This window comes from Arthrobacter sp. zg-Y1143 (genome assembly GCF_030125565.1).
Lineage (GTDB): Bacteria > Actinomycetota > Actinomycetes > Actinomycetales > Micrococcaceae > Arthrobacter_B.
The window spans coordinates 56,060-113,730 of the sequence record NZ_JASKLW010000013.1 but is presented as its reverse complement, the minus strand read 5'-3'; the positions used below and the strand labels follow the sequence as shown (position 1 = coordinate 113,730).

The 57,671-nt window shown below is 67.2% G+C and carries 55 protein-coding genes (2 of these 55 running past the window's edge); 46 read left to right on the top strand and 9 right to left on the bottom strand.

The window, feature by feature from the left end; translation table 11 throughout:
• From QNN98_RS14865 to QNN98_RS14775, 19 genes are all read left to right on the top strand, one after another.
• Nucleotides 1–2,010: the 3' portion of an acetyl-CoA carboxylase biotin carboxylase subunit gene (locus QNN98_RS14865; RefSeq protein ID WP_283998138.1), read on the top strand. 150 nt of this gene lie to the left of the window's left edge; only the last 2,010 of its 2,160 coding nucleotides appear in the window; the start codon falls outside the window, past its left edge; the stop codon is at nt 2,008–2,010.
• On the top strand, nt 1,997–3,160 hold the full coding sequence (locus QNN98_RS14860; RefSeq protein ID WP_283998137.1) for an acyl-CoA dehydrogenase family protein: 1,164 nt from the start codon (nt 1,997–1,999) through the stop codon (nt 3,158–3,160). The genes QNN98_RS14865 and QNN98_RS14860 overlap by 14 nt, the downstream gene beginning before the upstream one ends.
• Nucleotides 3,161–3,203: 43 nt before the next feature.
• Nucleotides 3,204–3,995, top strand: coding sequence for a CoA transferase subunit A (locus QNN98_RS14855; RefSeq protein WP_227927309.1), 792 nt, complete (start codon nt 3,204–3,206; stop codon nt 3,993–3,995).
• 1 nt (nt 3,996) lies between these two features.
• Nucleotides 3,997–4,638 (top strand): CoA transferase subunit B, encoded by a 642-nt coding sequence (locus tag QNN98_RS14850; RefSeq protein ID WP_227927308.1) that lies wholly within the window; start codon nt 3,997–3,999, stop codon nt 4,636–4,638.
• Between the two features lie 31 nt (nt 4,639–4,669).
• Nucleotides 4,670–5,176: a MaoC family dehydratase gene (locus QNN98_RS14845; RefSeq protein ID WP_229960692.1), complete on the top strand. Its 507-nt coding sequence runs from the start codon at nt 4,670–4,672 to the stop codon at nt 5,174–5,176.
• 44 nt (nt 5,177–5,220) lie between these two features.
• Complete coding sequence (locus tag QNN98_RS14840; protein WP_283998136.1) at nt 5,221–6,033, top strand: HpcH/HpaI aldolase/citrate lyase family protein; 813 nt, start codon at nt 5,221–5,223, stop codon at nt 6,031–6,033.
• A 32-nt stretch (nt 6,034–6,065) separates the two neighbouring features.
• Nucleotides 6,066–7,331 carry an MFS transporter gene (locus QNN98_RS14835; protein WP_283998135.1) on the top strand — a complete coding sequence of 422 codons (1,266 nt, stop codon included), beginning with the start codon at nt 6,066–6,068 and terminating at the stop codon, nt 7,329–7,331.
• Between the two features lie 49 nt (nt 7,332–7,380).
• Entirely contained in the window at nt 7,381–8,058 is a 678-nt protein-coding gene (locus tag QNN98_RS14830; protein WP_283998133.1) for an SDR family oxidoreductase, read from the top strand.
• Nucleotides 8,059–8,095: 37 nt separating this feature from the next.
• Nucleotides 8,096–9,322, top strand: coding sequence for a 1-deoxy-D-xylulose-5-phosphate reductoisomerase (gene dxr, locus QNN98_RS14825; RefSeq protein WP_283998215.1), 1,227 nt, complete (start codon nt 8,096–8,098; stop codon nt 9,320–9,322).
• A 31-nt stretch (nt 9,323–9,353) separates the two neighbouring features.
• The gene (locus QNN98_RS14820; protein ID WP_227927304.1) at nt 9,354–10,697 is read left to right on the top strand and encodes a M50 family metallopeptidase; all 1,344 of its coding nucleotides are present in this window, start codon (nt 9,354–9,356) and stop codon (nt 10,695–10,697) included.
• A 343-nt stretch (nt 10,698–11,040) separates the two neighbouring features.
• Nucleotides 11,041–11,697, top strand: coding sequence for a MarR family transcriptional regulator (locus QNN98_RS14815; protein ID WP_283998131.1), 657 nt, complete (start codon nt 11,041–11,043; stop codon nt 11,695–11,697).
• Between the two features lie 13 nt (nt 11,698–11,710).
• Complete coding sequence (locus tag QNN98_RS14810; RefSeq protein WP_227913972.1) at nt 11,711–12,061, top strand: hypothetical protein; 351 nt, start codon at nt 11,711–11,713, stop codon at nt 12,059–12,061.
• A 51-nt stretch (nt 12,062–12,112) separates the two neighbouring features.
• Nucleotides 12,113–12,403, top strand: coding sequence for a YciI family protein (locus tag QNN98_RS14805; RefSeq protein WP_227927302.1), 291 nt, complete (start codon nt 12,113–12,115; stop codon nt 12,401–12,403).
• A gap of 139 nt (nt 12,404–12,542) precedes the next feature.
• On the top strand, nt 12,543–13,709 hold the full coding sequence (gene ispG / locus QNN98_RS14800) for a flavodoxin-dependent (E)-4-hydroxy-3-methylbut-2-enyl-diphosphate synthase (protein ID WP_227914062.1): 1,167 nt from the start codon (nt 12,543–12,545) through the stop codon (nt 13,707–13,709).
• Nucleotides 13,684–14,574 (top strand): GNAT family N-acetyltransferase, encoded by an 891-nt coding sequence (locus QNN98_RS14795; RefSeq protein ID WP_331460679.1) that lies wholly within the window; start codon nt 13,684–13,686, stop codon nt 14,572–14,574. The genes ispG and QNN98_RS14795 overlap by 26 nt, the downstream gene beginning before the upstream one ends.
• Nucleotides 14,575–14,673: 99 nt before the next feature.
• A complete protein-coding gene (locus tag QNN98_RS14790; RefSeq protein WP_283998128.1) occupies nt 14,674–15,537 on the top strand; it encodes a prolipoprotein diacylglyceryl transferase in 864 nt (287 codons plus the stop codon).
• 149 nt (nt 15,538–15,686) lie between these two features.
• A complete protein-coding gene (locus tag QNN98_RS14785; RefSeq protein ID WP_227913975.1) occupies nt 15,687–16,418 on the top strand; it encodes a hypothetical protein in 732 nt (243 codons plus the stop codon).
• 170 nt (nt 16,419–16,588) lie between these two features.
• On the top strand, nt 16,589–18,388 hold the full coding sequence (locus tag QNN98_RS14780; RefSeq protein ID WP_283998126.1) for a proline--tRNA ligase: 1,800 nt from the start codon (nt 16,589–16,591) through the stop codon (nt 18,386–18,388).
• A 5-nt stretch (nt 18,389–18,393) separates the two neighbouring features.
• Nucleotides 18,394–19,191: a sulfite exporter TauE/SafE family protein gene (locus QNN98_RS14775; RefSeq protein WP_227927299.1), complete on the top strand. Its 798-nt coding sequence runs from the start codon at nt 18,394–18,396 to the stop codon at nt 19,189–19,191.
• Nucleotides 19,192–19,198: 7 nt separating this feature from the next.
• On the opposite strand, the gene QNN98_RS14770 is transcribed toward QNN98_RS14775, so the two are convergent.
• The gene (locus QNN98_RS14770) at nt 19,199–20,188 is read right to left on the bottom strand and encodes an aminoglycoside phosphotransferase family protein (protein ID WP_283998122.1); all 990 of its coding nucleotides are present in this window, start codon (nt 20,186–20,188) and stop codon (nt 19,199–19,201) included.
• Between the two features lie 33 nt (nt 20,189–20,221).
• Nucleotides 20,222–21,379 (bottom strand): DUF4439 domain-containing protein, encoded by a 1,158-nt coding sequence (locus QNN98_RS14765; RefSeq protein WP_283998120.1) that lies wholly within the window; start codon nt 21,377–21,379, stop codon nt 20,222–20,224.
• 105 nt (nt 21,380–21,484) lie between these two features.
• On the opposite strand from QNN98_RS14765, the gene rimP reads away from it, so the two are divergent.
• The 5 genes from rimP to rbfA all read left to right on the top strand — a co-directional run bounded on the left by rimP (nt 21,485) and on the right by rbfA (nt 27,119).
• The gene (gene rimP / locus QNN98_RS14760; protein ID WP_283998118.1) at nt 21,485–22,111 is read left to right on the top strand and encodes a ribosome maturation factor RimP; all 627 of its coding nucleotides are present in this window, start codon (nt 21,485–21,487) and stop codon (nt 22,109–22,111) included.
• Nucleotides 22,112–23,083: a transcription termination factor NusA gene (nusA, locus tag QNN98_RS14755; RefSeq protein WP_283998116.1), complete on the top strand. Its 972-nt coding sequence runs from the start codon at nt 22,112–22,114 to the stop codon at nt 23,081–23,083.
• Between the two features lie 49 nt (nt 23,084–23,132).
• The gene (locus QNN98_RS14750; RefSeq protein WP_283998114.1) at nt 23,133–23,528 is read left to right on the top strand and encodes a YlxR family protein; all 396 of its coding nucleotides are present in this window, start codon (nt 23,133–23,135) and stop codon (nt 23,526–23,528) included.
• 132 nt (nt 23,529–23,660) lie between these two features.
• Entirely contained in the window at nt 23,661–26,555 is a 2,895-nt protein-coding gene (gene infB, locus QNN98_RS14745; RefSeq protein WP_227913983.1) for a translation initiation factor IF-2, read from the top strand.
• A gap of 81 nt (nt 26,556–26,636) precedes the next feature.
• Complete coding sequence (rbfA, locus tag QNN98_RS14740; RefSeq protein ID WP_227913984.1) at nt 26,637–27,119, top strand: 30S ribosome-binding factor RbfA; 483 nt, start codon at nt 26,637–26,639, stop codon at nt 27,117–27,119.
• A 104-nt stretch (nt 27,120–27,223) separates the two neighbouring features.
• Here the strand turns inward: rbfA and QNN98_RS14735 are convergent, their stop codons facing one another.
• The 3 genes from QNN98_RS14735 to QNN98_RS14725 all read right to left on the bottom strand — a co-directional run bounded on the left by QNN98_RS14735 (nt 27,224) and on the right by QNN98_RS14725 (nt 32,993).
• Nucleotides 27,224–28,477, bottom strand: coding sequence for a ScyD/ScyE family protein (locus QNN98_RS14735; protein ID WP_283998111.1), 1,254 nt, complete (start codon nt 28,475–28,477; stop codon nt 27,224–27,226).
• Between the two features lie 126 nt (nt 28,478–28,603).
• On the bottom strand, nt 28,604–31,645 hold the full coding sequence (locus QNN98_RS14730; RefSeq protein WP_283998109.1) for a beta-glucosidase: 3,042 nt from the start codon (nt 31,643–31,645) through the stop codon (nt 28,604–28,606).
• Nucleotides 31,646–31,829: 184 nt separating this feature from the next.
• Nucleotides 31,830–32,993 carry a pyridoxal phosphate-dependent aminotransferase gene (locus QNN98_RS14725; RefSeq protein WP_283998107.1) on the bottom strand — a complete coding sequence of 388 codons (1,164 nt, stop codon included), beginning with the start codon at nt 32,991–32,993 and terminating at the stop codon, nt 31,830–31,832.
• Between the two features lie 66 nt (nt 32,994–33,059).
• Between QNN98_RS14725 and truB the strand changes: the two genes are divergently transcribed.
• From truB to QNN98_RS14680, 9 genes are all read left to right on the top strand, one after another.
• Complete coding sequence (gene truB / locus QNN98_RS14720; protein WP_502864776.1) at nt 33,060–33,977, top strand: tRNA pseudouridine(55) synthase TruB; 918 nt, start codon at nt 33,060–33,062, stop codon at nt 33,975–33,977.
• Nucleotides 33,978–34,352 carry a hypothetical protein gene (locus QNN98_RS14715; RefSeq protein ID WP_227927292.1) on the top strand — a complete coding sequence of 125 codons (375 nt, stop codon included), beginning with the start codon at nt 33,978–33,980 and terminating at the stop codon, nt 34,350–34,352.
• Nucleotides 34,349–34,798, top strand: a complete 450-nt coding sequence (locus QNN98_RS14710) for a hypothetical protein (RefSeq protein ID WP_227927291.1) — start codon at nt 34,349–34,351, stop codon at nt 34,796–34,798. The genes QNN98_RS14715 and QNN98_RS14710 overlap by 4 nt, the downstream gene beginning before the upstream one ends.
• An 85-nt stretch (nt 34,799–34,883) precedes the next feature.
• Nucleotides 34,884–35,573 (top strand): DUF4345 domain-containing protein, encoded by a 690-nt coding sequence (locus QNN98_RS14705; RefSeq protein ID WP_227913991.1) that lies wholly within the window; start codon nt 34,884–34,886, stop codon nt 35,571–35,573.
• 109 nt (nt 35,574–35,682) lie between these two features.
• Nucleotides 35,683–36,666: a bifunctional riboflavin kinase/FAD synthetase gene (locus QNN98_RS14700; protein WP_227913992.1), complete on the top strand. Its 984-nt coding sequence runs from the start codon at nt 35,683–35,685 to the stop codon at nt 36,664–36,666.
• Between the two features lie 146 nt (nt 36,667–36,812).
• The gene (rpsO, locus tag QNN98_RS14695; RefSeq protein ID WP_227913993.1) at nt 36,813–37,082 is read left to right on the top strand and encodes a 30S ribosomal protein S15; all 270 of its coding nucleotides are present in this window, start codon (nt 36,813–36,815) and stop codon (nt 37,080–37,082) included.
• A 342-nt stretch (nt 37,083–37,424) separates the two neighbouring features.
• A complete protein-coding gene (locus QNN98_RS14690) occupies nt 37,425–39,650 on the top strand; it encodes a polyribonucleotide nucleotidyltransferase (RefSeq protein ID WP_283998101.1) in 2,226 nt (741 codons plus the stop codon).
• Complete coding sequence (locus QNN98_RS14685) at nt 39,651–41,045, top strand: M16 family metallopeptidase (protein ID WP_283998099.1); 1,395 nt, start codon at nt 39,651–39,653, stop codon at nt 41,043–41,045. It begins immediately after the preceding gene.
• A gap of 198 nt (nt 41,046–41,243) precedes the next feature.
• Nucleotides 41,244–42,752, top strand: a complete 1,509-nt coding sequence (locus tag QNN98_RS14680; protein WP_283998098.1) for an HNH endonuclease — start codon at nt 41,244–41,246, stop codon at nt 42,750–42,752.
• On the opposite strand, the gene QNN98_RS14675 is transcribed toward QNN98_RS14680, so the two are convergent.
• Complete coding sequence (locus QNN98_RS14675) at nt 42,749–43,009, bottom strand: MoaD/ThiS family protein (protein ID WP_227913998.1); 261 nt, start codon at nt 43,007–43,009, stop codon at nt 42,749–42,751. The genes QNN98_RS14680 and QNN98_RS14675 overlap by 4 nt on opposite strands.
• On the bottom strand, nt 43,010–44,212 hold the full coding sequence (gene moaA, locus QNN98_RS14670) for a GTP 3',8-cyclase MoaA (RefSeq protein WP_502864766.1): 1,203 nt from the start codon (nt 44,210–44,212) through the stop codon (nt 43,010–43,012).
• Between the two features lie 38 nt (nt 44,213–44,250).
• Between moaA and modA the strand changes: the two genes are divergently transcribed.
• The 9 genes from modA to QNN98_RS14625 all read left to right on the top strand — a co-directional run bounded on the left by modA (nt 44,251) and on the right by QNN98_RS14625 (nt 51,660).
• Complete coding sequence (modA, locus tag QNN98_RS14665; RefSeq protein ID WP_283998093.1) at nt 44,251–45,039, top strand: molybdate ABC transporter substrate-binding protein; 789 nt, start codon at nt 44,251–44,253, stop codon at nt 45,037–45,039.
• A complete protein-coding gene (locus tag QNN98_RS14660) occupies nt 45,029–45,874 on the top strand; it encodes an ABC transporter permease (RefSeq protein ID WP_227914001.1) in 846 nt (281 codons plus the stop codon). Before modA ends, QNN98_RS14660 begins: the two co-directional genes overlap by 11 nt.
• Nucleotides 45,871–47,493, top strand: coding sequence for a molybdopterin-dependent oxidoreductase (locus QNN98_RS14655; protein WP_283998091.1), 1,623 nt, complete (start codon nt 45,871–45,873; stop codon nt 47,491–47,493). The genes QNN98_RS14660 and QNN98_RS14655 overlap by 4 nt, the downstream gene beginning before the upstream one ends.
• A gap of 52 nt (nt 47,494–47,545) precedes the next feature.
• On the top strand, nt 47,546–48,913 hold the full coding sequence (locus tag QNN98_RS14650) for a molybdopterin molybdotransferase MoeA (protein WP_283998089.1): 1,368 nt from the start codon (nt 47,546–47,548) through the stop codon (nt 48,911–48,913).
• A gap of 124 nt (nt 48,914–49,037) precedes the next feature.
• Nucleotides 49,038–49,463, top strand: a complete 426-nt coding sequence (gene moaC, locus QNN98_RS14645; protein ID WP_231708843.1) for a cyclic pyranopterin monophosphate synthase MoaC — start codon at nt 49,038–49,040, stop codon at nt 49,461–49,463.
• Complete coding sequence (locus tag QNN98_RS14640) at nt 49,460–49,963, top strand: MogA/MoaB family molybdenum cofactor biosynthesis protein (protein ID WP_227914005.1); 504 nt, start codon at nt 49,460–49,462, stop codon at nt 49,961–49,963. The genes moaC and QNN98_RS14640 overlap by 4 nt, the downstream gene beginning before the upstream one ends.
• Nucleotides 49,953–50,390, top strand: coding sequence for a molybdenum cofactor biosynthesis protein MoaE (locus QNN98_RS14635; protein WP_227914006.1), 438 nt, complete (start codon nt 49,953–49,955; stop codon nt 50,388–50,390). Before QNN98_RS14640 ends, QNN98_RS14635 begins: the two co-directional genes overlap by 11 nt.
• 20 nt (nt 50,391–50,410) lie before the next feature.
• The gene (dapB, locus tag QNN98_RS14630) at nt 50,411–51,169 is read left to right on the top strand and encodes a 4-hydroxy-tetrahydrodipicolinate reductase (RefSeq protein ID WP_283998086.1); all 759 of its coding nucleotides are present in this window, start codon (nt 50,411–50,413) and stop codon (nt 51,167–51,169) included.
• A gap of 8 nt (nt 51,170–51,177) precedes the next feature.
• On the top strand, nt 51,178–51,660 hold the full coding sequence (locus QNN98_RS14625; RefSeq protein ID WP_229960555.1) for a hypothetical protein: 483 nt from the start codon (nt 51,178–51,180) through the stop codon (nt 51,658–51,660).
• On the opposite strand, the gene QNN98_RS14620 is transcribed toward QNN98_RS14625, so the two are convergent.
• Nucleotides 51,657–52,832 carry a heparan-alpha-glucosaminide N-acetyltransferase domain-containing protein gene (locus QNN98_RS14620; protein WP_229960553.1) on the bottom strand — a complete coding sequence of 392 codons (1,176 nt, stop codon included), beginning with the start codon at nt 52,830–52,832 and terminating at the stop codon, nt 51,657–51,659. The two genes, QNN98_RS14625 and QNN98_RS14620, sit on opposite strands and share 4 nt — an antisense overlap.
• 89 nt (nt 52,833–52,921) lie before the next feature.
• The gene (locus QNN98_RS14615) at nt 52,922–53,593 is read right to left on the bottom strand and encodes an SDR family NAD(P)-dependent oxidoreductase (RefSeq protein ID WP_227914010.1); all 672 of its coding nucleotides are present in this window, start codon (nt 53,591–53,593) and stop codon (nt 52,922–52,924) included.
• An 86-nt stretch (nt 53,594–53,679) separates the two neighbouring features.
• Between QNN98_RS14615 and QNN98_RS14610 the strand changes: the two genes are divergently transcribed.
• The 4 genes from QNN98_RS14610 to QNN98_RS14595 form a co-directional block, all read left to right on the top strand.
• Entirely contained in the window at nt 53,680–54,489 is an 810-nt protein-coding gene (locus QNN98_RS14610; protein ID WP_227914011.1) for a helix-turn-helix transcriptional regulator, read from the top strand.
• A gap of 87 nt (nt 54,490–54,576) precedes the next feature.
• Complete coding sequence (gene dapA, locus QNN98_RS14605) at nt 54,577–55,494, top strand: 4-hydroxy-tetrahydrodipicolinate synthase (protein ID WP_283998082.1); 918 nt, start codon at nt 54,577–54,579, stop codon at nt 55,492–55,494.
• A 6-nt stretch (nt 55,495–55,500) separates the two neighbouring features.
• Nucleotides 55,501–57,192: a ribonuclease J gene (locus tag QNN98_RS14600; RefSeq protein WP_227914013.1), complete on the top strand. Its 1,692-nt coding sequence runs from the start codon at nt 55,501–55,503 to the stop codon at nt 57,190–57,192.
• Between the two features lie 121 nt (nt 57,193–57,313).
• Nucleotides 57,314–57,671 carry the 5' end (the start) of an FtsK/SpoIIIE family DNA translocase gene (locus QNN98_RS14595; RefSeq protein ID WP_283998079.1) on the top strand. 2,552 nt of this gene lie beyond the right edge of the window, so 358 of the gene's 2,910 nt are visible here — the first part of the coding sequence; the start codon lies at nt 57,314–57,316; its stop codon lies beyond the right edge, outside the window.

Sequence of the window (57,671 nt, the reverse complement as noted above, 5' to 3'; positions counted from 1 at the left end):
GAAGCCGACACCGCCGTCCGGCTGGGCCCGGCACCGGCGAGGCAGAGCTACCTGTCCGTGGACGCCGTCCTGGCCGCGTGCCGCAGCACCGGCGCGCAGGCAGTGCACCCCGGGTACGGTTTCCTCAGCGAGAACGCCGATTTCGCCCGTGCTCTGGCCAACGCCGGCATCACCTTCATTGGCCCGGGGGTAACCTCCCTGGACCTGATGGGGGACAAGATCCGGGCCAAGAACCACGTCCAGGCCCACGGGGTGCCCGTGGTGCCGGGCATTGCCGAACCGGGCCTGGACGATGCCCGGCTGCAGGCAGCCGCGGAGGGGATCGGTTATCCCATCCTGATCAAGCCTTCCGCCGGCGGCGGCGGAAAGGGCATGCACGCCGTCGAACGGCCAGAAGACCTCGCTGCGGCACTGCAGACCGCCCGGCGCGTGGCCGCCTCGGCGTTCGGAGACGACACCCTGTTCCTTGAGCGCCTGGTGTCCTCACCCCGGCACATCGAGGTGCAGGTCCTCGCGGACACGCACGGGAACGTGGTCCACCTGGGGGAGCGGGAATGCTCCCTGCAGCGCCGGCACCAGAAAGTCATCGAAGAAGCCCCCTCGGTGCTGCTGGATCCGGCCACCCGGGAACGGATCGGCGAAGCAGCCTGCAACGCGGCGCGGTCCGTGGACTACACGGGGGCCGGCACCGTGGAGTTCCTGGTCTCCGACGCCGCCCCGGATGAGTTCTTCTTCATGGAAATGAACACCCGCCTGCAGGTGGAGCACCCGGTCACCGAAATGGTCACCGGAGTGGACCTGGTAGCGGAGCAGGTCCGCATCGCCGCCGGGCACCCGCTGTCCTTCAAGCAGGAGGACGTGGTACTCACCGGACATGCCGTGGAAGCCCGGATCTACGCGGAGGACCCGGAACGGGATTTCCTGCCCACCTCGGGGTCGGTGCAGTGGCTGCAGGAACCGGCCGGAGAAGGTATCCGGATCGACTCCTCCCTGCTCCCGGGACTCGCAGTGTCCTCCAGCTATGACCCCATGCTGGCCAAGGTCATCGCCTGGGGCCCGGACCGGGGCACGGCGCTGGCCAGGCTGGACCGCGCGCTCGCCGGAACCACAGTGCTGGGCATCGGCACCAACGTGGAGTACCTGCGGCTGCTTCTGGCCGACCCCGATGTGCGGGCCGGCCGGCTGGACACCACCCTGATTGAGCGGCGGCTGCCGGGGATGCGGTTCCGCACCCCGGGGGATCCCGAACTGGCCGCCGCGGCCCTGCTGTACATGCAGGGGCTGGCCGGACCGGCGTCGGGCTCGCCCTGGCGGCGGGCGGACGGCTGGCGAGTGGGGACCGGGAACACCGGGGCCGCTGCGCCGCTGCACCTGGTCTTCGCCGCCCCGGCACCGGGAGGAGCCGACACTAACGTCACCGTCGCCGGCAGCGCGCAGAAGGCCACGGTGCGGATCGGCGAGGACGGTCCGGAGTACGCTGCGGCCCTGGTGACCGACGGCCCGGCCGCGGCCGGCCGTCCCGTCCGGCTGAGCCTGGACGGAATCCTGCACACGTTCACCACGGCAGTCGAGCCGGACACCGGGGCCCTGTGGCTGGCCGGCAACAGCGCCGACGGCCCGTTCACCGCACGCCTGCGCATCCGGAGCCGCACCGAACAGCTGGAGCGGCAGCTGGCGGCTGCAGGACGGGAAGCGGGCGACGCCGACCCCGTGGTGCGCTCGCCGATGCCCGGCACCGTGGTGGCCGTGGCCGTGCCCGACGGCGCCCGGGTGGCTGCCGGAGATCCGCTCCTGAGCGTGGAAGCCATGAAGATGGAGCACCAGCTGCGCGCGCCGGTGGCGGGAACGGTCAGCCTCAGCCTCCGCCCCGGGGACCTCGTCAAGGCCGACCAGGTCCTGGCCACCGTGACCCCAGACCATGCCGGCCCCGCCCCTGCAAGCCCTGATCCCGCAGTACCCGAAAGCACCGAACCCGATTCCACTGAAGGAGCAGACCATGCCCGACTTTGAACTCAGCGAGGAATATCAGGACCTCTCCGACACGGTGCGCGACTTCGCCGACGAGGTCATTGCCCCGGTCTCCGCCCAGCACGACGCCGAGCACAGCTTCCCGTACAAGGTAGTGGCGCAGATGGGGGAGATGGGCCTGTTCGGGCTGCCCTTCCCCGAGGAGTACGGCGGCATGGGCGGGGACTACTTTGCCCTGGCGCTGGCCCTGGAACAGATTGCCCGGGTGGACCAGTCCGTGGCCATCACCCTGGAAGCGGGCGTCTCCCTCGGCGCCATGCCCATTTACCGGTTCGGCAACGAGGAACAGAAGCAGCAGTGGCTGCCCCTGCTGGCCAGCGGTGAAGCGCTCGCCGGCTTCGGGCTCACCGAACGCGAGGCCGGTTCCGACGCCGGGGGAACCAAGACCACCGCGGTGCTCGAGGACGGGCAGTGGGTGATCAACGGCAGCAAGGAATTCATCACCAACTCCGGCACCGACATCACCCGCCTGGTCACGGTCACCGCCGTCACGGACACGGTCACCGAGCCGGACGGCACCTTCCGGAAGAAAATCTCCACCATCCTCGTGCCCACCGGCACCCCCGGCTTCACGGCGGAAAGGCCCTACAACAAGGTGGGCTGGAACGCCTCCGACACCCACCCGCTGACCCTCACCGACGTGCGGGTGCCCGAAGCGAACCTGCTGGGCACCCGCGGCCGCGGTTTCGCGAACTTCCTGCAGATCCTGGACGAGGGCCGCATTGCCATTGCCGCGCTGGCCACCGGCGCGGCCCAGGGCTGCGTGGATGAATCCCTGAAGTACGCCAAGGAACGCTCCGCGTTCGGAGCAGCCATCGGCACCTACCAGTCCATTTCCTTCAAAATCGCCCGCATGCAGGCCCGCGCCCACACCGCCCGCCTGGCCTATTACGACGCGGCGGCCCGGATGCTCGCCGGACGTCCGTTCAAGACCCAAGCCGCAATGGCGAAGATGATTGCCGGGGAAGCGGCCATGGACAATGCCCGGGACGCCACGCAAATCTTCGGCGGCTACGGCTTCATCAACGAATTCCCCGTGGCCCGGCACTACCGGGATTCAAAGATCCTGGAAATCGGCGAGGGGACTACTGAGGTGCAGTTGATGCTTATTGCCCGCAGTATGGGCCTGTAACCGGAACCGGCGGCGTGCGAACCGAGCAGAAACGGATAAAGCGATGATCAACAAGGTGTATCCCGGTGCGGCGGAAGCCGTCGCCGACATCCCGGACGGGGCTTCCCTGGCTGTGGGCGGCTTCGGCCTCTGCGGCATCCCTGTGGCCTTGATCGACGCCCTGCATGCCCAGGGCACCACGGACCTGGAGACGGTGAGCAACAACTGCGGCGTGGATGACTGGGGGCTGGGCCGGCTGCTGGCCGACCACCGGATCCGCCGCACCGTCAGCTCGTACGTGGGCGAGAACAAGGAATTTGCCCGCCAGTTCCTCTCCGGGGAACTGGAAGTGGTCCTGACCCCGCAGGGCACCTTGGCGGAGAAGCTGCGTGCCGGCGGCGCCGGCATCCCGGCCTTCTACACTCCGGCAGGGGTGGGAACGCAGGTCTCCGAGGGCGGGCTGCCGCAGAAGTACGACGCCGAGGGGTTGGTGGCCGTAGCCTCCGAGCCCAAGGAAGTCCGCAGCTTCAACGGCGCCGACTATGTGCTGGAGGAGTCCCTGACCCCGGACTTCGCCCTGGTCCATGCCGCCAAGGGAGACCGGCACGGCAACCTGGTCTTCCACGCCACAGCCATGAACTTCAACCCGCTTTGCGCCGCCGCCGGCCGGATCACCATTGCCGAGGTGGAGGAACTGGTGGAACCGGGTGAGCTGGATCCGGGCCAGGTGCACGTGCCCGGTATCTTCGTGCAGCGGGTGGTGCTGGCACCGGACGTGGAAAAACGGATTGAAAAACGCACCGTCAGCGCCGCGCCGTCGGCTGCCGAAGCCGCTGCCGAAATGAAGGAGGCCTGAGATGGCACTGACCCGGCATGAGCTGGCCGCCCGGGTGGCCCGGGAGCTGCACGACGGCGAATACGTGAACCTGGGCATCGGTATGCCCACCCTGATCCCGAACTACATCCCGGAGGGCGTGGAAGTGGTGCTGCACTCCGAGAACGGAATCCTCGGCGTCGGACCCTATCCCGCCGAGGACCGGCTGGACCCGGACCTGATCAACGCCGGGAAGGAAACGGTCACCGTGAACAGCGGGGCCTCCTTCTTCGATTCCGGGGCGTCCTTCGGCATGGTGCGCGGCGGGCACGTGGACGTGGCCGTGCTGGGCGCCATGGAAGTGGCGGCCAACGGCGACCTGGCCAACTGGATGGTGCCGGGAAAGATGGTCAAGGGCATGGGCGGGGCCATGGACCTGGTCTTCGGCGCGAAACGCGTCATTGTGATGATGGAGCACCTGGACCGGGCCGGCCGGCCCAAGATCGTGGCCGAGTGCTCCCTGCCGCTGACCGGAAAGGGATGCGTGGACCTGATTGTCACGGACCTGGCCGTCATCGAGGTGGGACCGGAGGGGCTGGTGCTGCGCGAAACGGCGCCCGGTGTCACCGTGGACGAGGTCCTGGCCGGAACAGGTGCTCCGCTGGAGGTGTCCCTTGACGTATGAGGAGCCGGACGCCGGCACCGAGAAGACGGCCATGGCGCCCCGGGTGGTTGAGCAGCGCGGCCTCTGGTACGGGGAATTCGAGCCGGGAACGGTGTACCGGCACCGGCCCGGCCGCACGGTCACCGAAGCGGACAATGTCCTGTTCACCACCCTGACCATGAACACCCAGGGCCTGCATCTGGACGCCGCCTACAGCCAGGGGCAGCCGTTCGGGCAGCGGCTGGTGAACTCCATGTTCACCCTGGCCACGATGGTGGGACAGTCGGTCGCGCAGCTGACGCAGGGCACCCTGGTGGCGCAGCTGGGGCTGGGGGAGATCAGCTTCCCGCACCCGCTGTTCCACGGCGACACCCTCTATACCGAAACCGAAGTGCTGGATATGCGGCTGTCCTCCTCCCGGCCGGGCCAGGGGATTGTCACGCTGGCCCACACCGGCCGGAACCAGAACGGCGACGTCGTCGGCCGGTGTACCCGGACGGCCCTGCTGTGGACGGCGGACGGATACGCAGCGCAGGAACAGGCTGCGGCCACGCGATAGGTTGGAGCGATAAGCATCACCGTAAAGACCGAGGAGTCCAGCGCATGACCACCTTCCCCATGGGACCCGCCCTGCTTTTCTGCCCGGGAGACCGGCCCGACCGTTTCGGCAAGGCAGCCGAACGGGCGGACGCCGTCATCCTGGACCTGGAAGATGCCGTGGCACCCAGGGACAAGGACGCTGCCCGGAAGAACCTCCGGTCCGCGGAACTGGATCCGGCGTCCACCATTGTGCGGGTCAATCCGCTGGGCAGCGACGAGTTTGAGCGTGACCTTGCCGCCCTGCGGGACACCCCTTACCGCACGGTGATGCTGGCCAAGGCCGAAGACCCGGCCGCTATCGGGCAGGCGCTCGCAGGCTTCACGGTCGTTGCCCTGCTGGAAACCGCTCTGGGCGTGGTGCGTGCCGCCGAGATTGCCGCGGTGCCCACCGTGGCAGCCCTCATGTGGGGTGCCGAGGACCTGCTCGCCTCCCTCGGCGGGGAGTCCAGCCGCCGCGACGACGGTTCCTACCGCAGCGTGGCCGTCCAGGCCCGGTCCACCGTGCTGCTGGCTGCCGGAGCGTTTGGCAAGGGCGCCATTGACTCCATTTACGGCAACATCCCGGACATCGCCGGGCTGGAGCAGGAAGCCCGCGATGCAGTTGCCTCCGGTTTTGCTGCCAAGGCCTGCATCCATCCCGACCAGGTCGCGGCAGTGCGCGCAGCCTACGCACCGGACCCCGCGGATGTCACCTACGCCGAGCAGGTCCTCGCCGAGGCGAAGAACCACGGGGGAGTGTTCAGCTTCCGCGGCCAGATGATTGACGGGCCGCTGCTGCTGCAGGCCGGGCAGACCCTGCGCCGCGCCGGAGCGTAGCCCCGCAGGGGCCGGAGGGTAGGCTCATCGCCATGTCCCTTGGCCGTGCGTTCAATGCCCTGTGGGGTGCGAATGCCGCGTCGAACCTCGCGGACGGGCTGGCTTTCGTGTCGATGCCGCTGCTGGCCGCATCCCTGACGGACGACCCGCGGTGGGTTGCCGGGCTCGCTACGGTTTATGGACTTGTACGCCTGCTCGCAGCCCTGCCCGTCGGGGTGTGGGTGGATCGGGCCGACCGCCGGCTCGTGCTCGTGTCAGCTAATCTGCTGCGGGGCACAGCGGTGGCGGCCCTGGCGCTGTGTGTCCACTTCGGAATCGGTGGACTGCTTCTGGTGTATGCCGCGTTCGCGGTCGTCGGAACGCTTGAAAGCGCTGCCGACAATGCCGCGGTTTCCCTCGTCCCGGGCCTCGTAGGCCCTGGGGACCTGGACCGGGCGAACAGCCGGATCTCGGCGTCGCAGCTTGTCGCGGATGAATTCGCAGGGCCGCCGTTGGGTGGGCTTCTCTTCGCCCTCGCTGCATCGGCACCCCTCTTTGCGATGGGCGGGTTGTGGGCCGTGGCAGGGGTGCTGGCCTTGGCCTTGCCGCCGCGCGCCGCCCCGGACAGTACCGCCGTACCGGACCGCACTGCCGCCCCGGACCGTATCGCCGTACCCGGCAGCACGGTATGTCGGGATGCCATGGCCGGTGCGCACTGGCTGGTGCGGCACCGGCTGGTCGGCGGGCTTGCGCTTATTGGCGCCCTCGCCAGCACCGGCTACATGCTGGCCTTCTCGATTCTGGTGCTGTTCGCGCAGCAGCAACTGGGCGTCGACGGCGCCGGGTACGGCATCATCCTCGCCGTGTCAGCCGCCGGCGGCCTGATCGCCTCGTATGCAACGCCTCGTATGCGTGCACGGTTCGGCTACCGCTGGACCATTGCCGCCGCCCTCGCCATCGGCGCCGGCTCCCTCCTCGTCCTCGCCGTCACACACAACGCCTCAGTGGCGGCACTGCTTCTGGCGGCCTACATCTTCCACGCTGTTGTGTGGGGGATCTGCGCAACATCCCTGAGGCAGCGCCTGGTTCCGGACGAACTCCGCGGGCGTGTCAATGCCGCATCCCGCGTGCTGGGGCTGCTGGGCCTGGCCCTGGGTTCCGCAGCCGGCGGAGCCCTCGCCGTGGTAAACGTTGCCCTCCCGGTAGCCGCGGGCGGGATGGTTTTCCTCATCTGTGCCGCGGCAGCGGTTTATCTGCTCCGCAATGCCGGAGCTGGGACCGGCAGGGCGGGCATGCGTCCGGCACTGAAGCGGACGTAAAGCTGTTGCCGGGTGGGAATCATCCGCGGACGGGAGCCGTTTAGCTGTCATGCGCATAGTGATAGCTGGAGCCCACGGAAGAATTGCCCGCGAACTCGGACGCCTGCTGGCCGCGGACGGCCACGACGTCGCCGGGTTGATCCGCAACCCGGAGCAGGCAGCGGACCTGGAGAGCGACGGCGTGGCTCCGGTGGTCCTGGACCTGGAGAACAGCACCCTCGAAGACATGGTCCAGGTGCTCACCGGCGCCGACGCCGCGGTGTTCGCCGCCGGTGCCGGGCCGGGAAGCGGAGCCGCCCGCAAGGACACGGTGGACCGCGCCGCCGCGGTGCTGCTGGCCGAAGCCGCCGAGCAGGCCGGGGCCGGGCGTTTCCTCCAGGTCTCCTCCGGCGGGCTGGACGCAGTCCGGGATGGTAACCGCCCGCAGGGCCTGGATGAGGTGATGTACGCCTACCTCGTGGCCAAGCTCGCCGCCGAAGAGGACCTCATGGCGCGCAGCCAGCTGGACTGGACCATCCTGCGCCCGGGCATCCTCACCAACGACGCACCTCTGGGAGTCGTGGAGCTGGCCCCGGACGTACCCCGGGACACCATCCCGCGCTCCGACGTCGCCGCCGTCCTGGCCGAATTGCTGAAGACCGGCGACGGCGTCCACCAGGCGCTGGGGCTGATCACCGGCACCACGCCCATCGCCGATGCTGTGCAGGCACTGCAGCCCGGACGGTAGGGTGCGGGATACTGGAGGCATGCAGCCTTCCGAATCGATGTCCTCCGACCACGACTACGTCCGTTCCCGCCGGCCCGGTTCGAACCACTTGCCCCGCCGCGTGGTCCTGCTGGGATCCACGGGATCCATCGGTACGCAGGCCATCGACGTGGCCGACGGTGCCCCGGAGCGGTTCCGCATCGTGGCGCTGGCGGCCGGCGGCTCGAACCTGGACCTGCTCGCGCAGCAGGCCGTGCACACCCGGGCCGAAGCAGTGGGATGTGCTGCCGTGGACGTGGCAACGCTGCGCCGGCATATCGATGCGGCCGCAGCCTCCGCCGGCGTCACCGGCTACGATCCGGAACTGTTTGCAGGCCCCACCGCGGCCACCGCCGTCGCCGCCTGGCCGGAAGCCGACGTCGTGCTGAACGGCATCACCGGGTCCATTGGCCTGGAACCCACACTGGCTGCGCTGGCGGCCGGACACATGCTGGCGCTGGCCAACAAGGAGTCCCTGATTGTGGGCGGCGAGCTGGTGAAGCGGGCCGCCGCACCGGGACAGCTGGTTCCCGTGGACTCCGAGCACTCCGCCCTGGCCCAGGCCCTCCGTTCAGGCACCCACGAGGAAGTGGACCGTCTGGTGGTCACGGCGTCGGGCGGGCCGTTCCGCGGGCTCAAGCGGGCAGATCTGGCCGATGTGACTCCCGAACAGGCGTTGGCGCACCCCACCTGGAAAATGGGCCGCATGGTCACCACCAATTCCGCCACCATGGTGAACAAGGCCCTGGAAGTCATCGAGGCGCACCTGCTCTTCGACATCCCGCTGGAACGGATCGACGTAGTGGTCCACCCGCAGTCGGTGGTGCATTCCATGGTGCAGTTTGTGGACGGGTCCACCATTGCCCAGGCCTCCCCGCCGGACATGCGCCTGCCCATTGCCCTGGGGATGGGCTGGCCGCACCGCGTACCCGGTGCCGCCAGGCCGTGCGACTGGACCCGGGCCACCGAGTGGACCTTCGAACCGCTGGATGAGGAAGCGTTCCCCGCCGTCGCCCTGGCCAAGCGCGCCGCAGCCGCCGGCGGCACGAAAATGGCCGTCTACAACGCCGCCAACGAGGAAGCCGTGGATGCCTTCCATGACGGGTTGATTGTTTTCACAGACATCGTTGATACGATCGCCGCCGTACTTGGGGAAGCTCCCGACGACGGCCCGCTCACCCTGGACTCGCTGCTTGCAGCGGAGCGGTGGGCACGCGAAGCGGCGCGGAAGCGTTGTGGAAGATGATCAGTTGTGACGTTGAAATGAAGGAAGCCCGTTGACCATTCTGCTTTTCATCCTGGGCGTGCTTTTTGTGGCGCTGGGCATCGCGGCGTCCATTGCGCTGCATGAGGTGGGGCACTTGCTGCCCGCCAAGGCGTTCAAGGTCCGGGTGACCCAGTACATGATCGGGTTCGGGCCCACGGTTTTCTCCCGCACCAAGGGTGAAACGGAGTACGGGTTCAAGGCGCTGCCCCTGGGCGGCTACGTGTCCATGGTGGGCATGTTCCCGCCCAACAAGGAGCACGACGGCGAGGTCCGCCGCTCCAGCACCGGAATGTTCCAGCAGTTGGCTACCGAAGCACGGCAGGCCGAGACCGACCGCCTGGTGGAGGGCGACGAAAACCGGGTCTTCTACAAGCTGCCCATCTACAAGCGGATCATCATTATGCTCGGCGGGCCGTTGATGAACCTGCTGATCGGCGTGGTGCTCTTCGCCGTACTGCTGATGGGCTTCGGCACCGCGCAGACCACCACCACGCTGGCGGAGGTCAACAAGTGCGTTATCAGCGCCGAGCAGCAGGCGGCCACCGGCCAGACCGACTGCACCGCCGAGGACCCCGCGGCGCCGGCGTATGAGGCCGGACTGCTTCCGGGGGACACCATCACGGTCTTTGACGGCAAGCAGGTGTCCTCCTGGGAGGAGCTCTCCGGCTGGATCCGCGAGACCGCGGGCCGCAGTGTTCCGCTGACCTACGAGCGCGACGGCGTCGAGCAGCAGACCACCATCACCCCGCTGCTCACCGAACGTCCGGTGGTGGGCGACGACGGCGCCGCAGAGACCGATGACCAGGGCAACTACGTCACACAGGAAGTGGGCTTCATCGGCGTCGGTGCCGAGCAGGCCCTCGTCCGGCAGTCTGCCGGGGCGGTGCTGCCCACGGTGGGGGAGAACCTGGCCAACATTGCCGGCGTGGTGGTGAACCTGCCCCAGCGCGTAGTGGACGTGGCGCAGGCCGCCTTCTCCTCCGAGCCGCGTGACCCGAACGGACCCATGAGCGTGGTGGGCGTAGGCAGGATCGCCGGGGAAATTTCTTCCCAGGACGCCATCCCGCTCCAAAGCCGGGTAGCCACGCTCATCGGGCTGGTCGCCAGCGTCAACCTGGCCCTGTTTGTGTTCAACCTGATTCCGCTGCTGCCGCTGGACGGCGGGCACGTGGCCGGCGCCCTGTGGGAGGGGCTGCGCCGCCGTGTGGCCAAGCTGTTCCGCCGGCCGGATCCGGGGCCCTTCGACATGGCCAAGATGCTGCCCGTGACGTATGCGGTGGCGGTGCTGCTGATGGGTATGGGCGCGCTGCTGATCTACGCCGACATTGTGAAGCCGGTCAGCCTGTTCAACTAGCGGTGTGCTCGGGTGCCTGCGCGCGTCGCCGTCCGCTCCCGGCAGTGCGCTTGGGTTTGGCGGGAGCCCCGCGGTTTGTGGCATTCCCCGCGCTGCGCAGCGCGGGGAATGCCACAAACCGCAGGGTTTCGCCGCGAGGGATTTCCCAAACCGGTCGACCTTTCCCGAAACGGAGGCGCCGCTACCCCTTCGGACGAGCAGGGATAATCCGCCAGGCGTGGGCGCTAAGCACAGAAATAGTGTCCCCGCACAAGGGTCTCCGGCCTGGCCTCACTGGTGGTTGCAATCGGAAATGAACCCTTTATCGGTTGCAATTTGATTTGCATACGTTTACGGTTGCAGAATGTTCGTCCTGACCATTGACCAAAGGAACAGCCAGGGGAGCGGAGACCGTGTTCCCGGACTTCTGGCTGCCCTCGCAGAGCTGCCCATGGTGCTGCCCTTCGAACGCTCCGTAGGAGACGAAATCCAAGGGGTCTGCGCAAGTGCCGAGACCGCCGTCGACGCCGCTCTCCAGGTCCTCAGGAACGGGAACTGGTACGTGGGAATCGGCGTCGGACCGGTCCATGAACCCTTGCCGCGCAGCCCGCGGGAGGCCGGCGGGCCGGCCTTCGTTGCCGCCCGCCGAGCCGTCGACCGGGCCAAGAAAACCGGCGACCGGCCCGCGGTGGCGGTCGAAGGATCGCCCGGCGCCGCCGAGGCGGAGGCAGTACTCGTACTGCTGGGCCGCTTGATCGCCGAGCGGACAGAGTCGGAATGGCGGATCCTGCAACACGTCGAACCCGGCAAATGGGGAGCCCAGACAGGTGCCGCCCGTATGCTCGGCATCAGCTCCCAGGCAGTGAGTAAGGCCGTAGCGAGGGCGGGGTGGCAGGAGGAATGGGCTGCCCGGCCGGCGGCCGCCGTGCTGCTGCGGCGCGCGGATGACCTCGCCGTACCTCCAGGTGCGGGCGGGGCCGGCAAGGACGGAACAGATCCGGCAGGGATGGAACAGATTTGAAGGGGGACCGGTAGTGGCTGTCCTGTGGGTTGCGCTTGGACTGCTGGCTGCAGCACTGCTCGGCTGGCCGGTGACCGCCGGCGTGCTCCGGCTTGCCCGTGACGTCGGCAACCCGCCGCCCCCGCCGCCTGCGGTCCTTCGCGGCGGACTGGCCATCGGGATGCTGGAACGCCTGGCCGTGGCCGCCGCCGTCCTCGCGGACGAACCCGTGGCGATTGCCTATGTGGTGGCGGTCAAGGGCCTGGGCCGCTACGCCGAACTTAAGGAAACCCCGGCAGCCGCCGAACGCTTCATCATCGGGACGCTGACTTCCATGCTCTGGGCCGCAGCCGTGGCCATGCCGATCCGGTTGTTCCTGCTGTAGCCTGCGTCACTCCTGCGGTTCGGTATCGGGGCATCCCGTAGGCTTGAGCCCATGAGTATTTTTGCAGTTGAGTATGTCTACGAAGCCGGTTCGGATGAACTCCGCAACGAGCACCGCCCCGCGCACCGCGGGTGGCTGCAGCAGCTGGCGGACGAGGGCAGGGTACTGTCCGCCGGAGCGTTTGCCGACGGCGCCGGAGCCCTGCTGCTGATGGTGGCCGAAGAGGAAAGTGATCTGCTCAACCTCCTGAAACAGGATCCGTTCGCCGTTGCGGGCGCCATCTCGGGGATGAAGACCACCGCGTGGAAGCCCGCCATCGGCGCTTTCACGAACCTTTCCTGATCCGGGCGCTCTAAGCCCTGAGTGATATCCGCCCCGGTGCCACCGAACAGGTCCGGGCCGGGGTGATAATAGGAAGGGCGCGTTGTCATACGCGCGTTTCACAGCCTAATACCTGCCGTTTCGGCACATGGAGGACGTTTTGACCTCGGTCAACCTTGGAATGCCAGCTGCACCGCCGCCCACGCTTGCGCCGCGACGCAAAACCCGTCAGATCAAAGTGGGCTCCGTCGGAGTCGGCTCGGACTCGCCCATCAGCGTCCAGTCCATGACCACCACCCCCACCACGGACATCAACGGCACGCTGCAGCAGATCGCCGAGCTGACGGCGTCGGGCTGCGACATTGTCCGCGTCGCCTGCCCCAGCGCCGACGACGCAGCCGCCCTGCCGATCATCGCGAAGAAGTCGCAGATCCCCGTGATCGCGGACATCCACTTCCAGCCGAAGTACGTCTTTGCGGCCATCGACGCCGGCTGTGCAGCGGTTCGCGTGAACCCCGGCAACATCCGCAAGTTTGACGACCAGGTCAAGCAGATCGCCAATGCCGCCAAGGACGCCGGCGTCTCCATCCGCATCGGTGTCAACGCCGGTTCGCTGGATCCCCGGCTGCTGGCCAAGTACGGCAAGGCCACGCCGGAGGCCCTGGTGGAATCCGCCGTGTGGGAAGCGTCCCTGTTCGAGGAACACGACTTCCACGACTTCAAGATCTCCGTGAAGCACAATGACCCTGTGGTCATGGTGCGGGCCTACGAACTGCTGGCCGAACGCGGCGACTGGCCCCTGCACCTGGGCGTGACCGAAGCCGGTCCCGCGTTCCAGGGCACCATCAAGTCCGCCACCGCGTTCGGTGCGCTGCTGTCCAAGGGCATCGGTGACACCATCCGCGTCTCCCTCTCCGCTCCGCCGGTGGAGGAAGTCAAGGTGGGCAACCAGATCCTGCAGTCGCTGAACCTGCGCCCGCGCAAGCTCGAAATCGTGTCCTGCCCGTCCTGCGGCCGCGCCCAGGTGGATGTCTACACCCTGGCCGAGCAGGTCACCGCCGGACTGGAAGGCATGACCATTCCGCTGCGCGTAGCCGTAATGGGCTGCGTAGTAAACGGTCCCGGTGAAGCACGCGAGGCTGATCTGGGTGTAGCCTCCGGTAACGGCAAGGGACAGATTTTTGTCAAGGGCGAAGTCATCAAGACCGTCCCCGAGGACCAGATTGTGGAAACCCTTATCGAAGAAGCGATGAGGATCGCGGAAGAGATGGGGGAACCCGAGGGTGAGGATGCTGGGACGGGTGGCCCCATGGTTACCGTCAGCTAAGCCGGCGAACACGGTCCGCAGCGCCGCCACGAGTGCGGCGCTGCGGATCCTGCGCGACGAAGACACCGTAGCGCTGTGGGACTTGGCCGCCGCTGATCCGGTGGCCAATATTTTTATGCTCTCGCACTTGGAGACCACCCGTACCGCCGCGCCCACCTCGGCAGGGGGCCGCATTGTGGGGGTGTTCGACGGCGGCACCCTCATCGGTGCCTGCTGGGCGGGCGTCAACGTGGTCCCCGTGGGCCTGGACGCCGATACCGGGCCGGAGGTTGGCAGCTACCTCGCCCGGTCCCGGAACCGCTTCTCCTCCGTCTTCGGCCCGTCGGAGGCCGTGCTCTCCATCTGGTCCCAGCTGCGGCAGTCCTCCCCGGAACCTTTTGACGTCCGCCCCGATCAGCCTCTGCTGCAGATGACGGCGGAATCCGGCGTCGCCCCGGCACCCGGGCTGCGCGCCGCACGTCCCGGTGACCTGGATGTGCTGCTGCCAGCGTGTACGGCCATGTTCGAGGAAGAGGTGGGGTATTCGCCCGTCTCCAACGGAGACCGGCATTACCGGCAGCGGGTGAAGAACCTCATTGACCGCAGGCATTCCCTGATGGATCTCGACGCCGCCGGGCAAGTGGTCTTCAAGGCAGAACTGGGCACAGTGTCCAGCCAGGCCGTGCAGGTCCAGGGGGTCTGGATGAACCCGGCGTACCGCGGACGGGGCCTGAGCCGCTCCTACATGTCCGCCGTCGTCGCCGCCGCGCTGGACATTGCCCCCATCACCAGCCTGTACGTGAACTCCTACAACGCGCCCGCCCGCGCCACGTACGAGGCCGTCGGCTTTGAGCAGGTGGGCACCTTCGCCACCATCCTGTTTTAGCCCCCCGTTTTCACGGCCTGATTCCGGCTATGCCGTAGGCTCTGGCACACGCACGGGCTGCCCTGGCTGCCCGTCACCTACGACAAATGGGGGAACCAGATGGATAAGACAAGGACCCGTTATGCCGGTTTCACGCGTGCCGGAGGGTTCCGTGTCGGAGCTTTCCGTGCCGGAGCTTTCCGTGCCGCCGCCGCAGGACTGGGGCTAACGCTTGCCTTCGCGCTGACCGGATGCGGCGGCGGGGACGACGTGGAAGAACGGTCCAAGCCTGCAGCATCCGCGTCGGAGAAGTCCGCCAAGCCCGCCCAGCCCGCCAAGCCCGCCAAGCCCGCCCGGTCCGCCCAGCCTTCGAGATCCGCTGCAGGGCCCGGCACCGGCGGCAGTATCAGCGGGGCGAACCTGGCCGCACTTCTGGATGAGATGAACACGGACCTGGACATTGGCGGCACCGTGGTGGAGGAATCCGATCTCAAGCGGGCCAATATGCAGGCCGTCGAAGCCATGCGCGGCGCCGAGTATTCCCCCTGCAACCCGACCGAGGATACGGACCTGGCAAAGGCCAGCGAGGAAGCCAGCATGGCGGCCCTGGCCATTGACGGAAATGCCCCGGGGAAACCCGACTCCATCTCGGTCATCAGTTGGCCCGGGGAAGAACCGGTGGACGCAGAAATCGAAACCAGCAAACGCCAGCTCTCTGCCTGCCCGCAGTTCACGCTGACGGTTAACGGCCAGACCATTTCCTCGGTTACCGAAGAGGCTGACATGCCACCGGTTGGGGAGGCATCGCAGGCTTACCAGACCCGGTCCACGGCCAACGGAGTCACGGAAACCACGCTGATCCTGACCGCCTGGTCCGGTACCAACTCGGTCCAGATCACCCTCAATGAGGCAGGCGATCCGCAGGAAGCCATCCGCTACACAGCTCCGATCCTCGAGGAAGTGCTGAACCGGTTGGAAGGCTAGGCCCGGAGCGCGGCACCGGCCATAATCGGGGATTTTTGGGTGAGGTGGATCACGCGGTTAGGATGCTCAGTGAACTTTCCATTTACGGAAAGCTGCAACCATCACACTGCCGCTGCGCAATCCGCAAGCGGGACAAAATTGGGGGAACCATGAAGAAGACCACAACCGCCGGTGCGCTGCTAGTAGCCGGTGTCCTAGCCCTGACCGGCTGCGGAAGCTCCGCCGAAGGCAAGGACTCCGCCCCGTCGGCTTCCTCGTCGCCGTCGGAATCGGCCACCCCCACCACCCGTCCGGTGGGCGAGGAGCAGTACATGGAGGATCAGCTCGAAGACGCGCTGCTCGCCGTGAACTCGGACCAGGCACTCGGCGCCAAGGTCATCAATGACGAGCAGCTGCGTCCGGAGATGACCGGAGCCGGCGATGCGCTGGCGGGCGTGGTTATCACCCCCGAGCAGTGCGCCGCCTTCGCCTCGACCGATATCGGCGAGCTGCTGGACAACGCAAAAATTGCCATGATGATGCTTTCCCCCACGTCGGCCCTCACCGTGGTCAGCCACCCCGATGCGGCGGTGCTGGAAACCCAGGTGGAGAATGACAGCAAACTGCTGGACGAGTGCGCAACGTTCCAGATGGACGCAGCTGGCGCCGTGGCTACGGCCACCAATGTGGGTCTTGACGCGTCTACGGATGCCGATGTAACACAGGCCTTCGTCACCACGGTGACCAGCACCGGCACCATGGATACCACCCTTCAGGTATCCGGCATCTCCGGAACCACCCGCGTCAACATGAGCGTGCAGGCTCCGGAAGATCCCGAGGCAGCCGTGGCCGAGGCCGAGGAACTCATCAACGCGGTACTCGCCGAGCTGGAAAAGCAGTAAGCCCCAGCTGTACGCCCCGGCGGGGCCGGTCCTGCAGGTCAGGGCCGGCCCCGCCGTCGTCGCAGCGCTTGTCGGGCCGAACCGGCGGTACGCGCTAGATTAGAGGGGAGCATTACTCCCTTTGTCCCAGCTTGAATGCAGCCCTGCGGCTGCAGAAACGGATTCCCAGCGTGGTCCTTCGACTCTCCACCCTTTTCCTGCGCACCCTGCGCGAAGACCCGGCCGACGCCGACGTCGCCAGCCACCGGCTCCTGGTCCGCGCGGGCTACATCCGCCGCGCCGCTCCGGGCATCTACTCCTGGCTGCCGCTTGGACTGCGGGTGCTGGGCAAGGTCGAGACCATCATCCGCGAGGAAATGGCTGCCATCGGCGCCCAGGAAGTCCACTTCCCGGCGCTGCTGCCGCGTGAGCCGTACGAGACCTCCAACCGCTGGACCGAATACGGCGAGAACCTGTTCCGGCTGCAGGACCGCAAGGGGGCGGATTACCTGCTGGCCCCCACCCACGAGGAAATGTTCACCCTCCTGGTCAAGGATCTGTACAACTCCTACAAGGACCTCCCCGTGTCCCTGTTCCAGATCCAGACCAAGTACCGCGACGAGGCACGGCCGCGCGCCGGCCTGCTCCGCGGCCGCGAATTCATCATGAAGGACTCCTACTCCTTCGACATGGACGACGAAGGACTGGACGCCAGCTACCAGGCGCACCGTGAGGCGTACCTGCGCATCTTCGAGCGCCTGGGCCTGGAAATCGTCGTCGTTTCGGCTGTATCCGGCGCCATGGGTGGGTCCAAGAGCGAAGAATTCCTGCACCCGATGGCGGTCGGTGAAGACACCTACGTGCGTTCCGCCGGCGGCTACGCGGCCAACGTCGAAGCCGTCACCACCGTTGTCCCGGCAGAGATCGACTACACCGGAGCTCCCGCAGCCCGCGTGGTGGACACCCCCGACACGCCCACCATCGACACCCTGGTGGCTGACGTCAACGCCCGCTTCCCGCGTGAAACGGGCGAATGGACTGCTGCGGACACCCTGAAGAACGTGGTCCTGGCCGTCACCCTGCCCACCGGCGAACGCCGCATCGTCGTCGTCGGCGTGCCGGGAGACCGCGCCGTCGACCTCAAGCGCATCGAAGCCAACATCAGCTCCCACGTGGGAATGGGCGGCGAACTTGCCGTCGACGCCGCTACGGACGAGGACCTCAAGAAGCACCCCGGCCTGGTCAAGGGCTACATCGGCCCGGGACTGTCCGTGGAAGAACCCGTGCTGGGTGAGGAATCCGCCACCGGTCTGCTCTACCTCGTGGATCCCCGCGTGGTCACCGGCACCAGTTGGATCACCGGAGCCAACGAGCCCGGCAAACACGTCCTCGGCCTCATTGCCGGCCGTGACTTCACCTGGGACGGCACCATCGAAGCCGTCGAGGTCCGCGAAGGTGACGAAGCGCCGGACGGTTCCGGCCCCCTGGAGGCCGCACGCGGCATCGAAATGGGCCACATCTTCCAGCTCGGCCGCAAATACGCCGATGCCCTGGGCCTGAAGGTCCTGGACCGCAACGGCAAGCTGGCCACCGTGACCATGGGCTCCTACGGAGTAGGCGTGACCCGCGCGGTCGCCGCCCTCGCTGAATCCCACCACGACGACAAGGGAATCATCTGGCCCCGGGCCGTGGCCCCGGCCGACGTGCATGTGGTGGCCACCGGCCGCGGCGAGGAAATCTTCGACGCCGCTGCGAAGCTCTCCGAAGAACTCGAAGCAGCCGGTCTGGAAGTCATCTACGACGACCGGCCCAAGGTGTCCCCGGGCGTGAAGTTCGGTGACGCCGAACTGATCGGTGTTCCCACCATCCTGGTGGTAGGCCGCGGCCTGGCCGACGGCGTAGTGGAAATCAAGGACCGCGCCACTGGTACGGCAGAAAACGTTCCGGTAGCCGAAGCGGTGGAGTACGTGCGCCGCGCAGCCGCCCTCTAGCCGGCGTGGTCTCCGGTCTCGAGGAGGTCACGTTTGCCACCATCGCCCTAGTGGTGGTGGCGGGCCTGGCCGCTGGCTGGGTTGATGCCGTTGTGGGCGGCGGTGGACTGATCCAGCTTCCTGCGATGCTCCTCGTGCCCGGTATTTCACCGGTCCAGGCCCTGGCAACCAACAAGTTGGGGTCGATCTTCGGCACCACCACCAGTGCCGTCACGTATTACCGGCGGGCCCATCCGGACCTGCGGACAGCCCTGCCCATGGCCGGCGTGGCGCTGGCCGGAAGTTTCGGCGGGGCCGTGCTGGCGGCGTCGCTCCCGTCCTCGGTCTTCAAACCCGTGATTGTGGCGGCGCTGGTCGCCGTAGCCGTCTTCACGGCGACGAAGCCAACGGTGGGGGAGCTGACGAAACTCCGCCACACCGGACGCCGGCATTACGGCACCGCCGTAGGCATTGGCCTGGTCATTGGCTTCTATGACGGACTGATCGGTCCGGGTACCGGCTCGTTCCTGATCATCGCCATGGTGACCATGCTCGGCTACAACTTCCTCGCCGCCAGCGCCAAGGCCAAGATCGTGAACATGGCCACCAACCTCGGCGCCCTGGCCTTCTTCCTGCCGCACGGGTCCCTGCTCTGGGGGCTGGGCCTGGTGCTCGGTTTCGCCAACATGGTGGGCGGATACCTTGGCGCGCGCATGGCGGTAAAGCAGGGCAGCAAGTTCATCCGGATCGTGTTCCTGGTGGTGGTGGCTGCACTGATCGTCAAACTCGGCCACGACGTCTGGGTGGAGAACATCCGCGGCTAGGGCGGGCCTAGGCTGCCGGCAGCTCGCTCACGGGCGGGACCCCCGGATGGCGCCGGCCGGTCAGGGCGGAGGCCACCCACATGGAACGCTGTGCATCCCCGTGCCGGCCCAGCCGCACATAGTCCACGGCATTGGCGACCTCGCGCAGGACACTCCAGTCCAGGGCGGCACTGCGGTCCAGCCCGGCGGCACTGCAGAGCGCGTCCAGACGGGCCAGCAGCGCCGTTTCGGGCGCCTGCGCGTCCAGGTCCTGCAGCCTGTTCCACAGCATGGGTGCCACGGCATACTCCGGCTCGCCGAAAACAGCCTGCGGATCAATGGCGGCGTATTCGCCCGGCTTTCCCGGGCGGGCCAGCACGTTGGCGTAGTGCAGGTCCCCGTGCACCAGAACGTCGCGGGAGGAACGCCTGCCCACTGCGCCACGGGTCTGGCATACCTGCAGGGCGGCCTCAAGCAGCCAGCGTTCAAACGGCCGGCCCAGTGCCTCCCACTCCGCGGGGAGTTCATCGGACAGCTGTTCGGCATGCTCGGCCAGGGCCGGGACGGCCGCCCACTGAGGAGCATCAGACGCGGGCCGGGACAGCCGGCGCACCAGCGAGCCCCAGATCCGCACGGCGTCGGCCATCTGCACGTCCAGCAGGGAATTGTCCGGATCCAGGCGTTCAAGGACCAGGCATGTTCCGGCAGCGTCACGGTCCAGCAGTCCTACCGCGCCCTGCCCGTCCCACAGTTCCAGGGCAGCGGCCTCAGCGGCGGCTTCCGGATGCGGAAAAGGGAACTTCAGCACGGCCGGCGTCCCGTCCGCCAGGCGTACGGGGAGGACCATGGCGCCGTGGCCGTGCCACGGCTGGCCCGCGGCGCTTAAATCCGCTGTTGCGCCGAAACCGGCCATGCTGCGCTCTGCCAGGGCCGGCAGGCCTTCCAGCCAGCTGCGCCCGCCCCGGCTGCCGAGGTAGCGGCGGCGCAGCCCGTCAGGAACAACGACGGCGGGTGCCATGGGGATCTCCGATGCAGTGGGGGACAGGAGGACTCAGTTCCACGGGAGGTCGTCCGGAACGGCGTCCAGCCCCGGAGCCGCCGGGACAGTGTCCGCCGTGCGGTAGCGCTCCGTGGAGACGGCGGTCAGGCGCTCGATGGCCCAGCCGCGCAGGTTGCCGTCGGACAGCGCCACCAAGTCAGCGTAGACGGCGGGGAACTGCTCTTCCATAGCGGGCAGCGACGCCGCGGGGTCCCGGAGGAAATCCGGATCCAGCCGGTATGCCGCCACCGGTGCCACGGCCGGGAGGCAGAGATCGGACAGATGCGCCACCGCGTCCGTGCCGGTTGCCTTGTGGCCGGTCACCTGCTTGCGCCACGCCCCGGCCATTTCCGGCGACGGCTCGGCTTGGGCCAGGGCCACCTCATAGGCATAGGCGGTGCCCAGTTCGGCATCAATGACTGTCTTGAGGGCAGCGGCCGCATCGGGGCGGTCCCCGGGCGCGGCTGTCGCCGCTGCCGTTTCGGGGCCGTCCCCGGTATTGCCGCCGGGGCAGTGGGCGGAGCCGCCGGTGCCGCCGGCGTCCGTGCCTGCTGCATCGGGCCCGGCGGGCAGTTCGACGCCGGACAGGTCAGCGAGCCGCAGGGCCCAGATCTGCTGCGCGCTGCCGGTGGCGGCCAGCAGGCGGGCAGTGCCTGCATCGGCCCGCCAAGCCGCATGCAGGTTCGCCTCGGCTGAATCCCACAGCGCCTGAAGATAGCGTTCAGTGTTCCGCTGCTGCCGTTCGGCGTCCGACCCGGGTTCCCCGCCCGGCCCGGCTTCCGGCCGGGACGTGGCGAGGGTTTCCACGTAACTGTGCCGCGTGGGCGCCGCTGCCGGTTCCCGTCCCGTGCCCGCCAGCAATGCGGCCTGCGTGCGCAGTCCCTCGGCGTGGAGCTGGAATTCGGCGGCGGTACCGTCCGGCGCCCCGCCGGCCAGGGCCTGTGCCTCGGCCGCGAGGGCGCGTGCCTCGCTGCGGGCCTGGGCGGAGGCAATCTGCGAGAAGGACCGGGTGTGATCGGCGGCGTCGCCTTTCCCGGCTATCAGGCCGAAGCTGAGCACCACCGAACCCAGTGCGAGGAACAACACAACCCGCCGCGCTGCGGCCCTCCGGCGGCCGCGGGTGCGGGCGCGCGGGAGCTCGGTTCCGGCCTTCTGCAAAGGGGTATCCACAACAGTCGATCATGTCACGAAGGCGCTCCCATCTGCATCGATGCCTCAAGGCCCGCGGAAAGTCGGTAGTCTAGGTACTACAACAACATCTAGTGGGAGGCAGCTATGGCGGTTCGGCCCAACCCCAAAAAAGACACGTCATCGGATTACCGCAAGAACGCGATGCGTGCAGAAGTAGCCGCGGAGACGCAGCGGCTCAAGCAATACCTGGCCCCCACGGTAGAGATGCAGGACCTCTTCCTCGAAGACATCGAGATCAAAATGGCCGGCGCCCACCGCACGGTCCACGTGGTCGTGGACCTTCCCGAGACCCAGGTCGGCGGCGTCAGCCTGGACCGGATCTCGGCTGCCGCACAGGCAATATCCGAGGCCATGGACAATGATCCCCACGACGACGGCAGGCCTTACAACCTGGAGGTTTCCTCCCCGGGTGTCTCCCGTCCCCTGACTGAACCGCGCCACTGGCGCCGCAACGTGACCCGGATGGTGTCGGTTTCCGTAGTGAACGGCGACGACGTCATGGGCCGCATTGTTTCCGTCGATGATGACGGCATTACGTTGATACCGGAACTCCCGGTCAAGAAAGGGATGAAAGCCAAGCAGGGGGACCCGCTCCATCTGCCTTTCGCCAACATCCGCAAGGGCCGCGTTGAAGTTGAATTCGCCCACCTTGAAGACGACCCGGCCGGCGAGGACGCCCCGGATGATGAAACCACAGCTGAGGAGGCCTAGATGGATATTGATATGAGTGCGCTGAGGCTGCTGGAACGCGAACGGGAGATCCCCCTGGATCTGCTTGTTCCGACCATCGAGCAGGCTCTGCTGGTTGCCTACCACAAGACCAACGGTGCACAGGATTCGGCCCGGGCGGAACTGGACCGGAAAACCGGCCACGTCACCATCTGGGCCAAGGAACTGGACGACGACGGCGCCGAGGTGGGGGAGTTCGACGACACGCCTGCAGGCTTCGGCCGCATTGCCGCCAGCACCGCCCGGCAGATCATCCTGCAGCGGCTGCGCGACGTCGAGGATGACAACATCCTCGGCGAATTCAAGGGCCGCGAAGGTGAACTGGTCTCCGGCCAGATCCAGCAGGGCAACAACCCGCACATGATCCAGGTGAACCTCGGATCGGTGGAGGCACTGCTGCCGCCGCCCGAGCAGGTCCCCGGCGAGAAGTACCTGCACGGTTCACGCCTGCGCGCCTTCGTGGTTGATGTGCGCCGCGGCTTCAAGGGCCCGTCCATCACCCTCTCGCGTTCGCACCCGGGCCTGGTCCGGAAGCTCTTCGAACTGGAAGTTCCGGAAATCGCGGACGGCAGCGTGGAAATCGTGGCACTGGCACGCGAAGCCGGGCACCGCACCAAGATCGCGGTCAAGGCCAACGTCCCGGGCATCAACGCCAAGGGTGCCTGCATCGGTGAAATGGGTTCGCGCGTGCGTGCGGTCATGAACGAGCTGCACGACGAGAAGATCGACATTGTCGACTTCAGCGAGGACCCGGCAACGTTCATCGCCAACGCACTGTCGCCGTCGCGCGTCAACTCCGTGACCATCACGGACGAAGACATGCGCTCGGCACGTGTGGTCGTACCCGACTACCAGCTATCGCTGGCTATCGGCAAGGAAGGGCAGAACGCCCGCCTTGCCGCCAAGCTGACAGGCTGGCGGATCGACATCGTTTCCGACGCGAAGGCCTCCTAGGCCGTCCGTGCCGGGAGCGGATGCAGCGCCGGTTGAGAAAGGCGCTAGAATGTATAAGGCCGGGTCACCCTCCGCCTCCCGTTCACCTGCAGCCGCTTCCGGCGCTGCCAGGGAAACCGGGGACCGTACGCACGTTCCGCAGCGGACATGCATAGGGTGCAGGAAGAAGGATGACCAGGCTGTGCTGCTTCGGCTGGTACGGGTCAGCATGGAAGGCGTCAACGCCGTCCGTGTGGACCAGGACCGCCGAATGTCCGGCAGGGGTGCTTGGTTGCACCCGGAGCTGGCATGCCTGAGATTGGCAGTGAAACGTTCCGCATTCCCGCGGGCCTTCCGGGGCGCTGTAGGAATAACGGACGTGGAGCGTTGGTTCAAGGCCCTTGAGGACGTTCCGACCGGGAACGGCTTCAAAACCGTCCAACCTGAAAGCGGGTCAGAAATCTGATGGAAACCCGATGAGTACCCAGCGATGAGTGCTTTGTTGTGCTCTGTGATGGGCCCTGCTGCAACTGCAGTGGAAGCCCGCAGCAAATAGACGGTTCGTACCTGGCTCGGTGCGGACCGAGACAGGAGAAATGTGGCCAAGGTCCGCGTACACGAGCTCGCAAAAGAGCTCGGCATTACCTCAAAGGATGCAGTTGCAAAACTGCAGGAACTGGGCGAATTCGTCCGTTCCGCCTCTTCGACCATTGAGGCCCCGGTAGTAAAGAAGCTTCGAGGCGCCTTCCCGGCGTCTGACAACAACAAGGCAGCCGCACCGGCCGCCGATTCCAAGCCTGCAGCCCCGCGCTCCGCAGCACCCAAGCCCGGCAAGCCCGCTCCGGCCGCGCCTGCGGCCCCGGCAGCGGAACAGCCTGCTGCTCCGGCTCCGGCCGCCCCCGCAGCTCCGGCCCCCGCTGAGGCAGCTCCGGCCGCCCCGGCAGCTGCCGAATCCGCTCCGGCCGCCCCGGCAGCCGAAACCCCCGCGGCTGGCAAGGCAGACGCCGACAACGCGTCCGCTTCGTCGGCACCGCGTCCGGGCGCTCCGCGTCCCGGCGCCGGCGGCCCCCGCCCCGGCAATAATCCTTTCGCCACCTCCCAGGGCATGCCCCGGCCGCGTGGCCGCGGTGAAGGCGAGCGGGGAACGGGCGCACCGCGTCCGGGCAACAACCCGTTTGCCACCTCCCAGGGGATGCCGCGTCCGGGTGGACGCCGTGACGAGGCCGAACGGACCAGTGCCCCCGGTGCCGGCGGCCCCCGTCCCGCAGCCGGTGCAGGCGGACCCCGTCCGGGCGCTCCGCGTCCGGGTGCACCCCGTCCCGCAGCAGGCGGAGCACGTCCGGGCGCCCCGCGTCCGGGTGCACCCCGTCCGGCAGGCGCCGGCGGAACCCGTCCCACACCGGGCATGATGCCCAACCGCACCGAGCGTCCGGCAGCCCCGGGCCGTCCCGGTGCCGGTGCAGGCGGACCGCGCCGCGGACCGGGCGGAGCCCCGGGAACCGGCGGCGGCGCACCTGTTGGCGGCGGCTTCGGCAAGGGCGGCCGCGGACGCGGCGGCACTGCCGGTGCCTTCGGTAAGGGCGGCGCAGGCCGCGGCAAGCAGCGCAAGTCGAAGCGGGCAAAGCGGCAGGAACTGGAGCAGATGTCAGCTCCGTCGCTGGGCGGCGTTTCGGTACCCCGCGGCGACGGCAACACTGTTGTCCGTCTGCGCCGCGGCGCGTCCATCACGGACTTCGCCGACAAGATTGAGGCAAACCCGGCCGCACTGGTAACCGTGCTGTTCCACCTCGGTGAAATGGCAACGGCCACGCAGTCCCTCGATGAGGGAACCTTCGGGATCCTGGGCGAGGAACTGGGCTACCGGATCGAGGTTGTGTCCCCCGAGGATGAAGAGCGCGAGCTCCTCAGCCAGTTCGACATTGACTTCGATGCCGAGCTGGAAGCCGAAGGCGACGACGAACTGGAAGCACGTCCTCCGGTAGTCACCGTTATGGGTCACGTTGACCACGGTAAGACCCGCCTGCTGGATGCCATCCGGAACTCCAACGTTGTTGAAGGCGAACACGGCGGCATCACCCAGCACATCGGTGCCTACCAGGTCGACTTCGACCACGAGGGCACCGAGCGCGCCATCACCTTCATCGATACACCGGGCCACGAGGCGTTCACCGCCATGCGTGCCCGTGGTGCCAAGGTCACCGATATTGCGGTCCTGGTTGTTGCAGCCGACGACGGCGTTATGCCGCAGACGGTGGAAGCACTCAACCACGCACAGGCAGCGGGAGTGCCGATCGTGGTTGCGGTGAACAAGATCGATAAGGAAGGCGCCAACCCGGAGAAGGTCCGCGGCCAGCTGACCGAATACGGTCTGGTTCCCGAGGAGTACGGTGGCGACACCATGTTCATTGAGGTCTCTGCCCGCCAGAACCTCAACATTGACGCCCTGCTCGAGGCCGTGCTGCTCACCGCAGACGCTGCCCTGGACATGCGCGCCAACCCGAACAAGGATGCCCGCGGCATCGCGATCGAAGCCAACCTGGACAAGGGCCGCGGTGCAGTTGCAACTGTGCTGGTCCAGTCCGGAACGCTGAAGGTCGGCGACACGATCGTGGCCGGAACGGCCCACGGCCGCGTCCGTGCCATGTTCGACGAGAACGGCGACAACGTCACCGAAGCCGGACCGTCGCGTCCGGTCCAGGTGCTCGGCCTGTCCAACGTTCCCCGCGCCGGTGACACGTTCTTCGTCACCGACGACGAGCGTACCGCCCGCCAGATCGCTGAAAAGCGTGAAGCTGCGGACCGCAACGCGGCCCTGGCCAAGCGCCGCAAGCGGATCAGCCTCGAGGACTTCGACCAGGCTGTTGCCGACGGTAAGGTCGACACCCTTAACCTCATCCTCAAGGGTGACGTTTCCGGTGCCGTGGAAGCCCTGGAAGACTCGCTGCTCAAGATCGACGTCGGCGAAGGCGTGCAGCTGCGCGTCATCCACCGCGGTGTTGGTGCCATCACGCAGAACGACGTCAACCTGGCGACGGTGGACAACGCCGTCATCATCGGCTTCAACGTCAAGCCGGCTGAACGCGTTGCAGACCTGGCAGAGCGTGAAGGCGTGGACATGCGCTTCTACTCCGTCATCTACGCAGCAATCGATGACATTGAGCTTGCGCTCAAGGGCATGCTCAAGCCTGAGTACGAAGAAGTCCAGCTCGGCACCGCCGAGGTACGCGAAGTCTTCCGTTCCTCCAAGTTCGGAAACATCGCCGGCTCGATCGTCCGCTCCGGCGTCATCCGCCGCAACGCCAAGGCCCGCGTCACCCGCGACGGCAAGATCATCGGTGAGAACCTCACTGTTGACTCGCTCAAGCGGTTCAAGGACGACGCCACCGAGGTCCGCACGGACTTCGAATGTGGTATCGGCCTGGGCTCGTTCAACGACCTGCGTGAAGGCGACATCATCGAGACCTTCGAGATGCGCGAGAAGCCGCGCGTCTAGCAGTCCGTGGCCGGAGCCGCCGGGAAGTTTCCCGGCGGCTCCGGATCCGCGCTTTTCAACGTTCTTAGGTAAGGAGAGGTAATGGCAGATCCAGCACGCGCTGCGAAACTCGCTGACCGCATCAAGGTAGTGGTTGCCCAGGCGCTCGAACGGCGGGTCAAGGATCCGCGGCTGGGCTTCGTCACCATCACCGACGCCCGCGTCACTAACGATCTTCAGCACGCCACGCTGTACTACACCGTTTTCGGTGACGAGGAACAGCAGGCAGACACGAAGGCCGCATTGGAATCGGCACGGGGCATCCTCCGCGCCGAGGTGGGTAAGAACATCACCGTCCGGCTGACGCCCACGCTCGAATTTGTGGCTGACGAGATTCCGGTCAATGCCAACCACCTCGAGGAGCTCATCCGGGCCGCCAAGGAGCGCGACGCCGAACTGGCTGCGCTCAAGGAAGGCGCCACGTACGCCGGCGACGCCGACCCGTACCGCAAGGACGAGGACGACGAAGACTTCGAGGACGATCTCGAGGACTCCGATGCGCCGGTCGACTCGGACGCAAAGTAGCTAGCAAAAACGGCAGCTGACGCTGACGCAAAAAGGAAGCGGTTCCCCTCCGGGAGCCGCTTCCTTTTTGTTGCCGGTCAGGGGAGTTGGCCGCCTGCCAAAAGTTAGTCCTCCTCGTCCTGTGTGCTGTATGGGAGCCCGCTGCCGCTGTTTCCGCCGTGACCGTCTGCGCCGCCGCAGCCGGCATGCACCACCTCGACGCCGATGATCCGGCCAGCCGGAGGCGCCTCGGGTACGGGCGGCTCGGCGGGTGGCTCACCCGGTTCCTGCGGGCCTCCGGGGGGAAGTACGTCCACTGAGGCATAGAGCGTTGAGCCGCGCAGTTCCAGGGCGCCGGGCTGGTTCACTTCGTAGAATGGTTCGGGCGTATCGCTCCCGGCCGGGATGACCGAAATGCGGTTGGCGAACAGCTCGGCCACGTAAATGTCCCCGTCCGGAGCAACCGCGAGTCCGGTGGCTCCGCTGAAGCCGGTGGCCACCACTTCCATTTCGCCGGACCGGGGGTCCACCCGGAACACTGACCCGGTCGGGAAGCCCTCAGGCGCCCCGGGCAGGGAGGCGACATAAAGCATCCCGTCCGGGCCGCGCTCCACATCGGTGGGCACCGGCTCCGTGTTGTAGGTGAGTCCCACAGTGCACTCCGGCAGCCCGTTGGCCTCCGCCATGGGTGCGGTGATGGTTACGGGGATCGCCGGCAGCACGGCCAGGGTGGAGATGTCCCCGTCCCAGTCCATCAGCACGAGGGCATTCATGCCGGAGTCCGAAACCACTATGCCGTCCCGGGTGGGAACCGTGGCATACGGGTTCGAGTCCGTGCGGCCGGGGCGGGCTGTGCGGACCTCCGGGGGCAGCTGGGCCGCGCAGGCTGCATCCAGGCCTTCGAAGCCGTAGGTGTTTACGGCGTCGGGGTTTTCGGCGTATTCGTGTGAGGCGATGTTGGCAAGGGTCTCCACATTGCCGTCCCGGTCCACCGACTTCAGCAGGCTGATGTTCTGCGCCGGGTCTTCGGTGTCGGCGCCGATGCCCATGGTGTAGTAGGTCCGGCCGTGGATGCGGGATACACCTGCGGAACCGTAGCCGCCTCCGACGGCGTCCAGGGTTTTCGTGCTGCCATCCGGAGCTATCCGGGTAAGCACCCCGGCAAAAGACTGGGCTACGTCTATGGCTCCGCCGCGGCTCACGGCGAAGCTGAGCGGCGAGAGCAGGTTTTCTGCCACGGTGGTGACTTCGCCCGCGGCGGGCGGATCGGGTGGCTGCGGCGGGCGGGGCCCGTAGCCGCCGGCCGCGGCCGGCGAGGCGCCCAGGGCCAGCAGCGCGGCAGCTGCCAGGACAGCGGCAGCTGATGATGACGATTTCACGAGTGTCTCCTTTGGGGGCGAGGGTGCTGGGAAAAGAGGCAACGGGGGAAGGCCTGCCTGTTCGCAAGCAAGCCTTCCCCCTGGTTGCGGGAAGGTCAGCGGGCGGTGGGTACCGCCCGTGCGGACTCAGTCGCGCTCGTGGATCCGCACGACTGTGGCCAGCGGTGTGTCCTCAACGGACGATCCGACGTACACCGGCACGTTGCCGGCCGGCGTCACCCACTGATCGGTGTTCTCGTCCCAGTACGAGAAGGACTGGATGTCCAAGGGCAGCCGTACCCGCTGGCTCTGCCCGGGGGCGAGGGTTACCTTCTCCCATCCGGCCAGCGACCGTTGGGCGGTGGCTACCGGTGCCGGCAGCCGGCCCGCGTAGGCCTGGACCACTTCGCTGCCGATCCGCTCGCCCACATTGGTCAGGCGCACTGAAACTTCCAGCGGCTTGCCCTTGCACCGGTCCCTGCCATGGCTCTTGGTCGGGCTCGGCGTTGGGGTGGACGTCTCGGTAGGTGACGGCGACGGGCTGGCCGTCGAGGCGGACCCGGCGGTCGGACCCGCCTTGGCATCCTCCGGGGCGGACACCTCGGGGTCAACCGCGATGCCGTCCTGCGCCATGGCTGCATCCTCGGAGACGCTGGTGTCGTCCCCGAAGAGCTGGTCCGTCAGGCCCTTGGCCTTGCCGGGCTTGAACGCGCCACACGTGATCCGCAGGTCCGAATAGTCGAAGTCGGTGTAGCTCAGGCCGTACCCGAACGGGTAGGCCGTGGGCAGGCCGAACTCCTGGTAACCGCGGTAGCCCTCGAAAATGCCCTCTGTGAACTCGGCGTCCAGTCCGTTGCCGGGGAACTGCGCCGTGGTGGCGGTTGGCGTCAGCTCGTCACTGACCGGAATGGTGATCGGCAGCCGGCCGGAGGGATTGGTATCACCGAACAGCAGGCTCGCGATGGCGGTGCCCTGGTTCTGCCCGGGGTACCAGGCCTGGACCAGCCCATCCACCGCGTCCTGCCAGTCCACTACCTCCATGGCACCGCCGGTGGTCATGACGACCACGGTGTTGGGGTTGGCGGCTCCCACCGCACGGATGAGGTCTGCCTGGTAATTCGGCAGCGCCAGATCCGGCAGGTCGCCGGCCTCGGACGAGAAGTCACGGACCATAACGACGGCGGCATCGGCAGCCGCGGCCTGCTCGGCGGCGGCTTCCACCTGCGGCAGGACTACGCCGGCCGGCGGAACCCAACCGAGCTTGACCTGCGGTCCGTTGCCGTTCCACTGGGAGCCGGTGTCAAAGGCGTAGGACAACTCCACGGTGTGGGTGGAGCCGGCGGTGAAGTCCAGCGGTACGGAGATGGTCTGGTTCTCGGCTTCTGCGGAGGGGGTGAAGAAGTCGGTTTCATTGATGACCTGGTTGCCGTCAACGGTGAGGGTGGTCCGTCCGTTGGTGACTACCTGCAGCTCGTAGGTCCCGGTCACCGGCGCTGTCAGCGTGCCGGTCCAGCGGGCCGACATATTGGTGTCCAGTTCCTGCGGCTGGGTAGGGAAGTGCGGTGAGGAGGCGTTGAAGTTGGTGTAGACAAAGAAGCCTGCGTTCAACCCGGCATAGGGCTCCACCCGGTCCAGGTACGGTGTGCCGGAGAAGTCCTGGTTCAGGAAGTACTGCGCGGTCAGTCCGGTTCCCGCCGCCCCGCCCGTTGGGGTGAGGAACGATGACGGGATGGGCTGGGCGCCGGGCAGGTATGCCGTGGAGGTGACCGGATCGGTGCCGGGAACAAAGTTCACGTCCGCACCGGTATCTGCAAGGCGGTCCTGGATGCCTTCCAGCGCGGAGGTCTCTTCGGTGGGGTTGGCGATATGCGAGCTGCCTCCGCCCTGGACCACCACGTCCGCATCGGTGCCGACCACGGCAATCGAATCCAGCGCCCCCGCGTCCAGCGGCAGAAGCTCGTCGTCATTCTTCAGCAGGACCATGCCCTCTTCGGCAATGTCTGCCGATTCCGCGTTGTGCGCTTCGACCGGCAGCGGTTGTCCTTCGTAGCTGCGGTCGAAGAGGCCGAGTCCAAACATGGACCGGAGGATGCGCAGCACCGCATCGTTGATCCGGTCAGTGGATACCTCACCGTTGTTGACGGCATCGATCAGCGGCTGGCAGAACAGGCACGTGCCGGCCTCACCCGCCACCGGGTCGAAGTTGCCCGGCTGCTGCTGGTCCAGTCCGTTGTTGATGCCCAGTGTGGTGGTTTCGGCAGCGTAGTCCGTCAGTACCCACCCCTCGAACTCCAGCTGGGTCTTGAGGATCTGGTTGAGCAGGTAGTCGCTGTCACAGGAGTATTCGCCGTTGACCTTGTTGAAGCCGCACATAACGGACCCGGGATGGGATCCTTCAACGGCAATGGCGAAGGGCCGGGTGTAGATTTCCTGCAACGCCCGTTCGCTGAGGACGTTGTTCAGGCCCTCCAGGCGGTTCGTCTCCTGTGTGTACACAGCCCAGTCCTGCTGGTTCGACATCACCCCGCCGTAGTTCTGCGTGGTTTCGGAATAGGCTGAACCCATGATGCCCTGCAGCAGCGGGTCTTCGCCGTAGGACTCGAAATTCCGGCCGTTCTGGGGAACCCGGGCAATGTTGATGGACGGTGAGAGCAGGATGTTCAGGCCGTTCCGGAAGGTCTCGTCCGTGGCGACCTGTGAATGCCGCGCCGAGACGTTGCGGTCCCATGAGGCCGCAACGGAAATGGCGGAGGGCAGCAGGGTGGACTCGCCGTTGTTGAAGTTGGTGTTGGCCTGCCGCACGCCGGTGCGGCCGTCGGTCATGGTCAGGGCGGGAATGCCCAGCCGTTCGATGGGCGCGTTGTAGAACCCGTATTCGTTGTTCAGCTCGCCGTGCAGCATGTCGACTTTTTCTTCCAGCGACATTTGGGAAAGCAGGGCGTTGGCCCGGTCCGTCGCGGACTGGTCCTCGTCCCAGTAGTTTCCGTTGGCCTGGCCGCTGCCTGCAGCGGCCTGCTGTCCGTTCGCGGCGCCGGCAGCTCCGGAAGGGACCACCAGTGCAGCTGAGCAGACGGCCACAGCGAGGATTTTCAGGGTCTGCGTATGATCGGGGCGGCGATGGCCGCTGGAGGAATGCCGCCTCAAGCGCGCGGCCAGGGCCTGGGTCATTAGTGCGGGTGACTTTTTCACAAAGTACTCCTCGGCAGGGTTCGGTCCGATGAGAGACTGCCCCAACACGCACCCGCAAGCGTTCCCCGGGTGGAGCGCTCAAAGACTAGGGGGCCGGACTACGCACGTAAACCGAGACTGCGGGTATTGACCGCGGTGCGTGTTCGACGCTGTGCGAGTATAAAAACCAGCTGCCGTCGGCGTTCTAGGTAGTTCCTGCTGCCGGCGGCCCCGGCAGCCGGCCGACCCCTTCGAGCAGCTCATCCCGGTCCCCGCACAGGGCGATCCGGATCCAGCCCTCGCCAATGGAACCGAAAGCCGTCCCCGGCGCCACGGCCACACCCTGTTCGGCCAGGAACCGTACGGTCCAGTCCCGCACGCTGCCCCCGGCCGCGAAGGACACATCGGCCCACAGGTAGAAGGCGCCTTGGGCTTCCAGATACCCGATGCCCTTCCGGTCCAGCACCGCGCAGGCCGCATCCCGGTTCGCCCGGTAGTGGGCGGCAGCGGTGGATACGTAATCCTGCGGTCCGGTCAACGCGGCCAGCGCCGCGTACTGTGAGGGTGAAGCCACGCAGGAAACAATGGACTCCATCACTGTGCTCAGCACTGGTTCCAGGCCGGACGGGAGCACCAGCGCACCGATCCGCAGCCCGGTCAGGCCGTAGGTCTTGGACAGCGTGAGGGAGGTGATCACCCGTTCCCCGGCGTCGCCGTCGAACGCCAGCGGACTGACATGCGGAACGTCGAAGGTGAAGGCCTCATAGCATTCGTCGGAGATGATCCACAGATCGTGCCGCCGGGCAAGATCCACCAGTTGCTTGGTCAACTCGGGACTGAACACCGCGCCCAGCGGATTGGACGGCGAGTTCAGCAGCAGCACCCGGGTCCGCGGTCCCAGCAGCGCCTCAAGGTCCTCGATCCGCGGCTGGAAGCTGTGCTCGGGATACAGCGGGTACTGCACGGGAACCGCGTGCAGCAGTTCAGCGGTCATCGCGAAGGTTGGATAGCCGGGATTCGGCACGAGGATCTCATCCCCGGCGTCCAGGAGCATACTCATCGCCAGGTGCAGTCCCTGCTGGGCGCCCGAGGTGACAAACACGCGTTCCGCGGAAACCTGCGTGCCGCTGAGCGCTTCGGCGTGCCGGGCAAAAGCCTGCCGCAGGGGAGCGATGCCGGCGTTGGGCGTGTACCCCGTTTCGTCACGGTCCAGTGTGGACCGCGCCGCGTCGAGGATATGCGCCGGAGTGGGGAAGCCGGGTTCGCCGATGCTCAGGACAATGGAATCGGGTTTCGCCCACGCGGCCTGGGTGATTTCGCGGATCTGGTTTGCGGGAACGGCGCGGACGTGGGGTGAGAGCTGTGCCATATCCGCATCGTATCGCCGTCGGGCCGGCCCGCGGCGCGCCCGCCGGGCACCGCGCCGCACCATATACTGAAAGGCGTGAATTCAGGGCAGGTCCGTTCAGGACTGATTATTGTGGACAAACCGCAGGGATGGACGAGCCACGACGTGGTCGGCCGCCTCCGGCGGCTGGCTGGCACCCGGAAGGTGGGGCACGCGGGCACCCTGGATCCCATGGCTACAGGCGTGCTGGTGGTCGGCATCAACAAGGCCACCCGCCTGCTGACCTACATTGTGGGTACCACCAAGACGTACGAGGCCACCATCCGGCTGGGCCAGTCGACCCTGACGGACGACGCCGAGGGCGAGGTCACTGCCGAAACGATTGCCGCCGCAGTGACCGATGAAGAAATCCGTGCCGCCGTGCAGGCCCTCACCGGAGACATCCAGCAGGTCCCCAGCAGCGTCAGCGCCATCAAGGTCAACGGGGAACGCTCCTATGCCAAGGTCCGCGCGGGCGGCGAAGTGAACCTGCCGGCCCGCCCCGTAACGGTGTCCCGCTTCGAAATCCACGACATACGGCGGGAGAACGGCGGCAAGCTGCGCGACGTCGACGTCACCGTGGACTGCTCCTCCGGCACCTACATCCGCGCCCTGGCCCGCGACCTCGGTACCGCGCTGGGCGTGGGCGGGCACCTGACGTCCCTGCGCCGCACCTGCGTGGGGCCCTTCGGCATCGACGACGCGTCCACTCTGGAGGAGCTGGCCGGTGACCTGCGCGTCCTGGAGCTGGACGACGCCGCCGTGCAGCTCTTCCCGGTCCGTAACCTCTCCGCGGCCGAAGCGGAGGACCTGTCCCACGGCCGCAGGATCACCGCCACTGGTAACCCGGAGCCGGGGCCGGTGGCTGCCATGGACCCCGAGGGCCACGTGGTGGGCCTGCTCGAGGACAAGGGCACCGCCGCCAAAGCGCTGCTGGTCTTCGCGCCCGGAAACGAGAAAGCGTAAATGGGCGTGGACCTGCTTTTCCTGGTCGGCTCGCTGATCTGCCTGGTGTCGGTGGTGCTGTGCATCGGCGCAGCCGCCCTGCGCCACGGGCCGAACGACCTCACGATCCTCTCCGCTGCCGCCGTTGAACTCTTCCTGCTGGTCTACGGCGTGGTGTCACTGGTCCGCCTGGCCACCGGGCAGCACATTGCCGGTGAAGCGTGGGAATTCTGGGGCTACCTGCTGACCGCCCTGATTGTTCCAATCGGAGCCGTCTGGTGGTCGCTGATGGACCGCAGCCGCTGGAGCAACATTGTGCTCTCCGCCGTCGGCATCACCGTATTTGTCATGCTGTTCCGCATGGAACAGATCTGGGATGGAGTAAACCTGCTATGAAACGCAACATGGGCCCCCGCAACGACGGTGCGGCCAAAGATACGGCCCCTGCGGCGCGCAATGCCGGCCCCGGGCGGCTGCTGGTAGCCGTGTACGCCATCTTCGCCCTGGCCGCGACCGCGCGTGCCGCGTTCCAGATCCTCACCAAGTTCGACCACGCACCGCTGGCGTATCTGCTGTCCGCCTTCGCTGCGGTTGTCTACATAGTGGCAACCGTGGGACTGGCCCGGTCCGGTTCCACCGCGTACAAGGTCTCGGTTGCGGCCGTGGGCGTGGAAATGGTCGGCGTGCTGGCCGTGGGCATCTTCGGCCTCGTGGACCCCGCGGCACTGCCCGATGACACTGTGTGGTCCGGCTTCGGCAGCGGCTACGGCTACGTTCCGCTGGTGCTGCCCATGGTGGGCCTGTGGTGGCTGTACCGTCACCGCGCAGACGCACGGAAGTAGAAAGACAGCATGCTTACCTGATCCGGTCAGGTGCGTGAGACCATGGCAGGAACAGACACTGTTCCAAACCCAATCAGGGGGAGCCATGAGCAACACCGCACCAGCACCGGGCGAGGGGAACCGCCGCGCCGGATCCGACATACCCGGAACCCGGCCGCCGCAGGCAGCAGGGGCGCAGGCCCCCGGAACCGGCGACGGGCGGCGTGTGCCGGAGCAGGCGGTCCCGGGCAGCGGTGCCAAGCCGCGCCGCGGGTCAAAGGGCTCCGGGGCGCCGAAGCCGCGCAAGGCCCCCAAAGCGTATAAGGCCAGCGATGACTGGGCAGTCTTCCGGGCCGTGGTGATCGGCGTGGGCATCCTGGTGGCCGGCTTCGGCCTGTACAACCTCATCACCGGCACCGCCGGCCTGCCGGACGGAAGCGGGGGAGAGGTCAACGCCACCCTGGAGAGCCAGTACCGCTTCTTCTCCGCCATGATGGTGGGCGTTGGAGCCGCGTTCGTGGCCATAGCCGTGAAGTTCCAGTGGGCGAACATGCTGTGGCTGGTCTGCCTGATGGTCTTCCTCGGCGGCATTGGCAGGGTGGTGTCCTGGGCCTTTTCCGGCACGCCGCACTTCACCTTTATTGTGCTGATGATCGTGGAGCTGGCCTTCCCGCCGGCGCTGCTGGTCTGGCACCGGTTCATTGCCAAGACCAGTGAACTGCGGCAGGAGTACAGCCAGCAGGGCGGGGCCGGCGGAGGCGCCGCGGACCCCGGTATTGCGGGCGGTGCCCGGTGACCGGCGATGATCGGACATAATGGATAGGTCCCCGTGCGGCGGAAGCCGACGGCGGTGCGCCGGACAAAGCGAAAGGTCCGGCACGGAAAAATGCTGCTAAGGAGCCTGCGTGTACTACTGGAATGACCTGGCGGAGATACCGGCCGGCATTGGTCCGACAGTAATCACCATCGGCAACTTCGACGGCGTGCATCTGGGCCACCAGCATGTGCTGAACCGCTTGGTCAAGGCGGCCCGGGAACAGGACGCGGCCGCGGTAGCCATTTCCTTTGACCCGCACCCCGCCCAGGTGCACCGTCCCGAAAGCGCCCCGGAACTCATCATGGGTACCGTGGACCGGGTCCAGGCGCTTGCTGACACCGGCCTGGACGGGCTGCTGATGATGCACTATGACATGGACCTCGCGTCCCTGACGGCCGAGGAATTTGTCCGGACCGTCCTCGTGGACGCACTGCACGCCAAGACCGTGGTCATCGGCCACGACGTGCGCTTCGGCCGCGGCAACGCCGGAGACCTGGAGACCATGCGCGCCCTCGGTGCCGAACTGGGGTTCGACGTCGAAGCGGTGGACGACTTCGGTGCACTGGCAGACGGTCCGGCCTCCGGCCGGCGCTGTTCCTCTACCTGGATTCGTGAGGCGCTGCGGGAAGGCGATGTCCGCACAGCTGCCCGCCTTCTCGGCCGCACCCACCGGATGCGCGGGGAAGTGGTGCACGGCGCCGCCCGCGGCCGCGAACTCGGGTTCCCCACTGCCAACCTGGCACCGGAAGCTTCCGGTCTCATCCCAGCCGACGGTATTTACGCCGGGTGGCTCGTGGACGAGGCCGGTGCCCGCTGGCCGGCCGCGGTGTCCGTCGGGTCCAATCCGACCTTCGAGGGGGTTAGCCGCCAGGTTGAAGCGCACGTCATCGACCGCCCGGCTGAGGACGTGCACGATTTCAACCTGTACGGCCAGCACGTGGTGGTGGAGTTCGTGGAGCGGCTGCGCGGCATGGTCGCCTACACCGGGCCCGAAGCGCTGGTGGAGCAGATGCGCCTCGACGTCGAACGCACCAGAAATGTGCTTTCGACAGAAACCGCCGCGGGCAGGTAAACTGGATTCAAATTCGGCTGCGGTCCGTGGCGGCTGAATTTCTTTGTGTTCCGGGGTGTGAGCCCCAGGGGTCATCCCAAGGAGCGGAAAGATTCCCGGCAGCGAAGTGCTGACTCGGGCCTCACGGCACAACTCTAGGAGTTACATTGGCACTCGATCCCGCCGTCAAGCAGGAGATCATCCGGGAATTCGCTCGGGCTGAAGGGGACACCGGTTCCCCCGAGGTTCAGGTTGCTGTGCTTTCGCGCCGCATCCTCGACCTGACCGAGCACCTGAAGACCCACAAGCACGACCACCACACCCGCCGCGGCCTGATGGCCCTGGTTGGTCGCCGTCGTCGTATGCTTACCTACCTGCGCGAGACCGACATCGCCCGCTACCGTGCGCTCATCGAGCGCCTCGGCCTGCGTCGATAGTCTTTGTGAAAGGCGGCACCTGTGCATCAGCACGGGGAGCCGCCTTTTGCGCAGGCAGGCATGGACACCGGGAAAGCCGGAAGCGCACCTGTCTGATTGACGAACGGGTCCCCTGAACCGGGGACCCGCAAGCAGCAAAAAGAAACACGCAGCAAAGAAGAAAACAGCAGGAGTCAGCCAGCATCGCAGCATTCGCGGTCCTCGGTAGTGGTCTCCGGGAGATTTCAGCCCGTGGACCTCGATCGAAGACCGGGTGTTGAACGTACGGCACGGCCGTACGGACGGAAGTTTGAAACGGTGCTGGGTGCCTCCGCCCACAGAAGAAACGGAGGTGGCTCTCATATGGAGGGTCCCGAAATTCAGTTCTCAGAAGCCGTCATTGACAACGGCAAATACGGCACGCGCGTTATCCGGTTCGAAACCGGACGCCTTGCCCAGCAGGCAGCCGGCGCCGCAATGGTCTACATCGACGAAGACACCGCCCTGCTCTCGGCCACGTCCGCCGGCAAGTCCCCGCGTGAAGGTTTCGATTTCTTCCCGCTGACCGTGGACGTCGAGGAGCGTATGTACGCTGCCGGCCGCATCCCGGGCTCGTTCTTCCGCCGCGAAGGCCGCCCGTCCACCGAAGCCATCCTGGCCTGCCGCCTGATGGACCGCCCGCTGCGCCCCGCCTTTGTGAAGGGCCTGCGCAACGAGGTCCAGATTGTGGTCACCGTGCTGGCGATCAACCCCGACGTGCTCTACGACGTGGTTGCCATCAACGCTTCCTCCATGTCCACCCAGCTGAGCGGCCTGCCGTTCTCCGGCCCGATCGGCGGCGTCCGCGTTGCCCTGGTCGACGGCCAGTGGGTTGCCTTCCCGAAGCACTCCGAGCTGGAGCGCGCCGTGTTCTCCATGGTGGTTGCCGGCCGCATTGCCGGTGACGACGTCGCCATCATGATGGTCGAGGCCGAAGCCACCGACAACGCCTGGAACCTCATCAAGGACGAGGGCGCCACCGCCCCGACCGAAGAGGTTGTTGCAGAAGGCCTTGAGGCTGCAAAGCCGTTCATCAAGGTTCTGTGCGACGCCCAGTCGGACCTGGCCGCACGCGCTGCCAAGCCCACCGTCGAGTTCCCGATCTTCCTGGACTACCAGGACGACGTGTACGAGGCCGTTGAAGCTGCAGCTGCCGAGAAGCTGGCCAAGGTCTTCTCCATCGCCGACAAGCAGGAGCGCGACGCTGCTTCCGACGAGCTGAAGAACGACATCAAGGCTTCCCTTGCCGAGAAGTTCGAAGGCCGCGAAGGAGAAATCTCCGCAGCTTTCCGCTCCGTCACCAAGCAGGTTGTGCGCCAGCGCATCCTCAAGGAGCAGGTCCGCATCGACGGCCGCGGCCTGACGGACATCCGCCAGCTCACCGCCGAGGTCGAGGTCCTGCCCCGCGTGCACGGTTCGGCCATCTTCGAGCGCGGCGAAACCCAGATCCTGGGCGTCACCACGCTGAACATGCTGAAGATGGAACAGCAGATCGATTCGCTGTCGCCGGTAACGCGCAAGCGCTACATGCACAACTACAACTTCCCGCCGTACTCCACCGGTGAGACCGGCCGCGTGGGCTCGCCCAAGCGACGCGAAATCGGCCACGGCGCCCTCGCCGAGCGCGCACTGGTTCCGGTGCTGCCCTCGCGTGAAGAGTTCCCGTACGCCATCCGCCAGGTATCCGAGGCGCTCAGCTCCAACGGCTCCACCTCCATGGGCTCGGTCTGCGCTTCCACGCTGTCCATGCTCAACGCCGGCGTACCGCTGCGCGCACCGGTTGCCGGCATCGCCATGGGCCTGGTCTCCGACCAGGTTGACGGCGAAACCCGCTACGCAGCCCTGACCGATATCCTCGGCGCCGAAGATGCCTTCGGTGACATGGACTTCAAGGTTGCCGGTACCTCCGAGTTCGTCACGGCCATCCAGCTGGACACCAAGCTCGACGGTATCCCCGCCTCCGTGCTGGCAGCAGCGCTGAAGCAGGCCCGCGAAGCTCGCCTGCACATCCTCGACGTGATGCAGGCCGCCATTGACGCACCGGACGAGCTCTCCGAGTTCGCTCCGCGCATCATCTCGGTGAAGATCCCCGTGGATAAGATCGGCGAGGTCATTGGCCCGAAGGGCAAGATGATCAACCAGATCCAGGAGGACACCGGCGCTGACATCTCCATCGAAGATGACGGCACCGTCCTCATCGGCGCAACCGACGGCGGCTCCGCCGAGGCTGCCCGCGCGGCGATCAACGCGATCGCCAATCCGATGGTTCCGGAAATCGGCGAGCGTTACCTGGGTACGGTCGTAAAGACCACCACCTTCGGTGCCTTCGTCTCCCTGACCCCGGGCAAGGACGGCCTGCTGCACATCTCCGAGCTGCGTAAGCTCGCCGGCGGCAAGCGCGTGGACAACGTCGACGACGTCGTCTCCGTGGGCCAGAAGGTCCAGGTGGAAATCACCAAGATCGATGACCGCGGAAAGCTTTCGCTCTCCCCGGTGGTTGCTGAAGACGCCGAAGGCGACGAAGCAGCAGAAACCGAGTCTGCAGAGTAAATGCCGGACTTTTCCGATGGTGCCCGTCCCGTGTCCGCTTCGCAGGGACACGGGACGGTCGTCAAGCTTCCACTGACCACTTTGCCCTCCGACCCGACCCTCGTGGTCGGCACTCCGGGAGGCGCTGTCGTGCGCCGTTCGGTGCTGCCCGGCGGCGTCCGGGTACTGACGGAGGAAATGCCCGGCCAGCGGAGTACGGCCATCGGATTCTGGGTTGGGGTCGGCTCGCGGGATGAAGCCGCGGGCCGGCACGGCTCCACCCACTTCCTTGAGCACCTGCTGTTCAAGGGCACCAGCCGCCGTTCGGCGCTGGACATCGCCTCGGCTTTTGACGAGGTGGGCGGTGAGTCCAATGCGGCCACCGCCAAGGAGAGCACCTGCTATTACGCACGGGTGCTCGACACCGACCTTCCCATGGCCATTGACGTCATCACCGACATGGTCACCTCCGCCGTCCTGGACCCGGACGAGCTGGAGCAGGAGCGCGACGTCATCCTGGAAGAAATTGCCATGGACAATGACGATCCCGCGGACCTGTGCCACGAACGCTTCTCCGAAGCCGTTCTCGGGGACCACCCGCTGGGACGTCCCATCGGCGGTACCCCGGAAGCCATCCGCAGCGTCTCGCGGGATGCAGTGCTGGAGCACTACCACCGGTACTACCGTCCCTCGGAGCTGGTGGTTACTGCTGCCGGCGGACTGGACCATGACCAGGTCTGCACCCTCGTTTTTGAAGCCCTCCGCACTGCCGGCTGGGACCTTGATCCTGCAGCCACACCGTCTCCCCGTCGCAACACCGAACCCGCACTGATCTCCGGCACCGCGGGCGTACACGTGTACAATCGGCCGGTGGAGCAGGCGAACATCGTGATGGGCTGCCCGTCGCTGACTGCCACGGATGACCGGCGCTTTGCGATGAGCGTGCTGAACACGATCCTCGGCGGCGGCATGTCCTCGCGCCTGTTCCAGGAGATCCGCGAGAAGCGCGGCCTGGTGTACTCCACCTACTCCTTCTCGGCGTCGTACGCCGACGCCGGCTACTTCGGCATGTACGCCGGTTGCTCTCCTGCCAAGACCCGGCAGGTCATTGACCTGCTCGGGAGCGAACTTGAGCGCCTGGCGGCCGACGGCGTTGAGCCGGCGGAACTTGCCAAGGCCCTGGGCCAGATTTCCGGTGGCATGGTTCTCGGGCTGGAGGACTCCGGTTCGCGGATGTCCCGGCTGGGGCGTGCTGAGCTGGTCAGCGGCGAATTCATCGACATTGACGAGTCCCTGCGGCGGATCCACTCCGTCACTGCGGAGCAGGTCCAGGAGCTGGCCGCTGAGCTGGCTGCGGCGCCGCGGACCATCACGGTGGTTGGACCCTTCGAGTCAGCGACGGAATTGGGCTTCTAGCCGCACTTCGTCAAAGCCGGGAACGCTGGGCGTTCCCGGCTTTTGCTGTTTCCCGGGGCTGTGGGCGGGGTGTGAGGGGGTGTGTGGGGCGGCGCGTGTCGACGCGCCGGATGCTGGTACCTGTATGTCCAAGTTCTTTATCCACAGCCCCCAAAACACCCGTTGTTGCGGCCTTTTGCCGCCGTTACTATCGAACACATGTTCGAATCAATAGGAACTCACGGCAGCGCCGGACCGCACTTAAGACTTGCAGATGCGGGCCCGCACGCTGCGTTTGAGATGCACCCGAAAGCGGCATCAACTGCCGCAGTAGCTGCCCTGACGCTGGAACTTTCTTCGCCTGACAGGCTGGCCGCGATTGCTGCTGATTCGGATGCGGGGCTTGTTGACCGGCTCCGTGCTTTGGAGGAGTTGAAGGCTGCTGCGTGTGCGGCGCAGGCGCGGGTCGCGGCAGCATTTGATGTGTCCGTGCGTGCTGCGCATGCCCGGGCCGGGCTGCCGGCGGAGAAACAGGGTGTGGGCGTTGGAGCGCAGGTGGCGTTGGCCCGGCGTGAGTCTCCGGCCCGGGGCGGACGGATCCTTGGCTTCGCGAAGGCCTTGACCCAGGAGATGCCGTGCACGCTCAAAGCGTTGTCGGAAGGCCACATCAGTGAGTGGCGGGCGACCCTGCTGGTCCGCGAGACTGCCTGCCTGTCCGTGGCGGACCGGCGGCTGGTGGACCGTGAAATCGCCGGGGATCCTGCCGGGTTGGACGGGTTGGGGGATGGACGCCTGATCGCGAGGATCCGGAAGATCACGTACCGGATTGACCAGGCCGCGCTGGTGCGGCGGGCGGCGAAGGCGGAGGCGGACCGGTTTGTGTCCTGCCGTCCGGCTCCGGACACCATGACCTATCTGACGGGTCTGCTGCCGGTGGCTCAGGGTGTTGCGGTGTATGCGGCCTTGTGCCGGGCTGCTGATTCGTTGCGGGCCCGGGGTGATGCCCGCGGCCGGGGCCAGATCATGGCCGACACCATGGTTGAACGCATCACCGGCCAGACGAAGGCTGAGCAGGTGCCGGTGGAAGTGCAGCTGGTGATGACGGACCGGACCCTGCTGGCCGGGGATCGGGAGCCTGCGCACTTGACCGGGTACGGGATAGTGCCGGCGCCGTGGGCACGGGATCTGGTGCGGCAGGGCGCCCGTCGAAGGGCTCAGAAGACAGGGGAGCCGGGGGAGTCGGGGGAGTCGGGGGAAACGGGGGAACCGGGGGAACCGGGGGAGTCCTCTCCCGGATTCTGGCTGCGCCGCCTCTACACTGCCCCGAGTTCCGGGGAGTTGCTGGCCATGGACTCGAAGGCCCGGTTCGTACCGGCGTCCCTGGCCCGATTGATCACGGTACGGGACCAGATGTGCCGGACCCCGTGGTGTGATGCGCCGATCCGGCACGAGGACCATATTCGGCCGCACCGTGACGACGGTTCCACGGAGGCAGCCAATATCCAGGGGCTGTGCGAGGCATGTAACCAGACCAAGGAAGCACTCGGCTGGAAGGCAACAGTCATCGGGGCACCCGGCACCACCTACCAGCTGAGCCCGCAGGTCCGGAATGCCACTGCTGCCCCAACCTCCCCGAAGGCCCCAACCACCCGTCGGCACACCGTGGAGATCACCACGCCAACCGGCCATCGGTACCGGTCGACGGCTCCACCCTTGCCGGGCGCCTAACCCCCGGCGAACGGGGGCAGGATATCCACAACGTCGCCCTCCTGCAGAAGCATGGCCCGATCCTGGGCTGCGGTTTCATTCACCAGGAACGTACTGCGCGCAATCACGGTGGCAAGCACCGGCACCCCGGGCCCGGCGGCCGGATACTTTGCACCCAGCTTTTCCGCCAGTTCGCCCAGTGTCAGGGGTCCTTCATCCAGGGTTTCTTCTTCTGTGCCGGCTGCCGCTTTCGCAGCGCCGAAATATCGGATCAGCACCTAGCCACCTATCGCGCTCATGGTTCGTTCAGGCTGTACATAGTCGGGCGCACCCAGCCCAACGTGGGCCATCCCGTGGGCCTTCGGTTTGCCCCACATTGCTTCCTGCCACCGCCGGACCACCGCGTCGTCGTCCACTCCGCTGCGCATCAAGGCGAGCAGGTCTGTTTCCTCGTGGGAGAAAAGGCAGCTGCGCACTTTCCCCTCTGCCGTGACCCGGGTCCGCACACACTCGGCACAGAACGGCTCCGTGACGGAGGCAATGATCCCCACCGTGCCGGCCACGGTTTCCGGCGTGGCCCGCCGACGGACCTCCCACCGCTGGGCAGGAGCACCGTTGCGTTCCCGGGGGTCCGGAGTCAGGACGAAGTCCCGCTCCAGCAGGCTCCGCATCTCGGCGGCGGTGATCATGCCGTCGCGGGTCCAGCCATGGTCGGCATCGAGCGGCATCTGCTCAATGAAACGCAGCTCGAAACCGTTGCTGACGGCCCATTCCAGCAGATCCGGGGCCTCGGCGTCGTTGATGCCGCGCATCAGCACCGCATTGATCTTCACAAGACCCAGGCCAACCCGCGCCGCTTCCTCCAACCCGCGCAGCACACGGTCCAGGAAAGGCCGCCGGGTCAGCTGCGCAAAAGTGTCCGGATGCAGGGAATCGAGGGAAACGTTTATGCGGGTCAGGCCCGCCTCCTTGAGTGCCTGGGCCTTTTTGTCCAGGCCCAGGCCGTTGGTGGTTAGCGAGATCGGCAGATCGGGATGGTTGGCCCGGATCCCGGCAATAATGTCCACCAGATCGGCACGCACCAGCGGTTCGCCGCCGGTCAGGCGCAGCTCCCGCACCCCCAGCCGGTCCACACCGATACGGACCAGCCGCACAATTTCGTCCCGTGACAGGACTTTGTCCTTGGCCAGCCAGTCCAACCCCTCGGCGGGCATGCAATACGTGCAGCGGAGGTTGCATTTGTCCGTCAGTGAGAGGCGCATATCGGTGGCCCTGCGCCCATACCTGTCCAGCAGGCCGTCCGCCGCGGCGGGGCCGGGGGACAGCACAGCCGTGGCCGGCGCTTCAGCATCCGCCGGAACCGGGGCCATCGGTACGCTGAACTCTGCTGTACTGGACTCTGATGTACTAGTTGGTGATGATCCGGTCCCCGGTGCGTGTGGGGAAGGGCCAACGGCAGGCATTCCCAGCTGTATTCCCATCCCTCGAGGTTACGCTCTTTCACAGTTAGGCTCTATGAATGCGCTTTGTTCTCCGGGTCCGCAGGACCTTGGCGGCGTGCGCGGCGGTTTTCCTGGCCACGTGCACGGCCGCGTGTGCGTCCACCGGCTCCGGCGCAGAGGGCGACGGCGGCGTCACCGTTTTCGCCGCATCGTCCCTCACTGACGTGGTGGAGACGCTGAACGCCGCGTACGACGGCGGGGGGAAGCTGCGCATCAACGTTGGTTCCAGCAGCCAGCTCGTGGCACAACTGCAGTCGGGGGCGCAGGCCGACGTCGTGATCACCGCTGATCTTGAATCGCTTGACCCCCTGCGCGCATCCGGCCTGCTGGCGGAGGAAAACGTGCTGGCCAGCAACACGCTGGTCCTGGCTTATGCGCCGGGCAATCCCGCCGGAATTGCAGCGCTGGGCGACGCCGCGAACGACGCGGTGCGCACCGCCGTCTGCGCTCCTTCCGTTCCCTGCGGCCGGGCTGCGGAGCGGATCCTGGTAACCGCCGGCCTGGCCTTGCAGGCCCCCAGCATCGAGGACAGCGTGCGATCAGTGCTGGCCAAGGTGTCCACCGGGCAGGCCGACGCCGGTTTTGTCTACCGGACCGACGCCCTGGCAGCAGCGGGCACGGGCGTTGGATTCCTGCCGCTGGATGATCCGGCACCAAACCGTTATCCGGCCGCCCTGACCGCCGAAGGAGCCGGAAATGCCAGTGCCGCAGCGTTCTATGAATGGCTCACCGGCTCCGATGCCGAAGCCATCCTCGCCGAGGCAGGCTTCGGCCCCGCCGGCACAGGACACACCGATGCCCCCTAATACTTCCGTCCCTGCCCGCGCTCGGACTTCCCTGCGGGACCGGGAAGCGCGCGCAACCACACCCGGCTGGCTCTGGCTGCCGGCCGGTCTCGCCCTGCTGCTGTGTGCCGGACCCGTTGCCGCCCTGCTGCTGAACGTCCCGTGGACCTCCCTTTCAGACCTGCTGGACTCGGACCAGGCCCGGACCGCGCTGGGGCTGTCCCTGGCCACCTCGGTTATCTCCACGCTGATCTGCGTCCTGCTGGGGCTGCCGCTGGCTGTCCTGTTCAGCAAACTCGAGGGGCCCGCTATACAGCTCATGCGAGGGATCCTGCTGATCCCGCTGGTACTCTCACCCGTCGTCTCCGGCATTGCCCTGCTCTATTTCTGGGGCAGGCACGGGATTGCCGGCCGGCTGTTGGGCGCAGCAGGGCTCGACGTCGGCTACTCACCGGCCGCCGTAGTGATTGTCCAGGTGTTCGTGTCGCTGCCGTTTTTTGTGGTCGCCTCGTTGAACAGCCTTTCGGCCGTGGACCGGGACCTGGAAATGGCTGCCGCCACCTCGGGTGCCGGCCCAACCGCCATCCTGCGCCACATCACCCTTCCCCTGGCGCTGCCCGGCATTGTGGCCGGAGCGCTGCTGGCTTTTGCCCGCTCCCTGGGTGAATACGGGGCAACCATCACCTTCGCCGGAAGCATCGAAGGCCGCACCCGCACCCTGCCGCTGCAAATCGAGCTGAGCCTGAACTCCAACCAGCCGCAGGCGGCACTGGGGATCTGCCTGATGCTCATTGCCCTGTACCTTCTGGTCCTGCTGCTGGCCCGGCTCGGCGCCGGACGTCTGCTGCCGCGATGAGCGGACCGGAGGCGGTACCGGAGCCGCCCGCCCCCGGCGGAAAGCCGGACGGAACTCCTGCCGAACGTCCAGCAGGTACGCCCGCTCCCGCTCAGCGGCGGATCCGCGGCTGGGCTGCAGGGGCGGGACTGGTGGCAGCCTGCCTGGGCGTCGCAGCCGGGGAACTGTTCGCGGCATTCTTCAGTCCGTCGCTGTCCCCGGTCTCGGCCGTCGGCTCAGTGGTCATCAATGCCGTTCCCGGACCCGTCAAGGACGCAGCCATTGCCCTGTTCGGCACTGCGGACAAAGCTGCCCTGCTGGCAGGCATGGGACTGATCATTGCCCTTGCTGCTATTGCAGCAGGGGTACTGGAATTGCGCCGCCCGCCCGCCGGGTCACTGATCCTTGGTGCCTTCGGAGCGGCGGGGCTGGCTGCTGTCCTGACCCGTCCCCAGTCAGCCGTCCTCTCCATTGTTCCGCCGCTGGCTGCCGCCGTCGTCGCCGTCATGGTTCTGCGCTGGCTCGCCGTGCGTGTCCGCGCCCTGGCTGCGGCGCCTGCACCCGCTGACGCGGCCGTGAGCCGCCGGGCGGTCCTGGTCTCGGTCGGCGGGGGAGCGCTGGTGGCCCTGCTCGGTGCGGCGCTGGCCGGCATTGCCCGCGGCGGGCAGGCCGGAGTAGCTGCCGTGCGCGACGCTGTACGGCTGCCCTCTCCCGCCCGCGCCGCGGCACCGATTCCGGCGGGGGCTGAACTGGCCGTGGACGGGCTGACTCCGCTGGTGACTGACGCTGCGGACTTTTACCGCATCGACACGGCGCTGAGCGTGCCCGCCATCGATCCGGAGAACTGGCGCCTGCGGCTCACCGGCATGGTGGACCGCGAAGTGGAGCTCAGCTACGCGGACCTGCTGGCCAAACCCCTGCAGGAAAGCTTCGTGACCCTTGCGTGTGTATCCAACGAGGTGGGCGGAGACCTGATCGGCAATGCCCGCTGGCTGGGGTGGCCGGTGCGCGAGCTGCTGGCCTCGGCCGGAGTGCGGCCCGGCGCGGACATGGTGCTCTCCACCAGTAACGACGGGTGGAGCGCGTCCACCCCGCTGGAGGCCCTCACGGACAGCCGCGACGCGCTGCTGGCCGTGGGCATGAACGGGGAACCGCTGCCGCTGGAACACGGTTTCCCGGTCCGCCTGGTGGTCCCCGGACTCTACGGCTACGTTTCCGCCACCAAGTGGGTGACCGAACTGCGGGTGACCCGATTCGCCGATGACACCGCCTACTGGACCGAACGCGGCTGGGGCGAGCGCGGGCCCGTCAAGCTGTCCTCCCGCATCGACGTTCCCGGCCGCAAGCCTGTGCAGGCCGGCACAGTGACGGTGGCGGGCGTGGCCTGGGCGCAGCACACTGGAATCAGTGCCGTCCAGGTCCGCGTTGACGACGGCGACTGGCAGGACGCGGAACTGGCCGCCGGAATTTCGGCGGACACCTGGCGGCAGTACCGGATTCCTGTTGACCTGTCGCCGGGCGGACACGACATCACCGTGCGGGCCGTGGATGCCAACGGCACTGTGCAGACCGACGAGAAACGGTCGGTGCTTCCCGACGGCGCCACCGGCCTGCATACAATTCGGGTGACGGTGCGCTGAGGCCAGGGCGCCGGGCCCGATGCTCCATCCCGCCGTCTCCACTAGGAGGAAGATGTCCACGCAGCCCCTTCCACAAGGCGCCCCCCGCGCCCCAGAGCAGGTCCCGCACGGCGGACAGCACAGTGCTTCCGGACAGCACTCCGCCCACGGTGCGCGCAGTGTTGCCGAGCACCGCGAAGCCGTCCGGGAGCTGCTCGCTACCTGGTTCGAAGCACACCCGCCGGCCCGGGAGACGGTGGGGCTGGCTACTGCCGCGGGCCGGGTGCTGGCCGAGGACGTGTATGCGCCGGGAAACCTTCCGCCGTTTACGAATTCCCAAATGGACGGTTACGCGGTCCGGTCGGCTGACCTTGTTCCCGACGCCGTTCCCGGTCCCTATAGCGGCCCCGGCACCACCGCCCCGGCCGCTGGCCTGGTCCGGCTGGCCCGGGCTGCCTCCATTCCCGCCGGGACCGCCCCGGCTGCGCTGCAGCCCGGAACCGCTGCACCCGTCATGACCGGGGCGATGCTGCCCGCGGGGGCAGACGCCGTCGTGCCGATTGAGGCCTGCCGCCCCGACCGCTTCCTTCCGCCGGAGACCGCGGGGACCGTGGACCTGCCGGCTGCTGTTCCGGCCGGGCAGTTTGTGCGGACCGCAGGAAGCGACATAGCCGCCGGCAGCCTCGCGCTGGCAGCCGGAACGGTTCTTGGTCCGCTGCAACTGGGGCTGCTGGCCGGCCTGGGCCTGGCCGAGGTGCCCGTCCGGGCCCGCCCGCGCGTGCTGCTGCTGACCACCGGAGACGAAGTCCGGGAACCCGGCCAGCAACTGGACCCGGGCCAGATCCACGATGCCAACACCACCTTGCTGCGGACCTCTTTGGAGCAGGCCGGGGCACAAGTGCTCCGCTCCCGGATCCTGGCCGACTCCCCGGAGGAGTTCTCCGCCCTGCTCCGCGCCGATCTGGTTGCCGACGCACCGGATTTAGTGCTCAGCTCGGGCGGCATCAGCAAGGGTGCGTACGAGGTGGTGCGGCAGGCGTTGGCCTCGGCCGATGTCCGGTTCCTGTCCGTGGCCATGCAGCCGGGCGGGCCGCAGGGGATCGGCACCGTGGACGGTGTGCCGTTCCTCGGCTTCCCGGGCAACCCGGTCAGCTCGCTGGTCTCCTTCGAAATGTTCCTGCGCCCGGCCCTGGGCACTGTCACCGGCGCCCCGCGGCCGCGCCCGGAGATCCCGGCCCGCCTCACCGAAGCACTGGACAGCCCGGCCGGCAAACACCAGGTGCGGCGCGGACGGTATGCCGGCGGCACGGTGGAACCCGTGGGCGGTCCCGGCTCGCACCTGGTCCACGCCCTGGCCTCCTCGAACGCCCTGATTTCCATCCCTGCGGGCATCGAACACGTTCCGGCCGGCACGGAAGTGACAGTATTGCTGTTGGACTAATTGCCGGTGGGACTAAACGAGCCACCGCATCAAGCGTGCACTGAAAGGACCCCGCGTGAGCGTCGAACCCGAAGATTTACCACCCGCCGGACTGACCCACGTCCGCGAGGACGGGTCCGCTCACATGGTGGACGTGTCAGCCAAGGCTGAGACCACGCGCCAGGCCACCGCCCAGGCGGTACTGCGCAGCACCGAAGACGTGGTCCGGCTGATCGCCGACGGCGGGCTGCCCAAGGGAGACGCGCTGGCCGTGGCCCGGGTGGCCGGGATCATGGCCGCGAAGCAGACCTCCAATCTCATTCCGCTGTGCCATCCGCTGCCGATCACCAAGGTCACAGTGGATTTCACGCCCCGGGGCGGCGACGTCGTCGTCGAGGCCACGGTGAAGACCAAGGCCCTCACCGGCGTCGAAATGGAAGCATTGACCGCCGCCTCCGTTGCCGCCCTGACGCTGTACGACATGATCAAGGCCGTGGACAAGCACGCCCGGATCACGGACACCATGGTGCTCGCCAAATCCGGCGGCAAAAGCGGGGACTGGACGCTGTGAGCGTCTCGCAGCCTGCCGCGTCGCCGCGCCGCACCGCCGGCGTGCTGATCGCCTCCACCCGCGCCGCCGCCGGAACCTACCAGGATGAAAGCGGTCCGCTGATAGCGGATTGGCTCTACGCGCTGGGGTATGACATTGTCCTGGCCGAAGTGGTGCCCGACGGAGAGGAAGTGGCCGCTTCCCTGCAGCGCATCCTCGCCCTGGAACCGTCCGTGCTGCTGACCAGCGGCGGCACCGGCCTCAGCCCGGATGACGTCACCCCCGACGCCACCGAACCGCTGCTCGAACGCCACGTGCCCGGCGTCATGGAAGCCATCCGGGCCAAGGGCCTGGCGTCCACACCAATGGCGTCCATCAGCCGCGGTTTCGCCGGCACAGCGGGCCGGACCTTCATCGTCAACCTGCCTGGCTCGCCGGCGGCCGTGGCCGACGGACTGGCCGTGCTGGAACCCATCATCGGCCACATCTGCGGCCAGCTCGAAGGAAAACGTGAACACTAGCCAAGTCCTGAACGCCAAAGTTTCCCGGGAACCGCTGAGCAGCGCCGAGGCGGAACGCCTCGCCTGGTCACCGGACTGCGGGGCCGTGGTGACCTTCAGCGGCATTGTCCGCAACCACGACGACGGCAAGTCCGTGACCTCCCTGGGCTACAGCGCGCATCCGAGCGCCGAATCAGTGCTGGGCCAGACTGCCGCAGCTGTTGCCGCCAAGTACGACGGCGTGCGGATCTGGGTGGCGCACCGCACCGGGAACCTGGACATCGGCGACGCAGCACTGGTGGCCGCCGTGGCATCGGCCCACCGCGGCACGGCCTTCGCGGCCTGCTCCGAGCTGGTGGACACCGTCAAAGCGAACGTACCGATCTGGAAGGAACAGGGCTTCACGGACGGCACAACCGAGTGGGTGGGCGTCAGCGACCGCCCCTGAGCACCGGTAATCTGGTGCACATGAGCGAAAAACTTGCCGTAGCGGTCCTCGGCGCCGCAGGCCGCATGGGATCCGAGGCTGTGGCCGCCGTGCGGGCAGCAGGGGACATGGAGCTCGTTGCAGCCCTGGGCCGCACCGACCCGCTCGAAACCCTCGTCTCCTCCGGAGCGCAGTATGTCGTGGACCTCACCGTGCCGGACAGCACCGAGGCCAACGTTCGCTTCGCCGTCGAACACGGCATGCACGCCGTAGTGGGCACCACGGGCTGGGACGCCGATAGGCTCGCCCGGCTGGAAATATTGCTTCGCGCGTCGCCGGGCACGGGTGTGCTCATCGCTCCGAACTTCGCGCTGGGCTCCGTGCTGGCCTCGGCCTTCGCCGCCAAGGCGGCGCGGTACTTCGAGTCGGTGGAAATCATTGAACTGCACCACCCGGACAAGGTGGATGCCCCCTCCGGCACCGCCGTCCGCACGGCCGCGCTGATTGCCGCCGCCCGCAGCGAGGCAGGTGTGCCGGCGTCGCCGGATGCCACCGTGAAACAGCTCGACGGCGCCCGCGGCGCCGACGTGGACGGCGTGCATGTGCACTCAGTCCGGCTGCGCGGACTGGTAGCCCACCAGGAAGTGCTCCTGGGCGGCCCCGGCGAACAGCTGACCATCCGGCACGATTCGTTCGACCGTGCCTCCTTTATGCCCGGCGTGCTGCTGGGGCTGCGCCAGTTGGACGCCCACCCCGGATTGACCGTCGGACTTGACGGCTACCTCAACCTGAACGACTAAGGAACACGTTGTCTTTCTTCACCGGCCTGTTTTCCAACCGCGCCAAACTGGGCGTGGCCCTGGTGACGCTGCTGCTGCTGTTCTACCTGGTGGTCTCCGCGCAGCGGGGTTGGCTGCTGCTGACCTCGTCTGAGCTGACTGCACGCTTTATGGGCGCCGCTTACCTGGTGTTGCCGGTGGTAGGCGCCTGGGCACTGATCCGGGAACTGATGTTCGGTGCGCGGACCGAAAAGATGGCAGCCATCCTGGCCGAAGAAGGCCGCCTGCCCGTTGATGATCTGCCCCGCACACCGGCCGGGCGCATCATCCGGGAAGCGGCGGACGCGGAATTCCCCAAGTACAAGGCCGAGACCGAAGCTGCACCGGAGGACTGGCGCAGCTGGTTCCGGCTGTCCTGCGCCTACGACGCCGCCGGGGACCGCACCCGTGCCCGGCGTTCCATGCGGCAGGCCGGGAAGCTGTTTGCCGAACGCGCGAAGGCCGGCAGCTAGCGAGCTGCTGAACGGCCAGCCGCTTTCCCGCGCGCCAGCCGGGACGCCCCGGACGTCACGAACTCCAGCGGTCCCCGCGCCTGGATGCGCTGGAACAGGACGGCCAGGACCACGTAGAAGACGGCCTGGATCCAGAACACCGGGAGCGGCTCCAGCGCCGGGTCCTGCTGGTCCACAATGGTCATGACCCATACATGTAGGCTGTACAGCGTCAGGGTCATGGCCCCGGCTGCCGACAGCGGCAGGAGCAGGTTGGGGCGGGCCCTGGTCAGCAGCAGGCACGCACCCAGGACCGCAGCGGCGGTCCCGGAGGCATGCAGCATGTCCAGGCTGGTGTTGGAGTGCGGCCCCGCCAGCGCCAGCCACCACCAGGACCCGGTCTGTTCCACCGGACTGAGGTTAACCTCAAGCATCCTGGCCAGCGGCAGCCGCTGCCCGGATTCGGTAGCTTCCAGCACCTGCAGGCCGCCCAGTGTGCCCAGCAGGTAGTACGAGGTGAACTTGGCGGCGACGGCGGCGAACACCCCGGCGGCAAGCAGTCCCACCTGCACCGGCAGGTTCTTCAGGTCAAGCCGTCCAATGACCATCCCGAGCAAGATGTAGCTCAGCCACTGCAGCACCGGGTAGAAGCCGGTGACGAATACGTCTGCCGCCAGGGCGGCCGGTTCCTGGAACGAGTCCCACGTGAGGTTGCCGCCGATCTCCGACGGCGCAAGGACTTCCCGCAGCCAGCCGCGCAGCAGGTATGCCAGCACGGGGGAGAGCAGCAACCACCCGGCAGCCCAGACCGCCAGCCGGCGCAGCGGCATGCCGGCAAACGGCAGGGCCAGCAGGAACAACACCGCGTAGTGGAACAGGATGACCGCAATGTTGGTCTCCAATCCACCCAGGGCCAGGCCCACCAGGGCAATGATGACTGCACGGACCGCAATGCCGCGGCGGTCGCGGTTCACGGCCTTCGCCTCGTGGGGCTGGCTGCCACCGGTCAGCAGGGCCAGCCCGACGCCGGCCAGCAGCGCGAACAGCGCCGAGGACCGCCCCGAAAAGACCAAGCCGGTAAACGACGGATCCCCGGTCTCCTGGTTGTACAGGGGCATGGTGTGGGTGGCGATCATACCCAGCAGGGCGATCCCGCGGGCAGCATCGATGCCCGTGAGGCGGCGTTGGATCATGCACAGCATCGTCTCACGCCGTACCCGCTTGCCCGCGCACGGGTAGGCTCCGGAGCCTACCCGGGGACGGCTCCTAGTCCAGGACGGCCCTAGTCCAAAACGGTGACGACGCCGCCGTCCGTGCGGTGGGCTTCCCACAACGCCGCAGCAACGGCCTCGGGCTCGTGCTTGAGCCCGGGACCCACCGGTCCGACTATCAGCACGTGCGCCACCCGGATTCCGGCCGGGCTGAGCTGCCGGTGCAGCAGGTCCACATACGCCGTTTCCGCTGCCGTTGAAACGGCGCTGGCCGCCCGGCCGGGGGAGGGCCGCAGGGCTCCGCTGCCAGTGGTGAACAGCAGGCTGCCGTGTCCGCGCTCCAGCATGCCCGGCACCACCGCGCGCACGGCGGTAGCGGCCCCGCCTACGCTGAGCGCAAGCGAGGCAAGGAACTCTTCGGCGCCGGTGTCCAGGACCGGACCGATCAGGTCGAGACTGGGCAGCGGGCTAAAGCAGAGGACGTCGATGGGGCCTACCCGCTCGACGAGCAACTTCACGGCCTGCTGCAGGGCGGCCGGGTCCGCAGCATCCGCAGCTTCCCACTCGGCAGCGATCCCCTCGCCTGCCAGCGTGGCGGCCAGCTGCTGCAACCGTTCCGCGGAGCGTGCCACCAGGGCAACCCCGCCGGACGCGAAGCGCCGGGCCACGGAAAGGCCGATGCCGGGCCCCGCGCCGATAATCAGGACTGTTTTCTGCTGCTCGTTTTCCATGGCGTCTTCCATGGCGTCAATGCTTGCGCGCAGAAGGCCGCCGCGGAACGCCGTGCCGTTCCCGGGTGCACGGCACCCACCCTCGCTACACTGCTGATGTGCCTTCGCCGCTGGGAGAATTCCTCATCCTCCGCCGTTCCCGTGTCCAGCCCGCCGATGTCGGGCTGCGCAGCAACGGCCGGCGCCGCGTGCCGGGCCTGCGCCGGGAGGAGGTCGCGCGGCTGGCGGATGTGAGCGTGGACTACTACATGCGCCTGGAGCAGGGCCGCGAAGCCTCGCCGTCGCCCCAAGTCGCGGCTGCCATCGGCACCGCACTGCTGCTCGACGAACATGCGCTGGCGCATCTGTACCGCCTGGCGGGGCTGACGCCGCCGCGCACCGTTCCGACCGCCGCCGCCGTGGACCCCCAGCTGGCGGCCTTCCTTAACGAATGGCCGGACCACCCTGCCTTCGTCCTTGGCCAGGCCTTCGACGTCCTTGCTGCCAACCCGCTGGCCGAGGCCCTGTTCCTGGGGTTCGGCCCCACCGGCAACCTGCTGGAATCCATGTTCCTGGACCCGGCTGCGGCTGTGCTGTACCGGGACTGGGAGACGGTGGCCGCCAGCATGGTGGCCAGTTTCCGGCTGCTGGAGGCAGCCCAGCCCCGCGAGCCGCGGATCGCCGAGGTCCGCGGACGCCTGCTGGCCGCCGATGCCCGCTTCGCGGAACTGTGGACCGATGCCGAGGTGCGCGGCGGACGGCTGAGGAGCAAACGCTTCCGCCACCCGGAGGCCGGGGACCTGGAATTGCACCTGCAGGCGTTCGACGTCCGGGCTGCACCCGGACAGGAACTGGTGGTCTACCGGGCGGAGCCGGGATCGGCGTCGAACGCCGCACTGAAGGTGCTGCAGGCAGCCGTCTGCTCCTGATGCCGCCCCGTCCGGTTCATCCGGCTGGGAACAGCCGGCCGCGTGACCGTTGCCCCTTTGCGCTGCGCAGCGGGTAACGTTTTACCCATGGATTTCCAAAACCGCACCCTTCCCTTCGGTACACTCGTCACCGCCATGGTGACCCCGTTCAGGGAGGACGGAGCAGTGGACTTCGACGCCACCGCCTACCTCGCGAACAAGCTGGTGGAAGACGGTTGTGACGGCCTGGTGGTCTCCGGCACCACGGGGGAAACCTCCACTCTGGAGGACAGCGAAAAGGAAGACCTGTTCCGGGTGGTTGCCGAAACGGTCGGCGGGCGGGCGAAGGTCATCGCCGGCACGGGCACCAACCACACCTCCCATTCAGTGGAAATGGCCCGCCGCGCCGAGCGGGCCGGCGCCGACGGCCAGCTGGTGGTGACCCCCTACTACAACAAGCCCACCCAGGCAGGAGTGGTGGCGCACTTCGATGCCGTTACCGCCGCCACCGAGCTGCCTGTGATGGTTTATGACATTCCCGGCCGCGCCGGAATTGCGCTGAGCACCTCCACTATCTTCAAGCTCGCCGAGAACCCGCGCATCCTTGCCCTGAAAGATGCCAAGGCCGACTTCGCCGGCATCACCCGGGTGCTGGCCAACACCACGCTTGACGTCTACGCCGGCGACGACGGCCTCACCCTCCCGTGGATGGCCGCCGGCGCCGTGGGCGTGGTCAGCGTCACCGCGCACATCGCCACCGAACAGTTCCGCGCCATGGTGGACGCCGCCGCGGCCGGGGATTTCGAGACCGCCCGCCGGATCCACTTCGAACTGGACCCGCTGATCCGCGCGGTGATGACCCACATTCCCGGTGCCGTCGCCGCCAAGCAGGTCCTGGCGATGCAGAAGGTCATCCCCACCGCCGCCGTCCGGCTGCCGCTGGTGGCACCGGACGCCGTCGAAATGGAAACGGTCCTGGCGGACCTGGCCGAAGCCGGCATGGACTTTTCCCGGAACGAGGCGTAACCGGACATGACGGAAACAACGGGCACCGGACTGATGACCCCGCCGGCACTGGAACCGGGAACGCTGCGCATCGTCGCGCTGGGCGGGCTGGGGGAGATCGGCCGGAACATGGCCGTCTTCGAGATCGACGGCAAGCTGCTGATTGTTGACTGCGGGGTCCTCTTCCCGGAAGAGACCCAGCCCGGCGTTGACCTCATCCTGCCGGACTTCTCCTACATCCAGGACCGGCTCGAGGACGTTGTGGGCGTGGTGCTCACGCACGGCCATGAAGACCACATCGGCGCCGTTCCGTATCTGCTGCGGCTCAAGAACGACATTCCGCTGATCGGTTCACAGCTGACCCTTGCCCTGGTGGAAGCCAAGCTGCAGGAACACCGGATCAAGCCGTTCACCCTGACCGTGAAGGAAGGCCAGACCGAAAGCTTCGGACCGTTTGAATGCGAGTTCGTGGCGGTCAACCACTCCATCCCCGACGCGCTGGCAGTGTTCATCCGCACGGCGGCGGGCACCGTGCTGCACACCGGTGATTTCAAGATGGACCAGCTGCCCCTGGACGGGCGGATCACCGACCTGCGTGCCTTCGCACGGCTGGGCGAAGAGGGCGTGGACCTCTTTATGGCCGACTCCACCAACGCCGACGTACCCGGTTTCACCACTGCCGAACGCGAGATCGGCCCGGTACTGCAGGAACTGTTCGGGAAGGTCAACAAACGGATCATCGTCGCTTCCTTCTCCTCCCACATCCACCGGGTGCAGCAGGTCCTGGACGCCGCCGCGGCACACGGCCGCTACGTCTGCTTCGTGGGCCGCTCCATGGTTCGCAACATGGCCATTGCTGAGAAGCTGGGCTACTTGAACGTCCCTGAGGGCATCCTGGTGGACCTGAAAAACGTTGACGACCTGCCGGACAACAAGGTGGTGCTGATGTCCACCGGGTCGCAGGGCGAGCCCATGGCAGCACTGTCCCGGATGGCCAACGGAGACCACCGGATCAGCATCGGCAAGGGCGACACGGTCATCCTGGCCTCCTCCCTGATCCCGGGCAACGAGAATGCCGTCTTCCGCGTCATCAACGGTTTGATGCGCATGGGTGCGGACGTTGTGCATAAGGGCAACGCCAAAATCCACGTCTCCGGGCACGCCGCGGCCGGTGAACTGCTCTACTGCTACAACATCCTGCAGCCCAAAAACGCCATGCCGGTCCACGGCGAGACCCGGCACCTGATTGCCAACGGCCGGCTGGCCGCGGCCACCGGCGTCCCGGAACAGAACATTGTCCTGGCCGACGACGGCACGGTGGTGGATCTGCGCGACGGCAAAGCGCGGGTGGTCGGCGAGGTTGAGTGCGGGTTTGTCTACGTGGACGGCTCCAGCGTGGGAGCGATCACCGACACCGATCTGAAGGACCGGCGGATCCTCAGTGAAGAGGGCTTCATCTCGATCATCTCCGTGGTGAACCGCAGCACCGGGACCATCGTCTCCGGACCGGAAATCCATGCCCGCGGATTCGCCGAAGGTGATGCGGTCTTTGACGAGATCATTCCCAAGATCAGCGCAGCGCTGGAGGAAGCGGTCCGTTCCAACACGGACCACACCACCTACCAGCTGCAGCAGGTGGTCCGGCGGGTAGTGGGCACCTGGGTCAACCGGCGCCTGCGCCGCCGCCCCATGATTGTCCCCGTAGTCGTCGAGGCGTAGCCCGCTGAAGGGGACCGCGCGGGTACTTGCGGGTACCTGCGCGGCCCGAGCAGGCCGGTAAATGCCGGTCCGGCCGCGTAAATCCGGGGGATCAGGGGTCCCGTCGGGTAGCGTGGCTGGTATGGCGACTCGTACTTCCCCTGCCGCACGCAGCGGTTCTTCCGGCCGTACCACGGCCCGGAGTGCCGGCGGCAGCACAAGCAAGGCATCAGGCAAAGGCAGCCCGCGCGGCGGAACAGCAGGCCGGGGGAGCGCTGCAGCACGCCCGGCCCCGCCGGAACAGCTGCCCCTGCCGCTGCGCGCCGTTGAAAGCGCCTGGATGGGCATTTCCCGTATTGCCGGCGGCGGGGTGCGCAAGCTCGGCACCGATGTGTCCCCGGACTACGAAATCCGCCGCGACGGAACCGGTTTCTTCCTGACCCTGCTCGGCCTTGCCGTCGCCACGGTGGAGTGGTGGGCCCTGCGCGGTCCCGTAGCCG

Coding starts and splice junctions, on each gene's coding strand:
- modA (WP_283998093.1), top strand. CDS start 44,251: ATGCGCTTTGTTCTCCGGGTCCGCAGGACCTTGGCGGCGTGCGCGGCG.
- QNN98_RS14660 (WP_227914001.1), top strand. CDS start 45,029: ATGCCCCCTAATACTTCCGTCCCTGCCCGCGCTCGGACTTCCCTGCGG.
- QNN98_RS14835 (WP_283998135.1), top strand. CDS start 6,066: ATGTCCCTTGGCCGTGCGTTCAATGCCCTGTGGGGTGCGAATGCCGCG.
- QNN98_RS14655 (WP_283998091.1), top strand. CDS start 45,871: ATGAGCGGACCGGAGGCGGTACCGGAGCCGCCCGCCCCCGGCGGAAAG.
- QNN98_RS14750 (WP_283998114.1), top strand. CDS start 23,133: ATGTATAAGGCCGGGTCACCCTCCGCCTCCCGTTCACCTGCAGCCGCT.
- QNN98_RS14600 (WP_227914013.1), top strand. CDS start 55,501: ATGACGGAAACAACGGGCACCGGACTGATGACCCCGCCGGCACTGGAA.
- rimP (WP_283998118.1), top strand. CDS start 21,485: ATGGCGGTTCGGCCCAACCCCAAAAAAGACACGTCATCGGATTACCGC.
- QNN98_RS14815 (WP_283998131.1), top strand. CDS start 11,041: ATGTTCGTCCTGACCATTGACCAAAGGAACAGCCAGGGGAGCGGAGAC.
- QNN98_RS14690 (WP_283998101.1), top strand. CDS start 37,425: ATGGAGGGTCCCGAAATTCAGTTCTCAGAAGCCGTCATTGACAACGGC.
- moaA (WP_502864766.1), bottom strand. CDS start 44,212: ATGGGAATACAGCTGGGAATGCCTGCCGTTGGCCCTTCCCCACACGCA.
- nusA (WP_283998116.1), top strand. CDS start 22,112: ATGGATATTGATATGAGTGCGCTGAGGCTGCTGGAACGCGAACGGGAG.
- QNN98_RS14725 (WP_283998107.1), bottom strand. CDS start 32,993: ATGGCACAGCTCTCACCCCACGTCCGCGCCGTTCCCGCAAACCAGATC.
- dapA (WP_283998082.1), top strand. CDS start 54,577: ATGGATTTCCAAAACCGCACCCTTCCCTTCGGTACACTCGTCACCGCC.
- QNN98_RS14855 (WP_227927309.1), top strand. CDS start 3,204: ATGATCAACAAGGTGTATCCCGGTGCGGCGGAAGCCGTCGCCGACATC.
- dapB (WP_283998086.1), top strand. CDS start 50,411: ATGAGCGAAAAACTTGCCGTAGCGGTCCTCGGCGCCGCAGGCCGCATG.
- QNN98_RS14680 (WP_283998098.1), top strand. CDS start 41,244: ATGTTCGAATCAATAGGAACTCACGGCAGCGCCGGACCGCACTTAAGA.
- QNN98_RS14650 (WP_283998089.1), top strand. CDS start 47,546: ATGTCCACGCAGCCCCTTCCACAAGGCGCCCCCCGCGCCCCAGAGCAG.
- QNN98_RS14850 (WP_227927308.1), top strand. CDS start 3,997: ATGGCACTGACCCGGCATGAGCTGGCCGCCCGGGTGGCCCGGGAGCTG.
- QNN98_RS14715 (WP_227927292.1), top strand. CDS start 33,978: ATGGGCGTGGACCTGCTTTTCCTGGTCGGCTCGCTGATCTGCCTGGTG.
- QNN98_RS14845 (WP_229960692.1), top strand. CDS start 4,670: ATGGCGCCCCGGGTGGTTGAGCAGCGCGGCCTCTGGTACGGGGAATTC.
- QNN98_RS14790 (WP_283998128.1), top strand. CDS start 14,674: ATGGATAAGACAAGGACCCGTTATGCCGGTTTCACGCGTGCCGGAGGG.
- QNN98_RS14710 (WP_227927291.1), top strand. CDS start 34,349: ATGAAACGCAACATGGGCCCCCGCAACGACGGTGCGGCCAAAGATACG.
- QNN98_RS14615 (WP_227914010.1), bottom strand. CDS start 53,593: ATGGAAGACGCCATGGAAAACGAGCAGCAGAAAACAGTCCTGATTATC.
- QNN98_RS14705 (WP_227913991.1), top strand. CDS start 34,884: ATGAGCAACACCGCACCAGCACCGGGCGAGGGGAACCGCCGCGCCGGA.
- QNN98_RS14770 (WP_283998122.1), bottom strand. CDS start 20,188: ATGGCACCCGCCGTCGTTGTTCCTGACGGGCTGCGCCGCCGCTACCTC.
- QNN98_RS14620 (WP_229960553.1), bottom strand. CDS start 52,832: ATGATCCAACGCCGCCTCACGGGCATCGATGCTGCCCGCGGGATCGCC.
- QNN98_RS14830 (WP_283998133.1), top strand. CDS start 7,381: ATGCGCATAGTGATAGCTGGAGCCCACGGAAGAATTGCCCGCGAACTC.
- QNN98_RS14840 (WP_283998136.1), top strand. CDS start 5,221: ATGACCACCTTCCCCATGGGACCCGCCCTGCTTTTCTGCCCGGGAGAC.
- QNN98_RS14785 (WP_227913975.1), top strand. CDS start 15,687: ATGAAGAAGACCACAACCGCCGGTGCGCTGCTAGTAGCCGGTGTCCTA.
- QNN98_RS14685 (WP_283998099.1), top strand. CDS start 39,651: ATGCCGGACTTTTCCGATGGTGCCCGTCCCGTGTCCGCTTCGCAGGGA.
- QNN98_RS14860 (WP_283998137.1), top strand. CDS start 1,997: ATGCCCGACTTTGAACTCAGCGAGGAATATCAGGACCTCTCCGACACG.
- QNN98_RS14805 (WP_227927302.1), top strand. CDS start 12,113: ATGAGTATTTTTGCAGTTGAGTATGTCTACGAAGCCGGTTCGGATGAA.
- moaC (WP_231708843.1), top strand. CDS start 49,038: ATGGTGGACGTGTCAGCCAAGGCTGAGACCACGCGCCAGGCCACCGCC.
- rbfA (WP_227913984.1), top strand. CDS start 26,637: ATGGCAGATCCAGCACGCGCTGCGAAACTCGCTGACCGCATCAAGGTA.
- dxr (WP_283998215.1), top strand. CDS start 8,096: ATGTCCTCCGACCACGACTACGTCCGTTCCCGCCGGCCCGGTTCGAAC.